At 38.4% G+C, this 56,692-nt stretch carries 63 protein-coding genes, 1 pseudogene and 1 riboswitch; of the genes and pseudogenes, 47 read left to right on the top strand and 17 right to left on the bottom strand.

The window, feature by feature from the left end; translation table 11 throughout:
• Positions 1-110: 110 nt before the first annotated feature.
• The 9 genes and pseudogenes from ACIQVU_RS04690 to ACIQVU_RS04730 all read left to right on the top strand — a co-directional run.
• Positions 111-434 (top strand): annotated as a pseudogene (locus ACIQVU_RS04690) (type IV pili twitching motility protein PilT); the annotation flags it as partial.
• Positions 431-1,636 carry a type II secretion system F family protein gene (locus tag ACIQVU_RS04695; RefSeq protein ID WP_402894107.1) on the top strand — a complete coding sequence of 402 codons (1,206 nt, stop codon included), beginning with the start codon at positions 431-433 and terminating at the stop codon, positions 1,634-1,636. The pseudogene ACIQVU_RS04690 and the gene ACIQVU_RS04695, both read left to right, overlap by 4 nt.
• Before the next feature lie 121 nt (positions 1,637-1,757).
• Positions 1,758-2,225: a prepilin-type N-terminal cleavage/methylation domain-containing protein gene (locus tag ACIQVU_RS04700; protein WP_340804908.1), complete on the top strand. Its 468-nt coding sequence runs from the start codon at positions 1,758-1,760 to the stop codon at positions 2,223-2,225.
• Between the two features lie 57 nt (positions 2,226-2,282).
• Complete coding sequence (locus ACIQVU_RS04705; protein ID WP_402894111.1) at positions 2,283-2,738, top strand: prepilin-type N-terminal cleavage/methylation domain-containing protein; 456 nt, start codon at positions 2,283-2,285, stop codon at positions 2,736-2,738.
• 111 nt (positions 2,739-2,849) lie between these two features.
• Entirely contained in the window at positions 2,850-3,824 is a 975-nt protein-coding gene (gene pilM, locus ACIQVU_RS04710; protein WP_340804911.1) for a type IV pilus biogenesis protein PilM, read from the top strand.
• On the top strand, positions 3,824-4,417 hold the full coding sequence (locus tag ACIQVU_RS04715) for a hypothetical protein (RefSeq protein WP_340804913.1): 594 nt from the start codon (positions 3,824-3,826) through the stop codon (positions 4,415-4,417). Before pilM ends, ACIQVU_RS04715 begins: the two co-directional genes overlap by 1 nt.
• On the top strand, positions 4,414-5,103 hold the full coding sequence (locus ACIQVU_RS04720; RefSeq protein WP_402894115.1) for a hypothetical protein: 690 nt from the start codon (positions 4,414-4,416) through the stop codon (positions 5,101-5,103). Before ACIQVU_RS04715 ends, ACIQVU_RS04720 begins: the two co-directional genes overlap by 4 nt.
• Before the next feature lie 61 nt (positions 5,104-5,164).
• Positions 5,165-5,917 (top strand): prepilin peptidase, encoded by a 753-nt coding sequence (locus tag ACIQVU_RS04725; RefSeq protein ID WP_340804916.1) that lies wholly within the window; start codon positions 5,165-5,167, stop codon positions 5,915-5,917.
• Between the two features lie 34 nt (positions 5,918-5,951).
• The gene (locus ACIQVU_RS04730; RefSeq protein ID WP_340804918.1) at positions 5,952-6,674 is read left to right on the top strand and encodes a gamma-glutamyl-gamma-aminobutyrate hydrolase family protein; all 723 of its coding nucleotides are present in this window, start codon (positions 5,952-5,954) and stop codon (positions 6,672-6,674) included.
• A gap of 261 nt (positions 6,675-6,935) precedes the next feature.
• Here the strand turns inward: ACIQVU_RS04730 and lexA are convergent, their stop codons facing one another.
• Positions 6,936-7,553 (bottom strand): transcriptional repressor LexA, encoded by a 618-nt coding sequence (lexA, locus tag ACIQVU_RS04735; RefSeq protein ID WP_340804920.1) that lies wholly within the window; start codon positions 7,551-7,553, stop codon positions 6,936-6,938.
• A 167-nt stretch (positions 7,554-7,720) separates the two neighbouring features.
• On the opposite strand from lexA, the gene yneA reads away from it, so the two are divergent.
• On the top strand, positions 7,721-8,035 hold the full coding sequence (gene yneA, locus ACIQVU_RS04740) for a cell division suppressor protein YneA (RefSeq protein ID WP_340804923.1): 315 nt from the start codon (positions 7,721-7,723) through the stop codon (positions 8,033-8,035).
• On the top strand, positions 8,032-8,700 hold the full coding sequence (locus tag ACIQVU_RS04745) for a YneB family resolvase-like protein (protein WP_340804926.1): 669 nt from the start codon (positions 8,032-8,034) through the stop codon (positions 8,698-8,700). Before yneA ends, ACIQVU_RS04745 begins: the two co-directional genes overlap by 4 nt.
• A 15-nt stretch (positions 8,701-8,715) precedes the next feature.
• Here the strand turns inward: ACIQVU_RS04745 and def are convergent, their stop codons facing one another.
• Entirely contained in the window at positions 8,716-9,294 is a 579-nt protein-coding gene (gene def / locus ACIQVU_RS04750; RefSeq protein WP_402894121.1) for a peptide deformylase, read from the bottom strand.
• Positions 9,287-9,478, bottom strand: coding sequence for a helix-turn-helix transcriptional regulator (locus ACIQVU_RS04755; RefSeq protein ID WP_340804930.1), 192 nt, complete (start codon positions 9,476-9,478; stop codon positions 9,287-9,289). Before ACIQVU_RS04755 ends, def begins: the two co-directional genes overlap by 8 nt.
• Before the next feature lie 256 nt (positions 9,479-9,734).
• Here ACIQVU_RS04755 and ACIQVU_RS04760 point away from each other — a divergent pair, with 256 nt between their 5' ends.
• Positions 9,735-9,968, top strand: a complete 234-nt coding sequence (locus ACIQVU_RS04760; protein WP_340804932.1) for a DUF896 domain-containing protein — start codon at positions 9,735-9,737, stop codon at positions 9,966-9,968.
• 126 nt (positions 9,969-10,094) lie between these two features.
• Positions 10,095-12,089 carry a transketolase gene (gene tkt / locus ACIQVU_RS04765; RefSeq protein WP_340804934.1) on the top strand — a complete coding sequence of 665 codons (1,995 nt, stop codon included), beginning with the start codon at positions 10,095-10,097 and terminating at the stop codon, positions 12,087-12,089.
• 403 nt (positions 12,090-12,492) lie between these two features.
• On the opposite strand, the gene ACIQVU_RS04770 is transcribed toward tkt, so the two are convergent.
• From ACIQVU_RS04770 to ACIQVU_RS04795, 6 genes are all read right to left on the bottom strand, one after another.
• The gene (locus ACIQVU_RS04770) at positions 12,493-13,419 is read right to left on the bottom strand and encodes a DUF2268 domain-containing putative Zn-dependent protease (protein WP_340804935.1); all 927 of its coding nucleotides are present in this window, start codon (positions 13,417-13,419) and stop codon (positions 12,493-12,495) included.
• Between the two features lie 279 nt (positions 13,420-13,698).
• The gene (locus tag ACIQVU_RS04775) at positions 13,699-14,334 is read right to left on the bottom strand and encodes a response regulator (RefSeq protein WP_340804937.1); all 636 of its coding nucleotides are present in this window, start codon (positions 14,332-14,334) and stop codon (positions 13,699-13,701) included.
• Positions 14,306-15,343 carry a sensor histidine kinase gene (locus ACIQVU_RS04780; RefSeq protein WP_340804939.1) on the bottom strand — a complete coding sequence of 346 codons (1,038 nt, stop codon included), beginning with the start codon at positions 15,341-15,343 and terminating at the stop codon, positions 14,306-14,308. Before ACIQVU_RS04780 ends, ACIQVU_RS04775 begins: the two co-directional genes overlap by 29 nt.
• Complete coding sequence (gene liaF, locus ACIQVU_RS04785; RefSeq protein ID WP_340804941.1) at positions 15,340-16,023, bottom strand: cell wall-active antibiotics response protein LiaF; 684 nt, start codon at positions 16,021-16,023, stop codon at positions 15,340-15,342. Before liaF ends, ACIQVU_RS04780 begins: the two co-directional genes overlap by 4 nt.
• Before the next feature lie 113 nt (positions 16,024-16,136).
• Entirely contained in the window at positions 16,137-16,775 is a 639-nt protein-coding gene (locus ACIQVU_RS04790) for a PspA/IM30 family protein (RefSeq protein ID WP_340804943.1), read from the bottom strand.
• A gap of 15 nt (positions 16,776-16,790) precedes the next feature.
• Entirely contained in the window at positions 16,791-17,147 is a 357-nt protein-coding gene (locus ACIQVU_RS04795) for a lmo0954 family membrane protein (protein ID WP_340804945.1), read from the bottom strand.
• 218 nt (positions 17,148-17,365) lie between these two features.
• Between ACIQVU_RS04795 and sirA the strand changes: the two genes are divergently transcribed.
• The 3 genes from sirA to ACIQVU_RS04810 all read left to right on the top strand — a co-directional run bounded on the left by sirA (position 17,366) and on the right by ACIQVU_RS04810 (position 18,839).
• On the top strand, positions 17,366-17,824 hold the full coding sequence (sirA, locus tag ACIQVU_RS04800) for a sporulation inhibitor of replication protein SirA (protein ID WP_402894127.1): 459 nt from the start codon (positions 17,366-17,368) through the stop codon (positions 17,822-17,824).
• A 99-nt stretch (positions 17,825-17,923) separates the two neighbouring features.
• A complete protein-coding gene (locus ACIQVU_RS04805) occupies positions 17,924-18,142 on the top strand; it encodes a YneF family protein (protein WP_004232154.1) in 219 nt (72 codons plus the stop codon).
• A gap of 226 nt (positions 18,143-18,368) precedes the next feature.
• Positions 18,369-18,839 carry an S-ribosylhomocysteine lyase gene (locus ACIQVU_RS04810; protein ID WP_402894130.1) on the top strand — a complete coding sequence of 157 codons (471 nt, stop codon included), beginning with the start codon at positions 18,369-18,371 and terminating at the stop codon, positions 18,837-18,839.
• Positions 18,840-18,886: 47 nt separating this feature from the next.
• Here the strand turns inward: ACIQVU_RS04810 and ACIQVU_RS04815 are convergent, their stop codons facing one another.
• Positions 18,887-19,864, bottom strand: a complete 978-nt coding sequence (locus ACIQVU_RS04815; protein ID WP_340804966.1) for an alpha/beta hydrolase — start codon at positions 19,862-19,864, stop codon at positions 18,887-18,889.
• Between the two features lie 206 nt (positions 19,865-20,070).
• Here ACIQVU_RS04815 and ACIQVU_RS04820 point away from each other — a divergent pair, with 206 nt between their 5' ends.
• Genes ACIQVU_RS04820 through ACIQVU_RS04830 form a run of 3 tightly spaced genes read left to right on the top strand, consistent with a single transcriptional unit; the run spans position 20,071 to position 22,071 of the window.
• Positions 20,071-21,255 carry an acetyl-CoA C-acetyltransferase gene (locus ACIQVU_RS04820; RefSeq protein WP_402894135.1) on the top strand — a complete coding sequence of 395 codons (1,185 nt, stop codon included), beginning with the start codon at positions 20,071-20,073 and terminating at the stop codon, positions 21,253-21,255.
• A 22-nt stretch (positions 21,256-21,277) separates the two neighbouring features.
• Positions 21,278-21,544 carry a YqkE family protein gene (locus ACIQVU_RS04825; protein WP_340804968.1) on the top strand — a complete coding sequence of 89 codons (267 nt, stop codon included), beginning with the start codon at positions 21,278-21,280 and terminating at the stop codon, positions 21,542-21,544.
• Positions 21,545-21,546: 2 nt separating this feature from the next.
• On the top strand, positions 21,547-22,071 hold the full coding sequence (locus ACIQVU_RS04830; protein ID WP_340804969.1) for a hypothetical protein: 525 nt from the start codon (positions 21,547-21,549) through the stop codon (positions 22,069-22,071).
• A 50-nt stretch (positions 22,072-22,121) separates the two neighbouring features.
• On the opposite strand, the gene ACIQVU_RS04835 is transcribed toward ACIQVU_RS04830, so the two are convergent.
• Complete coding sequence (locus ACIQVU_RS04835; RefSeq protein ID WP_340804971.1) at positions 22,122-22,598, bottom strand: VanZ family protein; 477 nt, start codon at positions 22,596-22,598, stop codon at positions 22,122-22,124.
• A complete protein-coding gene (locus tag ACIQVU_RS04840) occupies positions 22,595-23,494 on the bottom strand; it encodes an aldo/keto reductase (protein ID WP_340804972.1) in 900 nt (299 codons plus the stop codon). The genes ACIQVU_RS04835 and ACIQVU_RS04840 overlap by 4 nt, the downstream gene beginning before the upstream one ends.
• Positions 23,495-23,570: 76 nt before the next feature.
• Between ACIQVU_RS04840 and ACIQVU_RS04845 the strand changes: the two genes are divergently transcribed.
• The 12 genes from ACIQVU_RS04845 (at position 23,571) to ACIQVU_RS04900 (ending at position 34,258) form a co-directional block, all read left to right on the top strand.
• Positions 23,571-24,122 (top strand): NUDIX domain-containing protein, encoded by a 552-nt coding sequence (locus tag ACIQVU_RS04845; protein ID WP_340804974.1) that lies wholly within the window; start codon positions 23,571-23,573, stop codon positions 24,120-24,122.
• A gap of 58 nt (positions 24,123-24,180) precedes the next feature.
• Positions 24,181-24,693 (top strand): hypothetical protein, encoded by a 513-nt coding sequence (locus tag ACIQVU_RS04850; protein ID WP_340804977.1) that lies wholly within the window; start codon positions 24,181-24,183, stop codon positions 24,691-24,693.
• Positions 24,694-24,815: 122 nt separating this feature from the next.
• Positions 24,816-25,280, top strand: a complete 465-nt coding sequence (gene fur, locus ACIQVU_RS04855; protein WP_053994113.1) for a ferric iron uptake transcriptional regulator — start codon at positions 24,816-24,818, stop codon at positions 25,278-25,280.
• A 177-nt stretch (positions 25,281-25,457) separates the two neighbouring features.
• The gene (gene xerD, locus ACIQVU_RS04860) at positions 25,458-26,360 is read left to right on the top strand and encodes a site-specific tyrosine recombinase XerD (protein ID WP_340804980.1); all 903 of its coding nucleotides are present in this window, start codon (positions 25,458-25,460) and stop codon (positions 26,358-26,360) included.
• An 84-nt stretch (positions 26,361-26,444) separates the two neighbouring features.
• A complete protein-coding gene (gene deoB, locus ACIQVU_RS04865) occupies positions 26,445-27,626 on the top strand; it encodes a phosphopentomutase (protein ID WP_402894143.1) in 1,182 nt (393 codons plus the stop codon).
• Between the two features lie 13 nt (positions 27,627-27,639).
• Positions 27,640-28,890, top strand: a complete 1,251-nt coding sequence (locus ACIQVU_RS04870) for a thymidine phosphorylase (RefSeq protein WP_402894146.1) — start codon at positions 27,640-27,642, stop codon at positions 28,888-28,890.
• Between the two features lie 279 nt (positions 28,891-29,169).
• Entirely contained in the window at positions 29,170-29,523 is a 354-nt protein-coding gene (gene spoIIAA / locus ACIQVU_RS04875) for an anti-sigma F factor antagonist (RefSeq protein ID WP_340804987.1), read from the top strand.
• The gene (gene spoIIAB / locus ACIQVU_RS04880) at positions 29,516-29,956 is read left to right on the top strand and encodes an anti-sigma F factor (RefSeq protein WP_340804989.1); all 441 of its coding nucleotides are present in this window, start codon (positions 29,516-29,518) and stop codon (positions 29,954-29,956) included. Before spoIIAA ends, spoIIAB begins: the two co-directional genes overlap by 8 nt.
• Positions 29,957-29,966: 10 nt before the next feature.
• Entirely contained in the window at positions 29,967-30,758 is a 792-nt protein-coding gene (gene sigF, locus ACIQVU_RS04885) for an RNA polymerase sporulation sigma factor SigF (RefSeq protein WP_340804990.1), read from the top strand.
• A gap of 15 nt (positions 30,759-30,773) precedes the next feature.
• Positions 30,774-32,222, top strand: a complete 1,449-nt coding sequence (locus ACIQVU_RS04890) for a spore germination protein (protein WP_340804991.1) — start codon at positions 30,774-30,776, stop codon at positions 32,220-32,222.
• 145 nt (positions 32,223-32,367) lie between these two features.
• Positions 32,368-33,687 (top strand): diaminopimelate decarboxylase, encoded by a 1,320-nt coding sequence (gene lysA / locus ACIQVU_RS04895; protein ID WP_340804992.1) that lies wholly within the window; start codon positions 32,368-32,370, stop codon positions 33,685-33,687.
• A 199-nt stretch (positions 33,688-33,886) separates the two neighbouring features.
• Complete coding sequence (locus ACIQVU_RS04900) at positions 33,887-34,258, top strand: GNAT family N-acetyltransferase (protein WP_340804993.1); 372 nt, start codon at positions 33,887-33,889, stop codon at positions 34,256-34,258.
• On the opposite strand, the gene ACIQVU_RS04905 is transcribed toward ACIQVU_RS04900, so the two are convergent.
• Positions 34,255-34,761, bottom strand: coding sequence for a DUF309 domain-containing protein (locus ACIQVU_RS04905; RefSeq protein ID WP_402894153.1), 507 nt, complete (start codon positions 34,759-34,761; stop codon positions 34,255-34,257). The genes ACIQVU_RS04900 and ACIQVU_RS04905 overlap by 4 nt on opposite strands.
• A gap of 55 nt (positions 34,762-34,816) precedes the next feature.
• Between ACIQVU_RS04905 and ACIQVU_RS04910 the strand changes: the two genes are divergently transcribed.
• From ACIQVU_RS04910 to ACIQVU_RS04970, 13 genes are all read left to right on the top strand, one after another.
• Positions 34,817-35,596, top strand: coding sequence for a segregation/condensation protein A (locus tag ACIQVU_RS04910; RefSeq protein WP_340804996.1), 780 nt, complete (start codon positions 34,817-34,819; stop codon positions 35,594-35,596).
• Entirely contained in the window at positions 35,568-36,161 is a 594-nt protein-coding gene (scpB, locus tag ACIQVU_RS04915) for an SMC-Scp complex subunit ScpB (protein WP_340804998.1), read from the top strand. Before ACIQVU_RS04910 ends, scpB begins: the two co-directional genes overlap by 29 nt.
• A 42-nt stretch (positions 36,162-36,203) precedes the next feature.
• Positions 36,204-37,274 carry a D-alanyl-D-alanine carboxypeptidase family protein gene (locus ACIQVU_RS04920; protein WP_340804999.1) on the top strand — a complete coding sequence of 357 codons (1,071 nt, stop codon included), beginning with the start codon at positions 36,204-36,206 and terminating at the stop codon, positions 37,272-37,274.
• A gap of 274 nt (positions 37,275-37,548) precedes the next feature.
• Positions 37,549-38,280 (top strand): pseudouridine synthase, encoded by a 732-nt coding sequence (locus tag ACIQVU_RS04925; protein ID WP_340805001.1) that lies wholly within the window; start codon positions 37,549-37,551, stop codon positions 38,278-38,280.
• A gap of 336 nt (positions 38,281-38,616) precedes the next feature.
• On the top strand, positions 38,617-39,150 hold the full coding sequence (resA, locus tag ACIQVU_RS04930; protein WP_340805002.1) for a thiol-disulfide oxidoreductase ResA: 534 nt from the start codon (positions 38,617-38,619) through the stop codon (positions 39,148-39,150).
• Between the two features lie 13 nt (positions 39,151-39,163).
• On the top strand, positions 39,164-40,837 hold the full coding sequence (gene resB, locus ACIQVU_RS04935; protein WP_340805003.1) for a cytochrome c biogenesis protein ResB: 1,674 nt from the start codon (positions 39,164-39,166) through the stop codon (positions 40,835-40,837).
• The gene (gene ccsB / locus ACIQVU_RS04940) at positions 40,837-42,018 is read left to right on the top strand and encodes a c-type cytochrome biogenesis protein CcsB (protein ID WP_340805004.1); all 1,182 of its coding nucleotides are present in this window, start codon (positions 40,837-40,839) and stop codon (positions 42,016-42,018) included. The genes resB and ccsB overlap by 1 nt, the downstream gene beginning before the upstream one ends.
• 115 nt (positions 42,019-42,133) lie before the next feature.
• Positions 42,134-42,850, top strand: coding sequence for a response regulator transcription factor (locus tag ACIQVU_RS04945; protein ID WP_340805005.1), 717 nt, complete (start codon positions 42,134-42,136; stop codon positions 42,848-42,850).
• The gene (locus ACIQVU_RS04950) at positions 42,843-44,618 is read left to right on the top strand and encodes an ATP-binding protein (protein ID WP_340805007.1); all 1,776 of its coding nucleotides are present in this window, start codon (positions 42,843-42,845) and stop codon (positions 44,616-44,618) included. Before ACIQVU_RS04945 ends, ACIQVU_RS04950 begins: the two co-directional genes overlap by 8 nt.
• A gap of 78 nt (positions 44,619-44,696) precedes the next feature.
• Positions 44,697-45,230 carry an RNA polymerase sigma factor SigX gene (gene sigX, locus ACIQVU_RS04955; RefSeq protein ID WP_402894161.1) on the top strand — a complete coding sequence of 178 codons (534 nt, stop codon included), beginning with the start codon at positions 44,697-44,699 and terminating at the stop codon, positions 45,228-45,230.
• Positions 45,227-46,510 (top strand): RNA polymerase subunit sigma, encoded by a 1,284-nt coding sequence (locus tag ACIQVU_RS04960; protein WP_340805009.1) that lies wholly within the window; start codon positions 45,227-45,229, stop codon positions 46,508-46,510. The genes sigX and ACIQVU_RS04960 overlap by 4 nt, the downstream gene beginning before the upstream one ends.
• Positions 46,511-46,649: 139 nt before the next feature.
• Positions 46,650-46,835, top strand: a riboswitch (FMN riboswitch).
• Between the two features lie 217 nt (positions 46,836-47,052).
• The gene (locus tag ACIQVU_RS04965) at positions 47,053-47,640 is read left to right on the top strand and encodes an ECF transporter S component (RefSeq protein WP_340805011.1); all 588 of its coding nucleotides are present in this window, start codon (positions 47,053-47,055) and stop codon (positions 47,638-47,640) included.
• 181 nt (positions 47,641-47,821) lie between these two features.
• A complete protein-coding gene (locus ACIQVU_RS04970; RefSeq protein ID WP_340805013.1) occupies positions 47,822-49,168 on the top strand; it encodes a sodium-dependent transporter in 1,347 nt (448 codons plus the stop codon).
• A 52-nt stretch (positions 49,169-49,220) separates the two neighbouring features.
• On the opposite strand, the gene ACIQVU_RS04975 is transcribed toward ACIQVU_RS04970, so the two are convergent.
• The 4 genes from ACIQVU_RS04975 to ACIQVU_RS04990 are packed head-to-tail and all read right to left on the bottom strand — an operon-like array spanning position 49,221 to position 52,940.
• A complete protein-coding gene (locus tag ACIQVU_RS04975; RefSeq protein ID WP_340805015.1) occupies positions 49,221-49,607 on the bottom strand; it encodes an STAS domain-containing protein in 387 nt (128 codons plus the stop codon).
• Positions 49,608-49,664: 57 nt separating this feature from the next.
• On the bottom strand, positions 49,665-51,359 hold the full coding sequence (locus ACIQVU_RS04980; protein ID WP_340805017.1) for a methyl-accepting chemotaxis protein: 1,695 nt from the start codon (positions 51,357-51,359) through the stop codon (positions 49,665-49,667).
• A 21-nt stretch (positions 51,360-51,380) separates the two neighbouring features.
• Positions 51,381-51,803, bottom strand: coding sequence for an ATP-binding protein (locus ACIQVU_RS04985; RefSeq protein ID WP_340805019.1), 423 nt, complete (start codon positions 51,801-51,803; stop codon positions 51,381-51,383).
• A 3-nt stretch (positions 51,804-51,806) separates the two neighbouring features.
• Positions 51,807-52,940, bottom strand: coding sequence for a SpoIIE family protein phosphatase (locus ACIQVU_RS04990; protein WP_340805021.1), 1,134 nt, complete (start codon positions 52,938-52,940; stop codon positions 51,807-51,809).
• A 378-nt stretch (positions 52,941-53,318) separates the two neighbouring features.
• Here ACIQVU_RS04990 and glnA point away from each other — a divergent pair, with 378 nt between their 5' ends.
• The 3 genes from glnA (at position 53,319) to ACIQVU_RS05005 (ending at position 56,017) form a co-directional block, all read left to right on the top strand.
• Positions 53,319-54,653 (top strand): type I glutamate--ammonia ligase, encoded by a 1,335-nt coding sequence (gene glnA / locus ACIQVU_RS04995; protein WP_340805023.1) that lies wholly within the window; start codon positions 53,319-53,321, stop codon positions 54,651-54,653.
• 183 nt (positions 54,654-54,836) lie between these two features.
• Entirely contained in the window at positions 54,837-55,019 is a 183-nt protein-coding gene (locus tag ACIQVU_RS05000; protein WP_340805025.1) for a sporulation protein Cse60, read from the top strand.
• Positions 55,020-55,150: 131 nt separating this feature from the next.
• A complete protein-coding gene (locus tag ACIQVU_RS05005) occupies positions 55,151-56,017 on the top strand; it encodes an AraC family transcriptional regulator (RefSeq protein WP_402894169.1) in 867 nt (288 codons plus the stop codon).
• The last annotated feature ends 675 nt before the right edge of the window (positions 56,018-56,692 follow it).

Here is a 56,692-nt window from a genome sequence, read left to right on the forward strand (position 1 = left end):
GGATTGCCCGCAGTTAACCCTCGCTACGTGCCGTTTACCGACACGCACGGCTTTCTATATAACATTACAAACATTAGTTAATTTGTAACAATTTACAAAGAATTTGGTACCGTATTATTGATGTCTTTCCACCACATCAGCAAGGGCAAATTCGTGTACAGCTTGCGAATGTACTGCAAGGCATTGTATCTCAACGTTTATTTGTTCGTAAGGATGTAAAAGGGCGTATTGCAGCAACAGAAATTTTAGTGCAGGCGCCTGCTATTTCAAATTTAATTCGCAATGAAAAAATCCATCAAATTCCAAGTGTTATGCAAACGAGCAAAGCTTTAGGGATGCACACATTAGAGGCTTCAATGCAGCATTTAATTGCAACAGGGAAAATTTCATTGGCAGATGCACGCCCATATATGAACGATGGTGATTATAATTGACAATATTTCGCTATAGTGGTCGTACGAAAACAGGTGCACCAAAAAAGGGCATTATCGAAGCACCTAATAAAAATGTTGCAATGGAAAAGCTAAGAGCACAAGGAATTAATGCGCGAGAACTTCAAGAATCGAATAGCATTTTACATAAAGAGATTGCTATTGGAACAAAAGTAAAACACCAAGACTTTGTTATTTATTGCCGACAGTATGCAACATTAATTCGTGCAGGCGTTTCTGTTGTAGAAGCTACGCATATTTTAGGTGAGCAAACACGTAGTAAACCATTGAAACGAGCATTAATGCAGGTTGAAGAGGATATTCGCAATGGGATGGCATTTTCAGAGGCAGCAGGCAAGCATCCAAAGGTCTTTCCGCTGTTATTTGTCAATATGATGCGCGCAGGCGAGGCAACAGGTAGCGTGGATGATACATTAGATCGCCTAGCAAGCACACTTGAAAAGCAATACAATATTAAGAAAAAAATTCAATCTGCGATGACATATCCAGCGATATTATCACTATTAACAATCGTTGTTGGTATCTTTTTAATGGTTTTTATTGTGCCAACATTTATGGATGCCTTTGAAGAAATGAATTTAGATATGCCATTAATTACGGTTATTGTTGTTGGTATTAGCAATTGGCTTATTCAGTTTTGGCTTCTTGTAGTGCTAGCCTTCATTGTAATAGCTATCAGCCTTCACTTTTTCTATAAAAATAATAAAGAGTTTCATTATGCTGTCAATGTTTTTTTACTGCGAATGCCAATCTTTGGGCAGCTTTTACAAAAGGATGTTATCGCCAGGATGACAAGAACCTTGGCTACATTATTTAGTGGCTCTGTGCCAATTCTACAAGCCCTAACAATTGTTGAAAAGGTTGGGGGGAATCCAGTCATTGGCAAGGTCGTGCTAGAGGCGCGCGATAATTTAGAAAAGGGTGGTACATTATCAGAGCCACTTGAAAAAAGCTGGCTATTTCCACCACTTGTTACGCAAATGACATCTATTGGGGAGCGAACAGGCTCATTGGATTATATGCTTGAAAAAATAGCTGATTTTTATGAGGAAGAAGTAAATCGTGCTGTTGATACGATTAAATCACTTATCGAGCCTTTAATGATTGTTGTGCTTGCACTTGTTGTAGGTGTGATTGTCGCAGCGATTTTCTTACCGATGTTCCAATTATATGAAAATATGTAATATTATCAAAAGATTCGATCGTTACAGATGTCTACTTACGTTAGAGCATACACCTTAAGAAAAGAAATACAGAAAGTGGGTATCTAAATACTTTCCGTTTCACTGATTAAGGGGGAGCGCAATGCTTAAAAATCAAAAAGGTTTAACATTAGTAGAGCTACTAGCCGTTATTGTTATTCTTGCGGTGGTTGCAGCAATTGCAATCCCAGCAATAGGTAATACGATTGATAATTCGCGCTATAAGGCATTAAAGGCAGATGCTATCAATGTGATTCATGCTGCACAGTTTTATTTTATGGAGCATCCAACTGCTGGGCAATGGCAAATGGTTGAAGTAGAAGAATTAGTAGCAGAAGGCTATTTAGATAGTGCAGGTAAAATATTAGAGGCAGATGCAGAAGGTCAAAATGCCAATGTTCAATTTATGGATGGCGCATATTATTTCAATGCCCATGCCATTTATTATAGCAATGGCAAGTATATTAATTTTGATAATGCCACCCTCCAGCATATTGCTGATGATATTCGCAATGGCAGCAAAGGAAACGGCGGCAGATGTATCGGGCGAGATTGTGTAGGCTCGCCATAATGTTCAGAAGCTTGTGTGCACACACTTCATATAAAAAAATTTTAAGGAGGAATCTTTATGTGGAAAAAATGGAAAAACAAAAAGCTATTGAAAAATGAAAAGGGTTTAACATTAGTAGAGTTACTAGCTGTTATTGTGATTCTAGCAATTATCGCAGCAATCGCTGTCCCTGCCATTGGTAACATCATTAATAAATCCAAAGACCGTGCGATTTTAGCAGAAGCATCCAATATCCTTGCAGGTGCAAAAATTGCTTATATTGATGGAGTTTGTGCGGAAAATGGTACATGTAATGCAGCCGCATTACAACAATTTGTGGATGGCATTGACTTAACTGAACACGATGCTTCTGCTACTTATGCAGATAATGAGTGGTCCATTTCATATGAAAGATTTGGTGAACTTAGAACGGAGATACTTGGCGATATTACTCTTGGTACTAATAATACATTAACTGAACAGCAACTTAATACAGCATTAACAAATGCAGGCGGAGAACCTGAAACTCCTTAATCAGTCATCCCAACCCATTCAGAAACGTAAATTTTCTTACGTTTCTGGCTGGGAAATGGATGACTAATTGGAAATATCCTTTATACTGAATAGGAAGGGAGGTCTTTTCTCATGTTTAAGAGAAAGAAAAAATCGCATGTTTCGATTGAATTAAAGGATTATGTGCTGCGTGCGATTGTGGCGAAAGGACCAGAGCCTAGTCAGTGGCAAGCTTATGAATATCCTTTAGCAACTGGAATTGTGGAAAATGGCACAATTGTCGATGAAGTAGCTCTTTTTGAGATTATTAAGGAGCAGGTTGTGAAATGGACAGGCAAAAAACAGGCTGTTCGGCTATTTGTGCCTGATACAACCGTATTACTAAAAACGTTTGAACATCCAAAAGATGTGCAATCACAGGAATTGCGTGGCTATGCTGAAATGGAGCTAGGTCACTCGATTCATTTACCCTTTCAAGACCCATTAATTGATGTGTATGATGCGGATGCAGAGGATGGCAAGGCTGTATTATTTGCAGCGCCTTCAGAGGAAATTACCAAAATGGTAGGGATGCTCTTGGATGTTTCCTTAGAGCCTGAAGCTGCAGATATTCGCGCTTTATGTAATATCCGTTTACTGGACCATATGGCATTGCTAGCACCTGATAAAACGTATTTAATTGCTGAATGGTCCATTAATGAGCTATCAATCAGTATTTTTTCCAATGGTCAGGTTGAATTTCTACGTTATCAATCCATTGATACAGATATAGAAAAATGGCAGGGAAAAATGGTTGATGAATTTAATTATCAATTTATTTATAGTGGTGAAACAGAAGAATATCAAATGATTGTTATGGATCAAGTTTTAGAGATTGATCGAATTATGAATTTCTTTAAATTCTCCTTGCATAAAGGTGAAAAAACAGTGGATGAAATGATTATGCTTGGTGATAATCCATTGTTAAAGTCCATAGGAAATTTATTGGCATCTAATTTAGATACACCATTGCTAGTCATTACCGACACACAAATTGAGGAGCTTTTCCCACACTTTAAAAAAGAGTTTTCAACGTTGCTTGGCTTAGCTTTAAAGGAGGTTCATTAATGGTTCCAGATATTAACCTCTTACCGCAGCTTGAAAAAAGAAAAGCTTCTCCAAAGCTTCTCTATGGTTTGATTCTATTACTTATTGGCATTATTATTGCGTATTTTATCTTTTTATTTTTTAATGCTAAAAATGATGTAGCACGTTTAACTGCTGAAGAACAGGCACTCACAACACAGCTTGAGCAATTACGGGAAGAGCTGGATGCAAGACAAAGTGTTGATCAAGGCTCATTGGAGGAGTCTATAGCATTTATTCAAAGCGTTTCCTATCCAGTAACACCACTTATTGATGAAACAAAAATATTATTACCAGCGCAAGCTTATTTGCGTAGCTATGTTTTTGGAGCCAACACAGTCAATATTGAAGTGGATTTTGAAACAATGACAGATATATCAATCTATGTTGAGCGGCTTTTAATGAGCAACTTTTTTACAGATGCACAAATTAATACTGTATCTAACTTTGAGATAGAGCTTGGCGAGCAGAAGGAGCTAACACCTGAGCAAAAATTTAAAGAGGTTCCTCGCTATTCTGTGTCCATTACAGCGACAATTGACTTTATGTATTTAGCTGGAGGACGACGCTCATGAATAAATTAACAAGTAGTAAACATTCAACGATTATTCTGTTAGTTGCTTTAGTAGCTGCTATTTTATTTGCGTTTTACTATTATTTGTTATTACCGAAGTTAGAGGATGTGGCACTGAAGGAAAATAGTGTGACGCAAATACAACAAGAGATTTCTAGTATAAAAGAACAGCTTGCTCAATTGGACAAGGAGCAGGGGCAGCCTACGGTTAATATTTTAACATTAAGACAAAAGCTGCCTGCTACAAGAGCAGTTGAAAAAATTATCCTTGATTTAGCTGAAATTGAGGAAGTGACGGGCACACGTATTGACTCATTAACGGTTCATAATGAGGATGGAGCTGTTACAGAAGCAGATGTAACTGCCGATCTGAATATGCTGGAGCAAGCCGAAGCAGAAGTAAATGGGGAGCAGAGCGAGGAGCAAACAAATACACCAATTGCCTCTCTTTCGAAGGAATCGCTACCAGCTAATTTAAAGCTTATTACGTTTATTTTAGAGGTTGATGCACTTGATTCTACTTCTCTTGAAGGCTTCTTACGAGAGATTGAACAACTAGAGCGTGTCATGAAAATAGATATGATTGAGTTTGAATTACCAGGAGAGCAGGAGCAGCTAACACAAGAAGATATTACTTTACAGGCTACGGTTCAAGTGACGACGTTCTATTATGATGGGGAACAATAACGATTATAGACGCACCATACTTCAACTGTATGGGCGTCTATTTGTTTAGGGGGATCACAATTTGACATTGGTTTATACAATTATTTTCTTTGTTTTTGGGCTTGTCTTTGGTTCGTTTTATAATGTCGTTGGCTTACGAATACCAAAAAAGGAATCAATTATCCAGCCACCTTCACATTGCACCAATTGTCATAGGCAATTAACAGCACGTGATTTAGTGCCTGTTTTGTCATATGTATCTTTGGGTGGAAAATGTCGAAGCTGTGGCTATCGAATTTCTTGGCTTTACCCAATGATGGAGCTGCTCACAGGCGTATTCTTTGCCTTTGCTTATTGGCAGCTAGGCTGGGGGCTCGAATTGATTGTCGCATTATTATTTATTTCATTATTGATAATTATCGTTGTATCAGATTTTGCTTATATGCTAATTCCAGATAAGGTGCTGCTATTCTTTTTGCCTTTTCTTCTTATCGGGCGCATATTATCGCCCCTCACACCGTGGTGGGATTGCCTTGTAGGTGCTGTCGTTGGCTTTGGCATATTATATGGTATTGCCGTTGTGTCCAGAGGCGGTATGGGGGGAGGCGATATTAAATTATTCTTTTTAATTGGTCTTGCCCTTGGTACAATAAATGTACTGTTAACACTATTTTTAGCAGCCGTTATTGGTTTAGTTGTCGGGTTAGTAGTATTAGCAAAACGAAAACAAGGAAGAAAAACACCCATTCCATTTGGGCCATCGATTGCATTAGCAGCAATAATTGTTTATTTCTATGGTGACTCGTTTATACATTGGTATTTAGGGTTTTGGTAGTTGTTGAATCTTTCGTAAGTATGGAGGGGATTGGGTGAAGCCAATTATTGGTATTACAGCCTTTGTGGACGATAGTTTATCTTCACAGTTAAATGCTGCTTACAGTAAAAGTATTATTGAAGCAGGAGGTATCCCGCTAATTATTCCCATTGGCGTAGAGCAGGATGTAGCAGAAATATTAGCTCTTACAGATGGTTTATTGCTATCTGGAGGTCATGATATACATCCGTTCCTGTTTGGCGAAGATCCTTCACCAAACATAGGAAAAGTTCATCCCGCAAGAGATGCGGTAGAGGTAGCTTTAATTGAGGAAGCAATTACGCGGAAAATGCCTATTTTCGGTATTTGTCGTGGCTTACAAATATTAAATGTTGCGCTAGGTGGCACATTGTATCAAGATATTGATAGCGACTATGCTGGTACAAAGCTGTTACAGCATGCGCAACAATCAGATCGAATGGTGGCAACGCATTATGTGCAAATTGCGGCTAATAATTTATTAATGGATATAATAGGGCAGGAAAAAATCGCTGTTAATTCATTGCATCATCAGGCTGTAAAGATACTAGCCGATAACTGTCAAGCAGCGGCACTATCAAGTGATGGTATTGTTGAAGCGATGGTGTACAAGGAGCTACCATTTTGTTTAGCTGTGCAGTGGCATCCAGAGGAACTAGCTACTGTAGGAGATCAGCATGCGTTAAAGCTATTCTCAGCATTTATTGAGGCGAGTTTGAAATTTAAGAAACATATGTAGGGTTGTAGGCAAAAGCTATTGAGAAGTTCGCTCTCGCTGGCTTTTGCTTCTTTTATATGCAACCGCAAAGACATACTTAATGCTGGCTTCGATTTATAGTAGCGATACATCATATTGGCTGTAATTTCTTGAATGATTAGTTTGACGCATGGAGCGAATAGCGGTTACTCTCGCAGGAACATTCACCTATAAAAATAAAAAGAGGACATGCTCAGCAAAGAAATGCATAATCCTCAAAAAATTTATGTGTATTTTAAAATATTAATGAACACGGCGATAAAGACCTACAACTTGTCCTAAAATGGAAACTTGATCAACGATAATTGGTTCCATTGTTGAGTTTTCAGGCTGTAAACGGAAATGATTTTTTTCTTTGAAGAAACGCTTGACAGTTGCCTCATCCTCATCTGTCATGGCTACAACAATATCTCCATTATCAGCAGTTGACCTTTGCTTGACAATGACTAAGTCCCCATCTAAAATACCTGCTTCAATCATGGATTCACCCATAATCTCTAACATAAATAATTGATCCTCACTTGTGCCATAGGCATCTGGTAATGGGAAGTATTCTTCGATATTTTCAATCGCTGTAATAGGAGAACCAGCTGTAACTTTCCCGACAAGCGGCACATGAATAACATGTTGCTTTTGAACGGATTCCTCTGGCTCTAAAATTTCAATTGCGCGTGGCTTTGTAGGGTCACGGCGAATAAGACCCTTTTGCTCTAACCGAGCTAAATGACCATGAACCGTTGAGCTTGAAGCAAGTCCAACTGCTTCCCCAATTTCACGTACTGATGGTGGATAACCCTTAGTTCGTACTTCTTCTTTAATGAAAGCTAAAATATCCTCTTGTCTTTTTGAAACTTTTTTCATATTGCTCACCTCTTTTTTCTAATATTATTCTTCTTATTTGTTAGTATAACAGAATACGAACATGTATGCAAACATAGGTTCGAAAAAAGTGTTTGACAAAAACGTTTGTTCGTTTTATTATAAGAACATACATTCCGAACAAACATTCTAGAAAAGGGGTAATGACTATGATTTGGTTAAAGAAAAATACGCATATCTCAATTTTAGTAGGAACTTGTTTACTGTTTGCAGCATACCTTTACATTACTGATCCAGGAGATATACGTTACGCAGAAATTCAGGTTGAGCATGGAGATAGCTTATGGTCGTTAGCAGAACAATATCGTGGTAAAATGAGTACAGATGATTGGATTAAGCTTGTAAAAGTAGAAAATGAACTACTAGATATTAAAATTGTAGCTGGTAAATCATTAGTAATACCTGTACTGGATGATCAAGCCAATCGCATCAAAACAATTGAAATTGCGAGAAATGAACAATGAGAAATAATCAACTATCAGCCGTTGTCTATTGTCGTGTGAGCACTGAGAAAGAAACACAAAGCTCCTCTTTAGAGCGTCAGCAGGAAGAACTGCAATGCTATGCAAGGGAGCAGGGCTATGAGGTAAAGGGCGTTTTTCAGGATAAGCATAGTGGCTATGATGTGGAACGAGAAGGCTTGCTTGAAATGCTGGATTTTATTAAAGAAAAGAATATTAATGCTCTTTTTGTACAAGATGAAACACGCTTAGGTCGTGGCAATGCAAGAATGGCGGTGCTACATTTATTGCAAAAATCAGCAACAAATGTGTTTTCTATGCGGGATGCAGGACCTGTTCAGCTAAATGAAATGGATACGATGTTGCTTGAGATTTTAGCGATTGTCGAGGAGTACCAGCGCAGAATTCATAATGCTAAAATTCGTCGTGGTATGCGACGGGCTGTGGAAAATGGCTATCGTCCTGAAAATAACTTATCCAATCGTGGGAATCCATACGGGCAGGAGCGTAAGGAGCTACCAGTCGAAGAAATTATTAATTTGCGTAAGCGTGGATTTACCTTTGAGGAAATTTCAATCACATTGAAGGGATTGGGCTTTGAAGTAAGTAAAGCAACTGTTCATCGCCGATTCCAAGAATATCAAGAAGGATTAGCAGGCAACTCATAAGCCCGCTAATCCTTTTTAATATAAGCTTTCAATTATCACATTATCTGGTAGCTTAAATGGATTTTCTTTATTGATTCTGTCATAAAACATAATGCCGTTTAAATGATCCATTTCATGTTGGACAACAATAGCACCATATCCTTGTAACGACATAATGAATTCTTGCCCGTGTATATCATAGGCTTTTACTTTAATTCGCTCATAGCGCGGTACAAAACCATGAACAGGTCGATTGACAGAGAGGCAGCCTTCTCCTTCAGGTAAGTAAATCATATTTACTGAATGACTGATAATTTTAGGGTTGATAAACATCATTTCCTGCCTTTGTTCATGGTCATTAAACAGTACAGCAAACATTCGTTTATCCAGTCCGATTTGATTCGCAGATAGCCCACTCCCTGGCCGTAATTTGTACTTTTTCGCCAGCATGGGGTCTTGGCTATTTTGTAAATACTGCAGCATGGATAATAAAATATCTTGATCCTCTTTTGTAACAGGTATTGTCACCTCAGCCGTTTTTTTGCGTAATAAAGGCGAGTCCTCTTTCACAAAATCTTTCATTGTTATCATATATGCTGGATGAAATTTAGTCATAAATAAATACCTCGTCAATTCGACTATTTAATACTTTAGCGATTTTAAAGGCTAATTCAAGAGTAGGGTCATACTTATCGTTTTCTATACAGTTAATGGTTTGTCGAACAACACCACATTGCTGTGCAAGGTCTGCCTGTGTTAATCCTAATTTTGTTCTTAAGATTTTAATGATATTTTTCACCTATATCCCTCCGCTTTGTCCAAAGTATTAGACATTTAGTATATGAAATTTCTCAATAAATGTCCAACTAATTAGACATTTATCATTGATGCTATTCCTCCTCCTAACCTTGCTTAAATTTGTAGCTCCTTATATAGGGAACGATAATCAATCCCTTCAAGAATGATGAAAGGTTGGTATACCTGCATTTTACGAAAAAGCATGCTATACTTTGCATACTGAGGTTATTAAGATAGATACTGAAAGGTGTGTAATAATGTTATCAAAAGAAAAGCTTAATCGCATTAATGAACTTTCTGCTAAGGCGAAAAGCGGACAATTAACAGAGGCAGAGGCGAAGGAACAAACAGCACTTCGTAAGGAATATTTAGACACATTCCGAGCAACAATGCGCAATACGATTGAAAATGTAAAAGTAGTAGATGTAGAAGGCAATGATGTAACACCAGAGAAGGTTAAACAAGCGAAGAAAAATAAATTTCTAAATTAATGTGACACATTTGCTAAATGTGTGCTGGAAAATACAAATGATATAATAAAAGCATTGTTTTCTAAAGCAATGTTGACTAAACTGTAGAAGAATAAGATTTAGGATGAGAAAGGATGTCACAACATAATGACTCAACATGCGGATCAATTAGCAATTAATGCTATCCGAACTTTGTCAATCGATGCTATTGAAAAAGCAAATTCTGGTCACCCAGGTTTACCAATGGGGGCAGCGCCAATGGCTTATACGCTTTGGACAAAACAATTACGCCATAATCCAGCAAATCCAAAATGGTATAATCGTGATCGTTTTGTATTATCAGCTGGTCATGGTTCGATGCTTCTATACAGCTTACTGCACCTTGGAGGCTATGGTTTACCAATGGAAGAAATTCAAAACTTCCGTCAATGGGATTCATTAACACCAGGACATCCTGAATATGGTCATACAGTAGGCGTAGAGGCAACAACTGGCCCACTTGGACAAGGTATTGCGATGACGGTAGGTATGGCAATGGCAGAGCGTCATTTAGCAGCTACTTACAATAAACCGGGTCATGAAATTGTTGACCATTATACATTTGCCCTATGTGGCGATGGTGACTTAATGGAAGGTGTAGCAGCAGAGGCTATTTCTTTAGCAGGTCACTTAAAGCTTGAAAAATTAATCGTGCTTTACGATTCAAATGATATTTCTTTAGACGGTGATTTAGAAAAATCATTCTCAGAGAACGTGCAAAAACGCTTTGAATCTTATGGTTGGAACTACTTAAAAGTTGAGGATGGCACAGATGTTGCTGCCATTAATGCAGCGATTGAAGAAGCTAAAAAATCAACTGGTAAACCAACATTGATTGAAGTGAAAACAGTTATTGGCTTTGGTTCGCCAAATAAATCAGGTAAAGCAGACTCACATGGTGCGCCACTTGGTACAGATGAGGTTGCCTTAACAAAGGCTGCTTATGAATGGGCACACGAGCCATTCCAAATTCCTGCTGAAGTATACGATACGTTCGCAGCAGCAGCAGAAGTGCAAGGTGCACAGCCTGAGGAAGCTTGGAATGCAAAATTTGCGGCTTATCAACAAGAGTTCCCAGAATTAGCAGCTCAATTTGAAAAAGCAATGAATGGTGAATTACCTGAGAACTTTGCTGCAGCATTACCTGTATATGAGGCAGGTAAATCAGTGGCAACTCGTTCTTCTTCAGGCGATGCTATTAATGCAATCGCGAAGAATACACCATCATTCTTTGGTGGTTCTGCTGACCTTGCTGGCTCTAACAAAACAACGATGAAAGGTGCTGGCGATTTCTCTGCAGATGACTATGCAGGTCGCAATATTTGGTTCGGTGTACGTGAATTTGCAATGGGTGCAGCTTTAAACGGAATGGCTCTTCATGGAGGGCTACATGTCTTTGGTGGTACATTCTTTGTATTCTCTGACTATGTTCGTCCAGCGATTCGTTTATCCGCATTAATGGGCTTACCTGTTACCTATGTCTTTACGCATGACTCCATTGCAGTAGGGGAAGATGGTCCAACACATGAGCCAGTTGAGCATCTTGCATCATTACGTGCAATGCCAAATCTTTCTGTGATTCGTCCAGCAGACGCTAATGAATCAGCAGTAGCTTGGGAGCTTGCCGTAGCATCCGAAAAAACACCAACAGCTTTAGTATTATCTCGCCAAAATCTTCCTGTACTGGATGCCTCTATTGAAACAGTACGTGAAGGTGTTGCAAAAGGTGCTTATACCGTATCTCCTGCTACAAAAGAAGTAGCAGATGCGATTTTAATTGCAACAGGCTCTGAGGTTTCGCTTGCAGTTGAAGCACAAAAAGCATTAAAAGCAGACGGTATTGATGTAGCCGTTGTGTCAATGCCATCTATGGATCGCTTTGAAAAGCAAGATGCAGCCTATAAAGAAGCTGTATTGCCAAAAGCGGTAACAAAACGTCTTGCGATTGAAATGGGTGCATCATTCGGCTGGCATAAATATACAGGCTTTGAAGGTGATGTACTTGCAATTGATAAGTTCGGCGCATCAGCACCAGGTGAATTAGTAATCGAAAAATACGGATTTACAGTAGAAAATGTTGTAGCAAAAGTAAAAGCACTATAAGCTATATAAAAGTACCGCAACACTCAGCGAATTTAAACATCGACTGAGCGTTGCGGTATTTTTTCGTATTTTTCTTTAAAGCAATCTATAAAGCAAGACAGTAACTTACCAATATACCGATAAAAAGGGTAAATACCTTTGCACCACCAATCCCTAGCTTATCAGCAACATGTCAGAGAGCCAAAGAAGCTGTGCAGCAACAATAATGGTTAAGCTGCTGAAAAGGGTGCATAGCCAAATGGGCACTTTCTTTATCAAAACTATCACAAGTAGCATAATGGAGAACAGTAACAGTACGATAAAAACAGGGTCAAGTAATACAAAGTTATTATTTTTAATAAAGTGCTGATAAGTAAAGCGGCTATTCATTTATGGATACTAACGTATCAAACGATAAAAAGTTCTATTGGTAATTTGTAAGATAGTTTCCTTTTTCGAAAATCTCTTTTGCACTTAGGGCAGTCCATTCCTCTACCGTTGTATTTGGGTGTAAATCCAAATAAGACTGAAGCATTTTATAGCCTTCATTATAACCATAATTGTCAGGAAGACCATTTCTCCCTAAAGTAATTTCAAATGATCGCTCTAAGTCCTTCTTTTCAAGGTCCTCTACAATTTTGGACCAATAAACTTTATTATAGGTGAAATCCACTGCTGTACCATTTAGCTTAGGATAAACTAATTTTTCAAACATTACTGCTTTTCCTTCAAACACTATATTATCTAATACCGTTCCTTCAGTTTGAAGACGCTTTTCAGTCCAAACGCTATGATGATATTCATGAGCAATTGAAGTTTTGATAATTTCATCATTATAGTATGTATCGTATAGTACCGCTATTTTACCTGCTCCTATCGTTGCCATACTTGCGATTACATTTGTGGTAGGAAAAACACAGACAGTTGTTTCATTTTTTGTAGGAAGAAGCTCTGCAGATTTAAAAAGTGCTTCTTTTATACTTTTTTCTGTTGCTTCTCTGTCAATTTCTTCACTTAATAATTTATTTGCTGTTAATTGCTTAGGTGTGACATTTAGTACCATTTCAGCTAAGTTTATATATTCACCATTGCTAAAGCATGCATTATATACAGGAGTAATGACCTCCTCCTTATAAATAGCCGATTGTGAACGGCTTGGCTCGCTTTCAACTTGTTCTGTAAAGTTTTGATATAGTTCATAAGCATGGACTATTTTAAATTTTTGCTTTGTTTGAGGATGTTCAAATGATACTGTGATACTGTCAATATCCGGTTTAGATTCTTGAGGTGTGCAGGCACTAACTATCGAACATGTGATGATAAATAGTGCAAAGCCTTGTAAATATTTCATCAATTCAATCCACCCTTTACTTTGAAATTTTTGTATTTTAATTAATAGTACTATATTGTTTGGGGATTTTTAACAAAAAAGGTGAGTAGATAAAAAATATAGTGTTGTATTAATTGGGGTTACATACAGCTTTGGCTTACTGGCGGAATTGAAAAATGAAAAGCCTACATATTTGGTGGATCGTGTCAGTGAGCTGATAAACTTTTTTACTAGAAAATAAGCACTTCAACCTGAGAAAAGAAAAAAACTGCATATCGACATGCAGTTTTCCTATACCTGTTATTTAGCTAAGCCATTTTGAAATGCATAGACAACAGCTTGGGTGCGATCTTGTACCTCAAGCTTTGCTAAAATATTGCTAACATGTGTTTTCACTGTTTTTAAGGCAATATATAGCTCATCAGCAATTTCCTGATTTGCTTTACCTTGTGCCATTAACAATAATACTTCCATTTCGCGCTCTGTAAGCTGCTCATAAAGGGGGACGCTATTGCCATGGCGCATACGATGCATCATTTTAGAGGTAACCTCTGGCTCCAATACCGTTTCACCGCCCATTGTTTTACGAATGGCATCGGCGATTTGTTTTGCGTTCGATGTTTTTAAAATATAGCTTACCGCGCCAGCCTCTAAGGCAGGATAGACTTTATCATCATCTAAAAAACTAGTCACAATCATAATTTTTGCCTCAGGCCATGCCGCTAAAATTTCAGCCGTTGCCTCAGCACCTGTCATAATGGGCATTACATTGTCCATTAAAATAATATCTGGCTTAAGGGCAAGGGCACGCTCAACGGCTTCCTTACCATTTTCAGCCTCACCGACAACCGTAATATCTGGCTGGGCTGATAAATAGGCTGACACGCCAATTCGTACCATTTCATGGTCATCCGCTATAAGCACTTGAATCGTCATGCTCTTCCTCCTTATGTAGTGGAATTTTAACCTCCACAATTGTCCCTTCTCCCGGCACTGATACAATTTTATACGTACAGCCAATTTCAACTGCTCGCTCTGCAATATTTTGCAAGCCGTAGGAGGTTGATTTATCTGCCTCCACATCAAAGCCTGAACCATTATCTTGAATACGTAAAATGGCTAAATCATCACGGGCAATAAGCAACAATTCTACTTCACTAGCCTTTGCATGGCGCAATGTATTAGAAAGAGCCTCCTGTGCGATACGGAATAAATGGTCTTCCTCTGCCTTTGTTAAAGCCATTTCCTCTAGCTCATATTCAATATGGAAGTAAACCTTTTGCTGAAGCTCAATAATTAGCTCCTCTAAGCCTTGTGCCAATGTTTTATTGTGCAGGGCAACAGGTCGTAAATGTAGCAATAAGGCACGCATTTCTAACTGTGCCTGCTGTACAATCTTTTCCACCTGTTTCAGGCTCGTTGCGTTTTCTTCGTTTTCAGTTAAAGCAGAAAGCAGCATGGAGGCTGCGAATAATTGCTGTGATACAGAGTCATGTAGCTCTCTAGCTAGACGCTGGCGCTCCGCAATAATGCGCTCCTGAATAATTTTATCATTCGCCTCTGCTCGTTCATTGGATAGGCGCTGTAAGCTTTTACGCTGCGTATCAATTAATGTACTTGTTTGTTCAATAGCTTTTTTGAATGACTTTGGAAGGCCTTGCTTTTTAGGCAGTACAAAGTCAGGCTCGATTAACTGCTTGATTACCCGTGTTGCCTGTGCCTCTCGTGCACGAGCTGTCATACTTATCCAGCTTGCAATGAGTAAGCTAAGCACAAAAAGACTAAGCACAATAATACCACCAAAAGGAATATTATCATACTGCTGCTGCCATAAAGGCTCCCATGTTTTTTCATCTGGATTTCCCCAAATAGCAACAAGCAGACCAAAAGTAGCGCTCATTAAAATAAAGAATAAGGTAAATAATCTCGAGATAAAGGCAATCATTTACGTAGCACCTCCAAATCTCCAAGCCATGTTGCTACATGAATAACGAGTATCCGCTTCGCATCCTCAGGGTTTCCATCAGAAAAGCTAATGCTTTCATTTACTATACGTTGAGGTCCTACATGCAAGCAAGTAAGCTCACCAAATAGTGTTGTATAGTGCAAACGGAACGGTATTTCATAAGGAAGATAAATTTGCACTTTGCCGATTCCTTGACGAATAGTAATAAAGCTAGTGCCAGTCGGTAAGATTGTTTGCGTTGTATCAATGGTAATATCACCCGCAAGACGCTGAACTTGCACATCTTGCCATTTGTATGCTTCAGTCGGCGCTGACATTGTGCCAATTAAATCACTTTTCGTTGTAGGGAGGGGCTCAAAAAGCTCTGCACCAACTACTTTAGGCTCATTTTCTCGTTGTAAATATTGATAAAGCATATATAAAGGTATCGAAATAATAAATAAACGTAAGCTCCACATCGTGAACAAAGCAATGGCAATGAAGAAAATTCCTGTCCATTTAAAAAAGCGAATTTTTTTGGAAAAGCTTAAATAAAGCAGTACAGCTCCAATTAATAAACAAAATGCACCACCATTATTAAAAACGGTTAGCTCCACAAAGATGAGTAAAAAGAAGCATAGCACCCAAAATGTAAGCTTATTAGTTGTGAAATTTTGCAAGAGGGTCACCCTTCCTTCTACATAATTGTATAGAGAGGGAATGGGTCCCTCTAGTGTGAAACGTGAAAGAATGCGCCGTTTGAAAGTAGGCGCATTGCTTCCATTATACCATGTTATTTATTTTCAATTAGCAACGGTGAATTTTCTTCTGCTGCTTTTTTTTCTAATTCTGCCAGTCTTGCCTCAAAAGTTGTTACTTCATGATCTTTATCGATTTGGTAAGCCAATTTATCAATGTAAGATTCTAAATCCTCAAAGTTTGTTTGATTGTTTTTAGCAATCATACCGTCCATTTGATGGTGGGCGCGTGTAACATTTTCCTTACCCATCAGCTGTAATTGACGTACTTTCATATCTTTAATTTTATGCTTCATTGTTTCAAATTTGCGCTCTAGCTCAAAGTATTCACGTGTACTTGACTCAATGCTTGCTTGCAATGTATGGTTACGAGCTGTATAAGCTGTTACTTCATCTGTTGCGAAATCAATTAAATCTTGCTCACCACTAGTTTGAGCTAAAGCCAGCTGTGCTTCACGTTTTGCCAGTATATCTGCATTTTGCTTATATTCTTGCTCAAGCTTTTCTTTTAATTGCCCTTGTCGCTCTAATAATTTTCCTGTTTGCTCTGTTTGCTTTTCTGCTTCACGAATATACTGATTTAGCATCGCAATTGGATTTTTTTGTTCCTTTTTATCAAATAAGTGGTGTAAGTCTGCCTCTACTGTATATCTAAAACGTTGAAATAAATTCATATTCATTCTCTCCTTTTATTTTGTTAAGTTTGACCATTCTTTTTCAAAGTTTGTAAATGGGTCTTCTTCTTTTTTACCTTCAAGTGTAGGAATGTTTACATCTTCGCCATTCCATTTTTTATAGACAACATAAACAATAGCGATAGCTGCAAGACCAATCATTGCTGGGATGTTTGAGATTGCTGATAGCACACCAATTAGACCAACTGTAAACCAGAAGATTTTACCGAATGTTGACTTGCTTGCAATATAGAAGTGCATCCCAAGTGCAACAAATAATCCAGAGAATAGTAACCCTGCCAGCGGTCCGATTAAGGCAAGTGCAACACATGCTGCGATGATGCCTCCTGTTAATAATAGAAATTTTTTCATATGTTTTAGCTCCTTTCGTTTGTACCTTTATGTTACCGATTTATGAGATTATCTAAAACGGACTCGAAATTGATTTTGCACTAGGTCTTGAGGCTGAGAGCTTTCTAAGCGGCTAGGAAAGAGGAGATTTTTAACTGAAACTAGAAGCTTTTCGACAAAAATAGAAGATAGCTTCCTCCTCCATTTGACAAATTAACAGCATTGGATGAGCTATACTAATGGAAAAGAAACTGAGCGAAGGAGGATTTCTGGTGAGAACCTATTCTATATATAAGATAAAAGAAGAGCATTTAACATTTATTTTTGGCAGAGAGCGCAAGTTGTTGGAAATGATGCAAGGCTGTGAAGACGCCAATGAGAAATCCTTGAAGGAGCTTGCATATATATGTGAATCCATGCATTTCGATGATATTGCAAGAATGCTAGAGCAGCAACTTGATTCCAAATATGCACATTTAGAGAAGACCCGTAATGCTTTGTTTTTAGAACATCCGATAAAAGGAAAAATGGCGATTTATTTAGTTGATCGAAAGATTTGCGTATATTGTGAAGGATCACGAATGCTAGATTTGGATTTATTTCAGATGCTTGCGAAAATGAGTGAACGCTTTATTGCTTTTAATAAGCAGGAAAATGAGTGTGGGTGGTTAAAGCCAATGAAGTATACAATGCATTAGGAAAATTCACTACAATATATAGTAACACGCTATTATTTCATGTATAATGGTGCGTGGAGAGTTTTTTCTCGGTATATTGTAGTGGAGGAGGTTGGTTGTATGCCTACATGGGGCTGGATTATTATCGTAATTATCGCATTAGCAGCGGGCGCGGCACTTGGTTTCTATTTCGCTCGTCAGGCTATGATGAAATATTTAAAAGAAAACCCACCTATTAATGAGCAAATGATTCGTATGATGATGGCGCAAATGGGTCGTACGCCGTCTGAAAAGCAAGTACGTCAAATGATGGCACAAATGAATAAATTCCAAAAATAGTTGGAATGACACAGTAGCTGTTTAGAAAGAGTTCTTTTCTAAGCAGTTTTTTTATGTGGAAATAGAAGTGGTGGATAGAGCCATGAGAGTGACGGATAGAACTGTGAAAGTGACGGATAGCATTCTCAAATTGACGGATAGAGCGTTCAATAATGGGACATCCTTTCGCTTTTTTATTTAAAACTCGTTATAATAATTGAGAGTATGTGAAAAGGGGTTGTCCACTATGACAAAAGAAAAAACAAATGTAGAAAGCTTTGATTTGGATCACACAAAGGTAAAGGCTCCGTATGTGCGTTTAGCGGGTGTGAAAACAGGAAAAAATGGCGATGAAGTGTATAAATATGATATTCGCTTTAAACAGCCGAACAAAGAGCATATGGAAATGCCTGCATTACATTCCTTAGAGCATTTATCAGCGGATATTATTCGTAATTATTCCGATCATATTGTGGATTTTAGTCCAATGGGCTGTCAAACAGGCTTCTATGTATCATTGATCAATCATAATGATTATGAGGATTTATTAACTATTTTAGAGAAAACCTTTACAGATGTAACAAAGGCAACCGCAGTACCTGCCTGCAATGAAGTGCAATGTGGCTGGGCAGCTAGTCATAGTTTAGAGGGTGCACAAGCATTAGCACAAGAGTTTTTAGCAAAGCGCGATGAATGGCATATTGTTTTTGCAGAATAAAAAATAGAAGAAACCTTGCCGAGCTTCAGCAAGGTTTTTTATTTGCCTTAAAAATGAAATGGGATCACATTGGATGAGGAGGAAGCATCTTGGTTAATTTTTGGGTAAATAAAACTTTCTAAAAAATCATGAATTAAATCTTCGTATTCATCCATATTTTCATTAAAGGATTGGGCATGCGCACCTGTATCAAATAGCTTTAATTTTTTAGGGCCTGTTTTTTTATTGTATAAATCCAGTGACATTGATGCTGGTATAAATGCATCTGGAATACTATGGATAAAAAGCACAGGCTTTTGGATGCGCGTTACGGCTTCAGTGGGTGTAATACTTCTGAGGGAGTAACCATCACGTATACGTACAAAAAAATCGGCAAAGCGAACGGGGATAATGGAGCCATACTTAAATTCAGTTTTGGCAATCTGCTTCAACAGCATTGAGAAGTCAGAAAATGCACAGTCAGAAATATAAAAATCAGCACCATCTTCTACTGTTCCAGCATAAAGTAGCATTGTTGCAGCGCCCATTGATTCACCATGAATACCTAGAATAGCGTCCTCGCCAATCATCGCCTTCACGGTTTTGATAACGGCATCGAGGTCGTATTTTTCATAGTGACCATAGCTTGTTGTTTTGCCGCCCGATTCGCCATGACGACGATGGTCAAAAATAACGGAATTATAGCCAAGCCGCTCAAATAAGCGAGCATATTTCACAGAGTTAATTTTATTTTCGGTAACACCGTGACAAATAATGATGGTGTTATTGGTTTGTAAAGGCTGAAACATAATACCTCGAATCGTATAGCCATTGGGTGAATCAATATTGAGCTCGCATTTCAAATTCTTATTGTACCAAGCTTCATCAAAGCGCTTGGCAGTCGTTTCCCGTTCACGAACAAAGTCAGGGTCTTTTTGCTGAATGTACATTAATTTATTAGAAAGCGCAAAGCCGAACAGCCCTGTTGCTGCTGCAGCTAGCGTTGTTGTAATACCTGAGAATAAAAGCATCTTCTTTTTTTTCATACTAAAACACCTCCACATGCTGTTCCTTATTTGTAATGTTCCCAACTGAAATTGTTTAAAACACGACAACATTTTACAATAACTTTAGCAAAACTGCGATTATTTCTATTATCGAAAAACAGCAAAACATTTGTTAAACTATACATATCTGCTAATAGCATATGCATGCAGTGTTGATTTTGAACGGGGAAAAGGGGAGAATAGACATGACAAATGAGGTAGTAATTGTAAGTGCTGTGCGGACAGCAATTGGCTCATTTCAGGGCACATTAAAGGATGTACCAGCAACAGCTTTAGGAAGCATTGTCATTAAAGAGGCATTAGCACGTGCAGGTGTAGCAGGCGAGCAGGTTGATGAAGTGATTATGGGGAATGTTTTATCGGCTGGGCTTGGACAAAATCCAGCGCGTCAGGCAGCCATTAAAGCTGGCTTACCACAGGAGGTATCGGCTTTAACAATTAATAAAGTATGTGGCTCTGGTTTAAAAGCCGTTCATTTAGCAGCACAAGCTATTATGGCAGGAGATGCTGATATTATTGTAGCAGGTGGCTTTGAAAATATGAGTCAAGCACCGTATGTCTTAAAAAATGCGCGAGAAGGCTTCCGTATGGGCGATCAAAAGGTCGTGGATACAATGATTCATGATGGTTTATGGTGCGCTTTTAACGATTATCATATGGGCATTACAGCAGAAAATTTATGTGATGCTTATCAAATTTCACGCGAGGAGCAAGATGCTTTTGCAGCGCGTTCACAGCAACGTGCAGAGGCGGCAATTGCTGCTGGGAAATTTGAGGATGAAATTGTTCCTGTAGCAATTCCACAGCGCAAGGGAGAGCCCATTTTATTTAATAAGGATGAATTTCCACGTGCAGGTGTTACGGCAGAGTCATTAGCAAAGCTACGACCAGCCTTTAAAAAGGAAGGCTCAGTAACAGCAGCGAATGCTTCAGGCATTAATGATGGCGCTGCGGCGGTTGTCGTTATGTCGAAGGACAAGGCACAGGAGTTAGGTCTTCAACCAATGGCACTAATTGCAGCAAATGCAAGTGCAGGCGTTGATCCTGCGATTATGGGAACAGGTCCTGTGAAAGCCGTGCAAAAAGCATTAACAAAAGCAGCGGTAGCATTAGAGGATATTGAGTTAATTGAAGCAAATGAAGCGTTTGCAGCACAATCGATTGCTGTAGATCGTGAATTAGGCTTTAATCATGATAAACTAAATGTAAATGGGGGTGCAATCGCTCTTGGACATCCAATTGGTGCAAGTGGTGCTCGAATTTTAGTGACACTCTTGCATGAGATGCAAAAGCGTGATGCCAAAACGGGCTTAGCCACATTATGTATAGGTGGTGGACAAGGCGTTGCAACAGTTGTGAAGCGCCCTTAATGTCAATAAGAAGGTGAATGCAATGGGAAAGAAACGAAAACAACAGCAACGTACAGATAATAGCATAACAGCTAGCTTGCCAGAGCAAAAGGCAGTGACATTAGCCGATCAGCTAGGAGGCGATGTGCTTGCTAAATTAAAGGCAACGAAGCAGGATTTAACAGCAAAAGAGCGTGCAGCAGAGGAAGAACGCCAAGCACAACTGGCGTTTGAACGCAAGCAACGTGAAAAAAATAAATCCTTTGAAGAACTGCTCAACGAATATGGCGACAAAGGGTCGAAGTATTAAGCATGCTGACAAATCAACAGCAAGTTGCACAGTTTTTAAAGCATGCTATAGTTGAAGACATTTATGAACAATTTAATGTGCTTGTTTGGATTGATTGGCGAGAAGCTGAAGAAGATGTAATTGCTTACTTTAATGAACAGTTGCCTATAACAGACCAAATAGCTTGTAAAATAGCTGAGATCGATAAGCCTAGAGGTGTGGATATTGTGCTAACCTCTCAAGAAAAAATGATGACGATTCCCTTTGCCGATGACCGAACAGATCGAGATAGCGCTATTCGAGCGATGCAGGATATGCTCTCTCCTCGCTATCAAATTCGTTGGTTTATGGAATCATTAGGCGATGATACATTGGCTTTTGTATTGCTGCCAGCTAGACAATGGAAAGAACTAGAGCAGCAATTTGGCAAGCGTAAAGTAGATTATTATTTTCAGCCAGTAACAAATAGCAGTGTGATGTTTGAACTGGATATAGATGAAGTAATGGCATATATACAGCAGAGAGATACAGAACGACCAAATATTTAAAAAAGTACGAGAAATCCATTTATTAATAAGTGATTTCTCGTACTTTTCATTTATAGCTTATTGCTTTGAGAAGTCTTCCGTATTTTCTTGAATGCTACAATGACGCCAACAAATAGAATAGCTCCAGCCGTATCAACGAGTACATCATGGGCGCTCATGGTGCGACCTGGTGTAAAGCTTTGGCGAAATTCGTCCAAGATAGCGATAATGGCAGTTCCAGCAATGGCAACACCTGCTGCAAAGCTTCGTTTGCCCCATGCAAAATAGATAGCAAGAGCGATACACCCAAAGCCAATAAAGTGCGTTAATTTTCGAATTAAAAATTCGATAAATGGAAAATAGCCACGTTCTTCAATTGAAACAACCGTATCCCAATAAGGAATTTTTAATAGAGCTAGCTGTTTTTCAAAAGGCTTATCAGCTAATAGCTCCTCTAGCTCTGGTAGGATACTTTGCTGCTCATAGGTCATGCTGGAGCAAACTACTAATATGCTTAGAAAAGCAATGAAGATAAGCCATTTTTTCATCGATGTTCTTGGTATTGCTCCTGTTTGGTCTGTGTAGTAGCTGTTGTAAAGTCGACAATTGAAGCTATTTTTTCATAGGCGGCGAGCGTTTGTGCCAGCTGTTGCTGTGAGCTTGCTCCAATTACCGTTGAGGCAACTGCTGATTCTTTTAAATTAAAGGCAATTGCTAACGCATGTAAATCATCATAGTGCGAAGCGAGCTTTGTTAGTGTTGTTGTTAGCTCCTCTGTTGTATAGGTGTTAAAGCCATTGCTACGCTGAAGACGTTGCTGCCAGCTATTTGTTAATAAACCTTTTGCAACTGTACCACGTGTGACAACAGATGCACCCTCACTTGCAATAAATTCAAACCATTCCTCAGGGCGACGATCTAATACGCTATATTGCATCATGACACTTTTAGCATGACTTGCTGGTAAAAAGCGTTTTAGTACATTTGGTCTGATAGAGGAAATACCATATTCACGAATAAGTCCATCCTTTTTCAATCCTTCAAATGTATCAATAATACCATCCCAGTCATCCTCAATTGTGCCTCCATGGAGTTGATAGACATCAATATAATCCGTACCTAAACGTTGTAGGCTAGCATGTACAGCTTCTTTTATATAGGACGGTGATGCATCCCAATGCCAACCCTCAACACCTTCTGTCCAGCGATTTCCTACCTTAGTGGCAAGAATCACCTGTTGGCGACGGTTGCCTAAAATTTCTCCAATAATCTTCTCGTTTGTGCCAAAATCATATAAATCGGCTGTATCAATATAGTTGATGCCAGCATCGAGCGCCATATCAACAATACTAGCTGCCTGCTTTTTATCTGCTGATAAAGACATGCCTCCTAAACTAATCTCTGAAATAAATAAGTCACTTGTACCGAGCTGTCTTTTTTTCATAAAAGCGTCCTCCTTCGTTTCCTCTATTTGTAATGGTACAATGAACATATCTGAAGAACAAGCGAGGTTATCGTTAATGAAAAAGTTTGAGGAAAAAACGATTCAAACAACACCCATCTATGATGGTAGAATTATAAAATTACAGATTGATGATGTTACATTACCGAATGGGCAAACTGCCAAACGGGAAATTATTAAGCATCCAGGCGCTGTAGCAGTGATTGCTGTTACGGAGGAAGGGAAATTAGTGCTAGTAGAGCAATATCGGAAGGCACTTGAACGCTCCATTATTGAAATTCCAGCCGGGAAGCTTGAGCCTGGTGAGGAGCCAGTCGTAACAGCACGTCGTGAGCTAGAGGAAGAAACAGGGTATGGGGCGCAAAGCTTAACGTTTTTACAAGCATTTGCCACATCTCCAGGCTTTGCAGATGAGATTATCTATTTATTTGTTGCAAAAGGATTATATAAAATTGACCAGAAAGCAGATTTAGATGAGGATGAATTTGTCGAACTATTAGAAGTTTCGTTGGAAGAGGCACAACAAATGGTAGTAGATCAGCGTATATATGATGCTAAAACTGCATTTGCAGTTGTTTGGCTTGCTGCAAATTTACAAAGTAATCTTTAGCATAATAGAAACGGACGAGCATAAGCTGTACAAACCTTGATAGAAAAGGAGCATGTTTATGTCGCGTACGGTGTCTATATTTTATCACGCTTCCATCATTGCGGTAAGTTTTGTTTGTGGCGTTATTTTCTTTCATATTATTGGTGGGCCGAAAGCGGAGCCATTTATTTTATTTATAGAGCCTCGTTTAGCAGATGGGGACAGGCAATCTATTTTTCGTCTTGTGCTACCTGTTGCTATTTCTATAGGTCTTATACTATTGCTAGCAACACATAGCGTTTTAAAGGTTTTGGTGCGCGTGACCGTTGCAATGCGTGCAACCTTTTTTGGCTTTAGTTCAGTTTTTTTATTACAAAAACTTGAAGCTTTTTGGCTTTATACGATTTGGTGGTTTCCATTTCAGCTTATCTATTGTATATTGTTGCTAGTCCTATGCAATTTGCTTGTACCTGCTTGGTCAAAGCGAAAAATCGGGAAACAGGTATCTGGTCAGACAATTTTGTTGAATTTTATCGCATTTTTCATCATAATAGTTGCTGAGTTTATAATTGTATCTTTTGTGTTAAAATGATGAGTTTACTAAACAGAAACAAAGATCAGATAAAAAAGTAGAAGCATGCTAGAAATCTATTCATTATCTTGTAATAAGATTTACTCCTTTGGTATAATGGAATGAGTTTAGGGGGGCGTCACATGGAGAGCCGAATTGATCGTATAAAAAAACAGTTGCATAGTGCTAGTTACAAGCTGACGCCGCAGCGAGAGGCAACAGTTGCTGTTTTGCTTGAGCACGAAGAAGACCACCTCAGCGCTGAGGATGTTTATCTTTTAGTAAAAGAAAAAGCACCAGAAATTGGTCTAGCTACTGTTTATAGAACGTTAGAATTATTAACGGAGCTCAAAATTGTCGACAAAATCAACTTTGGCGATGGGGTATCGCGTTATGACCTACGCCAAGAGGGAGCTGCCCATTTCCACCATCATCTTGTTTGTATCGAATGTGGTGCTGTTGATGAAATTCAAGAGGATCTGCTTGAAGATGTGGAAGCCGTTGTTGAAAAACGTTGGAACTTTATTATAAAAGATCACCGACTAACTTTCCACGGTATATGCTGGCGCTGTCATGATAAAAACGACGAATCAGATGAAGAAAAATAACAAAAAGCTGTCTGTTTTAATCTTACCTATAGATTGAATCGGGCAGTTTTTTGTTATGTAAAGGCAATCATCGATTTTTAGCGATAATGGTTGGATAATGTCTGATTGGGGAGGCTTTCGCACATTTGTTAGAGCCGTGCTAAAATAGAGCATAATTGATCGTAAGGGGGCGTTGTGATGAATGAATTTCAATATGCAGTAGAGGATTATATCCATTTTATTCAGGTAGAGCGGCAATTATCTGTTAATACATTAGCATCCTATCGCCGAGATTTAGAAAACTATGTGCATTTTTTACAGGAAACAGAAGGGTTAGCTGATTTTAGTCGTGTAGAAAGAACGACCATCTTACGACATTTAGAGCAACTGCGAGCGCAGGGAAAAACAAGTCGGACAATTGCACGTCATATTTCTTCCATTCGTAGCTTCCATCAATTTTTACTGCGAGAAAAACGTGCAGAAACAGACCCAACCGTTCATTTAGAAATGCCAGTAATTGAACAAAAATTACCAAATGTCCTATCCATTGAGGAAATCGAGGCATTGCTAGCAGCGCCAAATCGCAGCAAGCCACAGGGCATTCGTGATTTGGCGATGCTAGAATTATTATATGGGTCAGGTATGCGAATTAGTGAGCTGATTGCATTGGATTTGGCGGATGTTCATATCACGATGGGGTTTGTGCGTGTATTTGGTAAGGGAGGCAAGGAGCGAATTATTCCTCTTGGCAAAAGTGCTCTTGCAGCCATTGATGCCTATTTAAACGGTGCTCGTGGGCAATTACAAGGAAAATACCCAAAAACAGATGCATTTTTTATTAACCAAAGGGGAAAACGTTTAACAAGACAGGGTTGTTGGAAATTAATGAAGGAGCATGCCTTAAAGGCAGGCATCAAACATGAGCTAACACCACATACATTGCGTCATTCTTTTGCCACGCATCTAGTTGAAAATGGTGCAGATTTACGAGCTGTGCAGGAGATGCTTGGTCATGCAGATATTTCCACAACACAAATTTATACACATATTAGTAAAAAAAGATTATCTGAGGTATACAAGCAATTTCATCCACGTGCGTAAAAAATCTGTTTTAGTCAGATGTCTGACCTTTATTTTTCACTTTTTTTTGGTAAAATAGAGTCAAGAGAGTAGGAGGCAATTATTATGAATAAACCGTTTAATAAAATTCATGTCGTTGTAATGGACTCGGTAGGTATTGGTGAGGCACCAGATGCTGCGAGCTTTGGGGACGTTGGTGCACATACATTGGGACACATCGCCGAAAAAATGAATGGGCTTACAATGCCAGTAATGGAGTCCTTTGGCTTAGCGAATATTGAACCATTGCAGGGCATGCAAGCAGCAAGCCAGCCAAAAGCTTATTATGGCAAAATGCAAGAAGCATCTGTTGGGAAAGATACAATGACAGGACATTGGGAAATCATGGGCTTAAATATTGATAAGCCATTTAAAGTTTATCCAGAAGGCTTCCCTGCTGAGCTAATTGCAGAATTAGAGCAACGTACAGGTCGTAAAGTATTATGCAATCAGCCAGCAAGTGGTACACAAGTAATTGAGGACTTTGGCGAGGAGCATATGGCAACAGGTGCAATTATTGTTTATACATCTGCTGACCCTGTTTTACAAATTGCTGCACATGAGGACATCGTGCCATTAGAAGAATTATATAAAATTTGTGAAATCGCACGCGAATTAACATTACAGCCTGAATATTTAGTTGGTCGTGTTATTGCACGTCCATTTGTTGGAACACCAGGTAACTTTACACGTACTGCTAATCGTCATGATTATGCATTAAAGCCTTTTGGCCGTACAACAATGAATGTGATGAAGGATGCTGGCTTCGATGTTATTGCGATTGGAAAAATCTCTGATATTTTCAATGGCGAGGGTGTAACAGATGCGGTACGAACAAAAAATAATATGGATGGTATGGACAAATTTGCTGAAGTTGTACGTCGTGATTTCCGTGGTATGAGCTTCTTAAATTTAGTGGACTTTGATGCTAATTTTGGTCATCGCCGTGATCCATTAGGCTATGGACAGGCATTGCAGGAGTTTGATGCACGTTTACCAGAAATTATCGAGGCAATGTCAGAGGATGATTTATTGATGATTACAGCAGACCATGGCAATGACCCAACCTTCCACGGCACAGATCACACACGTGAATATGTACCGTTAATTGTTTACTCTCCACGTTTTAATGGTGGAGCTGAGCTTGCACTTCGTGAAACTTTTGCAGATATTGCAGCCACGATTGCTGAAAACTTCCAAGTGGAGGCACCACCATTCGGCACAAGTTTCTTAGGCGATTTAAAATAAGGAGGATTTCCCAATGAATATGCTACAGTTGTTTGAAAAGAAAAAACAAGGATTAGAGCTATCTCAAGCTGAAATTCAGTATTTTGTTGAAGGCTATACTACAGGTTCAATTCCAGATTATCAAGTAAGCTCGCTTTTAATGGCAATCCGTTTATTAGGCATGTCTGATGATGAAACATTTTATTTAACAAAGGCAATGATTGAATCAGGTGATGTCATTGATTTATCGTCGATTGAAGGCTTTAAAATTGATAAACATTCAACAGGTGGTGTCGGTGATAAAGTGACACTAATCGTTACACCAATTATTGCTGCCTTAGGAATTCCAGTAGCTAAATTTAGTGGGAAAGGGTTAGGCATTACAGGTGGAACAATTGATAAGCTAGAGTCGATTGAAGGCTTGAAAACAGAGCTTTCATCACAAGAATTTATTGATAATGTCAATAAGCATAAAATTGCGGTTGCTGGACAAACAGGTAATCTTGTGCCAGCCGACAAAAAATTATATGCATTGCGTGATGTAACAGGTACTGTTGACTCCATTCCATTAATTGCGGCATCCATTATGAGTAAAAAAATCGCCAGTGGAGCTGATGGCATTGTACTAGATGTTAAATGTGGCTCAGGTGCATTTATGAAAACAGGGCAGGATGCACAGCTTTTAGCAGATACAATGACAGCTATCGGGGAAAAGCTTGGCCGTAAAGTCGTTGCCCATATTAGTGATATGGATAATCCACTAGGGAAAATGATTGGCAATAAGCTTGAAGTAGTGGAGGCCTATGCTTTATTAAATGGACGTATGGAAGAAACACATGAAGATTTGCTGGATGAATGTGTTGTGATTGCCTCCTTAATGTATCAAGTGGCCGCTGGAGTGGATGAGGCAGAAGCTACAGCAGCAGTTAAGCGCGTGTTAGCAGATGGTTCTGCAGCCGCAAAATTTGAAGAATTTATTGTGGCTCAAGGTGGCGTAATCGCTGACATCGTACAAAAGGACACGGCTTATAAAGCAGCGGTAACAGCATCAGCAGCAGGTACGGTGGAAACCATTAATGCGTTATTAATTGGAGAAGCAAGTGTTAGCCTAGGTGCGGGACGTGTAACAAAGGAATCAGCACTTGATTACGATGCAGGCATTCAATTGATCGCGAAAAAAGGTGATCCTATTACCAGCGGTGATACAATCGCTTATTTATATTCAAACAATCCAATTGATGATGAAACTGTAAGTAAAGTGCAAAAAGCTTATACAATTGCATAGCAATATTTAGCGAGGACGCTCATGTTAAAAGCGCCCTCGCTTTTTTATTGGATAGAATGTTGAAAGTGACGGATAGAATACCACGATGCAAGGAAATTTAGCAGCTTTAATGCATGAAGCGCGTTTAGAAAATGCTACTTTATCCCATACTGCATATAAACCTAAAAAGCTATAAGTATGTCGATTTGACACTATTTCGGAAGACTTTGCACTAGTTCTGTCAGGCGCAAGGATTCACCACGTTGCATGTGGAATTGCACGAAGGAGGAGGCGATGTTCATGCATTTTCAATTAGAGATGGTGACAAGGGAAACAGTTGTTATACGTTTATTTGGGGAGCTCGACCATCATGCAGTAGAGCAAATTCGAGCGAAAATTTCAGCAGCCATTTTTCAGGGCACTGTGACAACAATTATTTGGAATTTAGAAGGGTTGTCCTTTATGGATAGCTCGGGTGTTGGCTTAGTGCTTGGACGAATGCGTGAGTTAGAGGCAGTTGCTGGGCGAACGATTTTATTGAATCCATCGCCAACCATGCGAAAGGTGTTTCAATTTTCAGGACTAGGCCCATGGATGATGGATGGAACAGAAGAACAAGCGATTGATCGAGTAAGGGGGATTGTAAATGGATAACGAAATGACATTAACTTTTTTAGCACTAAGTGAAAATGAAGCTTTAGCACGTGTAGCTGTGACAGGCTTTATTGCACAATTAGACCCAACTATTGATGAGCTATCTGAATTTAAAACAGTTGTTTCAGAAGCTGTTTCCAATGCCATTATTCATGGCTATGAAGAGAATGGCAAAGGTGTTGTGACGGTTCATGCAAAACGTGAGAATGATATTGTTACAGTGTCTGTGATGGATAAAGGCGTTGGGATTGAGGATGTTAGTCGAGCGATGGAGCCGTTATTTACAACGAAAAGTATGATGGAGCGTTCAGGAATGGGCTTTACCATTATGGATAGCTTCTCGGATCAGTTGACAGTTATCTCTAAATGGCAAGAAGGAACAACTGTAACGTTTACGAAGAAATTTCACACAGTGCGCACAGCGGTAATGTGAGGGTAGCATCGTGAAGCCGTTAGAACAGTCGTCCGATAAGCTATTGTCGCAGGAGGAAATGCGTGATTTAATTGCACGCGCACAACAGGGCGATCATGAGGCTCGTAAACGAATGGTAGAAGGGAATACGAGGCTTGTGTGGTCCATTGTTCAACGTTTTACAACAAGAGGTGTTGAGCTTGAGGATTTATTTCAGATTGGCTGCATAGGGCTTATGAAATCTGTCGATAAATTTGATTTAACCTATGATGTAAAATTTTCTACCTATGCAGTGCCAATGATTATTGGTGAGATTCAACGCTTTTTAAGGGATGACGGTATGGTGAAGGTTAGTCGCTCTATTCGTGAGCTGAACTTTAAAATCCGACATGCTACAGATGAATTTATTAAAAAAAATGAGCATCCACCAACCATTCAAGAGTTGGCGCAAGTGCTCGACGTGACAGCTGAGGAAATTGTGACAGCTTCAGATGCGTTAAGGGATCCTGCCTCTTTACATGAGCAATTATATGAAAGCGAAGGGGATTCCATTACCTTAATGGATCAAATGAAGGATGAAAAATCTGAGCAACCCTTTGACTATATTCCGTTAAAAGAAGTGCTGACAAGACTTGAACCAAGAGAGCAGTCTATTATTTATTTACGTTATTTTTCAGATTGTACACAAACGGAAATTGCCAATAGGCTTGGGATATCACAGGTGCAAGTTTCACGATTAGAGAAAAAAATTCTTGCACAGCTAAAAAGCTGGATGGCAACAAGTGCCACGGTGGAGCAAGAAGCAGTAAACAAAGACATCTAAGAAAATGGTGACAGCATGACAAATAAATTATTTAACAGCTTAGAAGAAGCCGAAGAGTTTTTAAAAGAGCAGTTTGGGGACGGCGAATCGTTTGACGTTGGCATCAAACACTTATTTGTCAAAGATTTGCCTGTTCTTTGTGCATATATTAGTGGGCTTGTGGATAGTGAAACGTTAACACAATTACTCTCTAGTATGCTGCCAGATGAGGATTATGAAATTGATGTAGAGGATGAAAAGACGTATTTTGAGTCCTATTTTAATTTTCATGGTCGCTCAGAGGAAACTGAACGCAAAGCATATTTATTAGCGATTTTAAGTGGACAAGTAACCTTTATTACAAAAAGTGGCTATTGTTACGTTGCTGAGCTAAGGGACTATCCAGGGCGTTCCCCAGAGGAGCCTGATAATGAAAAGGTTATACGTGGTTCGAGGGATGGTTTTACAGAAGGCATTTCTCAAAATACAGCTTTAATACGTAGACGAATTCGCAATAGTAATTTACGATTCGAGCTACATAAAATATCCAAAATTGGTCAAACGGATGTTGCCATCGCATATATGAAGGATATTGCTAATGAAGATATGCTTGAAAAATTACGACAGCGTCTTGAACAGATTCATCATGATGGTTTGACAATGGCGGATAAATCACTAGAAGAATGGCTTTTTAAACAAAAGTTTCATCCCGTACCATTTGTGCGCTATACAGAGCGTCCTGATATTGCAGCGGCTCATTTACTTGAGGGGCATATCGCGATTATAGTCGATACTTCGCCATCTGTTATTCTTGTCCCTGCAACAATTTTTCATTTATTACAGCATGCAGAGGAATATAGACAAGCACCCACTGTAGGAACGTTTGTACGTTTTATGCGCTACTTTGGCTCTATTATGGGACTGCTATTATTGCCGCTATGGTATATGTTTGTAACAAATGAATCATTGCTGCCTGATGCCCTCTCCTTTTTAGGAGCGGAGGAGAAATCACATGTTCCGTTATTATTGCAAATACTGATCGCCGATATAGGGATTGAATTTTTAAGGATGGCTGCCATTCATACACCATCACCATTATCAACAGCAATGGGCTTAGTTGCAGGGGTTATTATTGGGCAAATTGCTATTGATGTCGGCTTATTTTCAGCAGAGGTTGTGTTATATACCGCTGTTGCAGCGATTTTAATCTTTATTATTCCATCTTATGAGCTCAGTATTTCCATTAAAATTTTTAGACTGCTGCTCTTACTTATGACAGGTATTTGGGGTGTCAATGGATTATTTATCGGGCTCTTTTTATTGTTTACGTATTTATGTTCATTGCGACCAATGCAGGCTCCCTATTTATGGCCGCTTGTGCCATTTTTCCCAAAAGCGATGTTACGTGTGCTCATTCGTTTCCCAATGACGGAGGACGCATTAAGACCTTATGTAGTCGCTTCCAAGCAGCGAAAAAGATCATAGAAGCCGTTGCGCTCGTTTTTTTCATGTGATAAAGTTCACGTATAGTATTTTGTGATTTTTGCAAAAATTATTGTTATTCATATGAATCCATTGATTTCATTGTAAAAATAACAAAGTGGCACGACATGAAAAAGGAGAGATGCATATGCATTTATATGGAACACAAGCGATTTCTGAAGAGGGTCATTTAACAATTGGACAGGTAGATACACTAGAGCTTGCAAAAGAGTATGGTACACCATTATTTGTGTATGATACAGCACTTATTCGTAAACGTGCACGCAGCTTTATTGATACATTTAACAAGCTAGGCGTAAAAGCAGAGGTAGCTTATGCTTCAAAGGCATTTGCATGTGTAGCAGTATACCAATTAGCAGCAGAAGAAAATTTATCATTGGATGTTGTATCAGGCGGGGAGCTATTTACAGCATTAAAGGCAGGCTTCCCAGTTGAACGCATTCATTTCCATGGTAATAATAAAAGCATTGCTGAACTAGAGCAAGCTTTTGATGCTAATATTGGTTGTATTGTTGTTGATAATTTCTATGAAATAGAGCTTTTAAAAGAAATTTCAGAGCGTCGTCAACAAAAAATGCGTATTTTACTACGTGTGACGCCGGGTGTTGAAGCACATACACATGATTTTATTACAACAGGTCAAGCAGATTCTAAGTTTGGCTTTGATTTAAACAATGGGCAAGCAGATGAGGCTTTCCAACAAACATTCAACCATGAATTTCTAGAGCTACTAGGCTTACATTGTCATATTGGCTCACAAATTTTTGACACGGCTGGCTTTGCATTAGCGGGAGAAAAATTAATTGATAAAATTTCTGATTGGCATAAGGCTCACGAATTTACATGTACTGTGTTAAACTTAGGTGGGGGCTTTGGTATTCGTTATACTGAAGAAGATGCACCGCTTGAACCACAAGTATATGTTGAGGATATGATTACAGTTGTAAAAAATAAAGCAACGGTACTTGGACTGACAATGCCAGAAATTTGGATTGAACCAGGTCGATCACTTGTTGGTGATGCAGGTACATCTCTTTACACAATCGGTTCACAGAAAACAGTGCCAGATGTACGAAAATATATTGCTGTTGATGGTGGTATGAGCGATAATATTCGCCCAGCACTATACGATGCGAAGTATGAGGCGGTTATTGCCAATAAAGCCAATGCATCGAAAGACGAAATCTATACAATTGCTGGTAAGTTATGTGAATCTGGCGATAAATTAATTATTGATGCGAAGCTACAGGAGGCAGCATCAGGCGATGTTTTAGCGATTTTCTGTACAGGTGCATATGGCTACTCAATGGCTAGCAACTATAATCGTGTGCCACGACCTGCTATTGTCTTTGTAGAAGATGGACAGCATCAACTAGCAGTTCGCCGTGAAAGTTATGAAGATATTGTGCAAAACGATCTCCCGCTAACGTTAAAAAAGGGTGAGTAAATTTGAGAAAGAATAAATGGGTACTATTAGCGTCCATTTCAGTTTTTATTTTATTGTGGGGCGTTGTCTATTGGGTGTTGGCGTCTAAAGGTATTCTCGGACCTGGTTCGTAAGACAGAAATTGGCTTGCGGTAAAAGTACAAATCGTGTAGGATAGTCAAAGATTATGTACAGCTAGAAAAAGAGGGAATAGACAAATATGTTAATTCGATATAAAAAAGCGTTAGAGAAAATAGCGATGGGGCTACTTTCGTTTATGCCTAACGAAAAAGACGTAAAAAAGCTTACAGAAACAATCCACTCTTATGAAAATGATGATCATTGGGTTTTATATTTATGGAAAAAGGATGAGGAATATATTGGTATTGTTGGGCTTGTCACAGATGAAGAGAACAATGCTACTATCCAACATGTATCCGTTGTCCCTTCTTATCGGGGCGAGGGCGTTGCGAAAGAAATGCTTCAGGAAGTGGCTGAGCTTGGCCGATATAAAAGCGTGCGTGCAACAGATGAAACACGTACATTTGTGCAAAAGTGTATCAATTGTATAGATGAAAAAGCAGACGACTAAGTGCGTCTGCTTTTTCTTTGTTTGCTTTCTTGTCGCTCTGCAAGAATATGTGAACGATCTCGTAGCATATGTTTATGAAGAAGATAGTTTGAGTTTGTTGAGGGCAACTGTTGTATACGTGCAACCGCTAATTGTTGTAAGCTAGGTGACAGCGGTAGCTGGAATGCTTGAAAGGATTGCCCCATCGTAATAGCGGAAATCGTCTTAGCTACCTGTGTGATGAGCTGCTGATAGTCAACTTCATGGAAAAAAATATGCCCTTTATTATGCTGAAAATTCACGAGTGCCTTTGTTAAAATTCGTTTTGCACCAGTATGATTTCCACGTCGCCAATGATAGAAGCCTGTTGCAAGCTGGACATAGCCGACAAGAGGATGCATTTTATCACCGGGAGCAATTTCCTTCCAGTATTCCTCTAGCACCTCATGGCACTCAAAAAAATCGTGATTGCCATTGAAATAGGCACAGTAATCAATAAATAAAGTATGATGCTGTGGATGCATTTTAAACTCCTTTCCACTATACTAAAAGAACAGAAAATCTCAGGGTGGTAAAATCATGTCTTATGAAGTAAAATTAGATGCCTTTTCAGGGCCTCTTGATTTATTATTGCATTTAATTCACAGATTGGAAATTGATATCTATGATATTCCAATGGCTGAAATTACACAACAATATATTGACCATATACATGCTATGCAAGTTTTGGAATTAAATGAAGCAAGTGAATATTTAGTAATGGCAGCAACTTTATTGGCCATTAAAAGCCGTATGCTATTGCCGATTCATGAGGGCGAAATGGAGGATGCCGAGTTAGAAGTTGACGAGCCGGACCCGCGTGAGGAACTTGTCCAACGATTAATTGAATATAAAAAATATAAGGAAGCAGCCCATCAATTACAGGAGCTTGAAACAGATAGAGCGCAAGTATTTACAAGGCCACCAGCTGATTTAACAGGCTTAGCCTCAGATGAACAAATGGCTTTGTTTGATTTAAACGTGAATATTTATGATATGCTTGGTGCATTTCAAAAATTAATGCGCCGAAAAAAATTAAAGAAGCCGCTGAAAACAACCGTAGCGAGGCAGGAACGTTCTGTCAAAGATCAAATGCGTTCCGTTGTCGATTCTTTACGGTTAACAGGTGGACGTGCATCATTTTTCGAGCTTTTTCCCTATGAAGATAAACCAACACTTATTCTGACGTTTGTATCACTTCTTGAACTAATGAAACGTCAGGTCGTCATCGTAGAGCAAGCTGGTAACTTTGAAGATTTAACAGTTACCTTACAGAAGGAGGAATGGGAAGATGACGAAAACATTGATGTTACAGAGTAAAATTGAAGCTTTATTATTTGTTGTTGGCGATGATGGCTTAACAATTAAACAATTATCACAGCTTTTAGGAGAACAAGAGGAAGCTATTACACAGGCAGTAGCTGCATTAAAAAAAGCATACGAAGAGGATTTAACAAGAGGCATTACAGTAAAAGAAATAGCAGGGGTATATCAGCTTATTACAAAATTAGAGTTTGCGGATACAATTCAACGGTTAGTAGAAAATCCAACTGCCCAATCATTATCCCAAGCCTCACTTGAGGTATTGGCAATCGTTGCCTATAAACAGCCCATTACCCGTGTGGCAATTGAAGATTTACGCGGTGTCAAATGTGAGCGACCAATTCAAACATTAGTGTCACGAGGTCTTATTAAAGAGGTTGGGCGTTCAGAGGGAACTGGACGTGCTATTCTGTATGGTACAACAAAAGAGTTTTTACATTACTTTGGTTTAAATAGCTTAGAGGAAATGCCGCCTTTACCTGAGGAGGAATTTGCTGACGCAGAGCAAGAAACAGATTTATTTATGACGAAATTCCAAGAAACATTTAGCGATGCAAAATAATTGGCATCATCTATCTAATCTTAGTAAATAAGGAGTGGCTCGTTGCTTCGGTTTGTTCGTTTAATGATTATTATGACCCTTGTGTTAATGGTAATACTGCCGCAAACTAGCTTGGCAAGAGGAGGAAGCGGCTATGCTGTGTTAGATGGAGATACAGGGCGTGTCTTGCTAGCATCCAATAGCGATGCACGGCTGCCTATTGCAAGCTTAACCAAAATCTGGACAGCACTTGTCGTCATTGAAAATAGCAATCTACAGGATGAGGTTGTAATATCGCCAAAGGCTGCCATGGCTGAAGGAAGCTCTATCTATTTACAGGCTGGTGAAACAGTCACAGTGGAAACACTGTTATATGGTTTAATGCTGCGCTCAGGCAATGATGCTGCAACTGCTTTGGCAGAGCATGTAGGAGGCTCTGTGGAGGGCTTTGTAAAATTAATGAATGAAAGAGCAGTGATTGCAGGGCTAACGAATACCGTTTTTATGAATCCTTCTGGTTTACACCATGATGAGCATTTATCCTCAGCAAGAGATACCGCAGAGATGTTAAGAATTGCTTTGCAAAATAAAACCTTTGAAAAAATAGCCTCGACAGTGCTTTATCGTGCAGATACGGTCAATGGTATGCTGTGGGAAAATAAACATCGCTTATTAAGAGAAGGCTCAGGAGCAGTTGCAGAGAAGGAAGATGAAGCGGAGCAGCCCGTCAGCTCTTTAAAGTCGGCTACAGGTATGGCCTTTGCTGGCAAAACAGGCTTTACAAAGGTTGCAGGACGCACGCTCGCAACAGCCTTTCAAAAGGACGGTCAAATATGTATTGTCGTAACATTAAATGAATCAGATGATTGGAATGTCCATCGGGGACTAGCCAATAAAGTTTGGCAAGATTATAGCCTTGAAACAGTTGTCAAAAAGGGCAAATATAACGTTAATAAAAAAGTAGCAATTCGTTTAGAGCAGCCAATTCGTTTACAATTAAATAAAGAAGAAAAAGAAAAGGTACGGCAAGTTTTACATGTGTCAAGAAAGCGCCAAGAAGCCGTATTATCTATCTTCTTAGGAGAAGAGCGTATTTATGCAATACCAGTAAAGGTTGAATCAGCGGATCGTTAAAAACGGTACGCTGATTTTTTTATGTCTGCAATAGCTAACATGAAAACGATTCACTTGTTAGAAAAAGGCACATACTAAATGGGAAGTTATCGTGAATTTATGAATAAAAAAGTATTGCGAATACTCTAAAAAACAAATATGAAATTTGTTTTTCTTTAATAATGCCCGAAAGTATGACATAATTTTCACAGATTAGCGGGAATCATATTCCGATTCATTTGAACGAGATGAACTATTAATAGGATGAATGTGAAAGAAAACTAGAGGTGAAAAAATGGAAAGATTACAAAAGGTTATTGCCTATGCAGGTGTTGCTTCAAGGCGAAAAGCAGAGCAATTAATTGTAGAGGGGAAGGTAAAGGTTAACGGTGTAGTAGTGCGTGAGCTAGGCACAAAGGTATCGAATTCGGACACAATTGAAGTGGAAGGCGTAAAGCTTGAAAAAGAGGATAAGGTTTATTACTTACTATATAAACCGCGCGGAACAATTTCAGCGGTAACAGATGATAAGGGACGCAAAACTGTCACAGATTTATTCCGCCATATTCCGCAACGTATTTTCCCAGTTGGTCGTCTTGACTACGATACATCGGGCTTATTGCTATTGACGAATGATGGTGAATTTTCTTATATGCTGACACATCCAAAGTTTAAAATTGATAAAACATATATTGCGCGTGTGAAAGGTGTGCCAACGATTGAAGGGCTAAAAAAGCTTCAACGAGGCATTAAATTAGAGGATGGCAAGACAGCGCCAGCCAAAGTGAGTATGACATCTTTTGATGAAAAAGCTGGCAAGGCTATTTGTGAAATTACCATTCATGAAGGACGAAATCGACAAGTTCGTCGTATGTTTGAGGCAATTGGTACGCCTGTTGTCAAGTTAAAACGTGAGCGTTTTGCATTTTTAGATTTATACGGTCTTGCACCAGGTGAATATCGAGAGCTAACAAAGCATGAGGTGAAACAACTGCGCGTATTAGCTGAAACAGGAAAGCTTGATTAAGCGAACATTGCCAATAGAATGTGAGGATACTGTGAAGTTTTCACCTTCTTTGTGGTGAAAACGTTCATAAATCATTCATAAATAATCGCTAAGTGTTTTTATAGCATTTTGCTATAATTAAGTGGGAATAGTACATTTACATTACATCCTATTTTATCTTGGTTCAGCAATTTTTTTGTATCTCTGTTCAGAGGGTGTCTAAACGCCCATTGAACCAAGATAAAAGCCTTGGCGGATGTACCTGACGCTAGCGCTTTAGCGTGTATAAAGACGTATATAAAATAAAAAAGTTCGATAACGTCTTTATTGAAAATAGGCAATAGGAGGTTTAGTAGCTTGGAAAAAAAGAAAAAACGCCTTGTACTACGCACGGTTATTTTAACAGTTTTAGCATTAGCTATTGGGTACACGGTTTATGGAACAGCAACAAAAGAAAAAGTAGAATTAGTGAAGGTTGGCTCTGAAGCGCCAGATTTCACATTAGTGGATTTAAACGGTGAGAAGCATAAATTGTCGGATTATAAAGGACAAGGAGTATTTTTAAACTTCTGGGGAACTTGGTGTAAGCCTTGTGAAAAAGAAATGCCTGCGATGGACAACCAATATCAAGTGTATAAAGATAACGGTGTTCAAACATTAGCAGTCAATATTGCACAAACAGATTTTGAAGTGCAAAACTTTGTAGATCGCCATAAATTATCATTCCCAGTCGTGATTGATAAAACAAAAAGTGTAATGACTGCATACAATGTTGGGCAATTACCTGCTACTGTATTAATTGATCCAGATGGTAAAGTTGCAAAAATTATTACAGGTGAAATGACAGAGGAGAATATTGCTTCGTTCATGGAATCAGTGAAACCAAAGTAAGGAGTAAATGACAATGGAAAAAATCATTTGTGCTTGTGGTCACAGTAATCCATATGGCACGAAGCTCTGTGAAAAATGTGGTCGTCCCTTAACAGAAGAAGAACAGCAAAATAAAGTTGTCGATATGCGCTATGACGGTATGGCGATTCGTTCAAAAACGTATAACAAATCAATTGTTGATAAAATTTGGAATTTCTTTTCAAGTGTTAAAGTAGGGATAACCTTAATTATTATCACATTAATTGCTGCTTCAATCGGAACGATGCTACCACAAGAGTTTTACGTAAAAGCGTCTGATATGGAGAAAGGTGCTTATTACGAAGAGGTATATGGTGTATTTGGTAAAATTTATTACACATTAGGGCTTGCCGATTTATATAGCTCATGGTGGTTCCAAATTCTAGTTGGTATGCTAGCTGTATCAATTATTGTAGCAAGTCTTGACCGAGGCATACCGCTTCATAAATCATTAAAGAATCAACGTGTGAAAAGACATGAAAGCTTTATGAAGCGTCAGCGCATTGTTGCCGAAGGGCAGGTAACAGCAGATGCAGAAGAAACGCTTAATAAAGTGGCGCAAAAAATGTCGGAGATGAAATACTCTGTTCGTCGAGATGGTAGCGCTCTCTTAGCTGAGAAAGGACGTTTTTCTCGTTACGGTCCGTACATAAACCATGTCGGCCTTATTATCTTTTTAGGCGGGGTCATGCTACGTCTTGTCCCTGGTTTCTATGTGGATGAATCCATCTGGGTGCGCGAAGGTGAAACACGTGCGATTACTGGAATGGATGGCTATTTTATTGAAAATCGTGATTTTATTTTAGAAACGCATGATGATGAGCCGCAAGGAGAACAGGTTAAACAAAATGTAAATGTTGTAGCGAAAAACTTCCAAACAGATGTTACGCTGTACAAGCAGCCAAAAGATGCATTACCGGGCGATACGGAAAACTTAGAAAAAGTGAAAGACTATTCGATTCGCGTCAATCATCCTTTAAAGGAAGATGGCTATGCTCTTTATCAAATGGATTATCGTTTGAATGAATTAAAGCAAATGAATTTTGAATTAGTGCATAAAACAACAGAAGAATCACTTGGTAGAATAGAAATTGATTTAACAAATCCTAAAAAAGAATATGATTTAGGCAACGGCTCTTCTGTGCAGATTCTTGTTTATACGCCAGATTTTGATGGCTTTGAGAATGGTGAGCCACGAACAAAAACGTCTGTGCCAAATAATCCAGCATTTTTATTTAAAATGACAACACCTGAAACGCCAGAGGGTGAAGTAAGCTTTGTTGAAATTATGCAGCCACCTTTAGAGCCACTTGGTGAAAATCAATATCGCATGAAATTTGCTGGAGCAGAAATGCGTGATATGTCAGGTATTACGGTACGTAAAGATCGAACAATTCCTATTTTATTTGTTGGTGGTGTGATCTTTATGCTTGGTGTAGCTATTGGATCATACTGGAATCATCGTCGTTTATGGCTTCAAGTGGAACCAGATGGTCGTGTATTAATGGCTGCCCATGTTAATAAAAACATGTTTAGCATGAAAAAGGACTTAGATGCTGTGACAGCATTTGCTGCATTGCCGTCATATAAAGATCAATTAGAAAATGATGAGGATAGCGAAGAGTCCGCAAATAGTGGTATTAAAGAAAAGGAAGGTGACAACACCTGATGAGTTTGATTGATATAAGTGGTAACCTATTATATATAGCATTCGTTGCTTATTTAATTGCAACATTGCTATTTGGTGGGTCCATTAAACAAGCGAACGCTACTGGTAAGAACACTGGCAAATGGGGCAAGCTTGCTATTGGCGCAACCATTATTGGGTTCTTATCACAGCTTGGCTATTTTATTACCCGTTGGATTTATACAGGCCATGCACCAGTAAGTAATATGTTTGAGTTTACAACTGCCTTTGGTATGTTTATTATTGGTGCATTTATTTTAATTTACTTTATTTATCGTGTAACAGCACTTGGACTAGTTGCATTGCCAATAGCGCTATTAATTATTGCCTATGCAGCAATGTTCCCAAAAGAAGTAAGTCCATTAGTGCCTTCATTACAAAGTCATTGGTTAACGATTCACGTTATTACAGCAGCATTAGGGCAGTCTATTTTAGCGATCAGTGCTGTGGCAGGGCTTATCTATTTATTAAAAGTAGTAGATGTTAAAAAGCCTTCGAAAGAGCGTTTTTGGTTAGAGGCGGTAATGTATACACTTGTTGTAGTGATTGGCTTTGTAATTGTAACGACTACATTTAATGCAATGGATTATGAATCTAGCTACACATATGTTGATAAAGAGGGTGCATCCCATAAAATCACCTATAATATGCCGCCAATTTTTGGGATGCATGAATATGAAGCAATTGAAGAGCATGGTATGTCACCTATCGTTGAAATGCCAGCACTTATTAATGCGAAAAAATTAACAACGGTTGTTTGGTCATTAATCGTAGGTTCTATTTTATATGGATTGATTCGCTTAATCGCACGTCGTCGTATTAGTGCCATTTTCCAACCATTTGTGAAGCGCGTAAATTTACAATTACTTGATGAAATCGGCTATCGTTCAGTGCTTATTGGCTTCCCATTATTCTCTCTAGGTGCTTTAATCTTTGCGATGATCTGGGCACAAATTGCTTGGAGTCGTTTCTGGGGATGGGACCCAAAAGAGGTATGGGCACTTATTACATGGTTATTTTATGCGGCGTTCCTACATTTACGTCTATCAAAAGGCTGGGAAGGTCGAAAATCTGCTTGGCTAGCATTAATTGGTTTCGGTATTATTTTATTTAACCTAATTGCTGTGAACTTAATTCTTGCAGGTTTACACTCCTACGCATAATTTGTGACATAATAAGCCTTTTCGCGACAGCGAAAAGGCTTTCTTTTCTTTTCAATATGTGTCACACCATGTACAATAGAAGATAGAGAAAGATTAGAAGAGAGGGATCGTGAAAGTGTCAGAAAATATTTCAGTATTAGTAGTAGACGACGAGGATCGTATTCGCCGCTTATTAAAAATGTATTTAGAGCGAGAAGGATACCTTGTTGACGAGGCAGAAAATGGTGAACAAGCGATCGAAAAATCTTTAGAAAAAGAGTATCACTGTATTTTACTTGATATTATGATGCCTGAAAAAGATGGGCTGGAAGTGTGTGCGGAAATTCGAGAACGAGCAACAACGCCGATTATTTTATTAACTGCAAAAGGTGAGGAAGCGAATCGTGTACAAGGCTTTGAGCTTGGCGCAGATGATTATATTGTAAAACCATTTAGTCCTCGTGAGGTTGTGTTACGCGTGAAGGCTATTTTACGCCGCTCACAAGCTTTTTCACCAACGACAAATGCATCTTCCTCAAAGGATTTAGTGGTGTTCCAGCATCTAATGATTGACCATGATGCACATCGTGTCACAGCAGAGGGCATTGAGGTGAATTTAACACCAAAGGAATATGAATTACTATACTTCTTAGCAAAATCGCCAGACAAAGTATTTGACCGTGAACAATTACTAAAAGAGGTTTGGCATTATGATTTCTTTGGGGACTTACGTACAGTCGACACGCATGTTAAACGCTTACGTGAAAAGCTTAATCGTGTGTCAGAAAACGCTGCCAAGATGATTGTGACGGTTTGGGGCGTTGGCTACAAGTTTGAGGTTGTCAATGAATAGAATATGGAATAGTGTTGTCGGGAAGCTATGGGTAACCATATTGCTTCTCGTTTCATTTGTATTATTTGTTTTCACGGTATTAATGCTTGAATTTCTTCAAAATTATCATATGCAGCAAGCGGAAATGTCTTTACGTCAAACGGCTGCAACTGTCGCAAGTATTGTAGATGATAATGAAACGACCGAATCTACCTCAGCATTGCTAAAGGATATTTTGCCAACAGGAACAAATGCGCTTATTGCTATTCGTGATAATGAGGTATCGTTCGCGATGCAGGAGGGCGTCAATAAAAAAGAAATACAAGATACAATTTTAGCGAATCGATCATTTCATGAAATTTTCCAATCAGATAAACCGATTATCAAGGAAATGATGATGCCATCCTCTACTGATCAAGAAAAAATGGAATCCTATGTTGTGCTTGGCTTTCCATTAAATGTGGAGAATGCTGTACATGGTGCTGTTTTTATTTATCAAAGCCCAGATGCATTACATAAAACATCCAAAGAAACAACGAAAATTGTCTTTTTAGCTGCTTTTATTGCATTTGTTTTAACGACATTTTTTGCATTTTTCCTATCCTCACGTATTACCTCACCGCTTAGAAAAATGCGAGAGCTAGCATTTGAAATTGCTAAGGGGAATTTTGAGGCGAAAATGCCAACAGCCCAGAATGATGAAATTGGTCAGCTTGCAGTTGCCTTCAATCAAATGGGGCGTCAATTAAAGCATAATTTAGAGGTTATTAATCAGGAAAATGAACAATTATCGAATATTTTAACATCGATGACAGATGCAGTCATTACCTTTAATCGTGACCGTACAATTCTGCTAAGCAACCCACCAGCAGAGCGTTTAATGCAAAAGTGGTTTGTCAATAAAGGCTCACAAAGCGCAAAACCGATTCCACCTGAGCTTTATCATATGCTTGACCATGTGTTAATGTTTGAGGATAAGCTAGAAGAGGAAATTGAAATGGACGGTAACTATTACACATTTACGATTAGCCCTCTTTATAGCGGTGAAATAATACGCGGAGCTGTCGCTGTTATTCGTGATATGACAGAGCAACATCGCTTAGAAAAGCTGCGCTCAGATTTTATTGCCAATGTTTCGCATGAGCTGCGTACACCTATTGCTATGCTTCAAGGCTATTCAGAAGCATTAATGGATGATGATTTTATTCAAGATCAGGAAGAGCGCAATGAAATTACAAAAATTATTTATGATGAATCAAAACGAATGGGACGTCTTGTGACCGATTTATTAGATTTAGCACGTATGGAATCAGGACATATGACGCTGTATAAAGATGAATTACCTATTAATTCTACATTCGAACGGATTACACAAAAATTTGCACAGGTAGCAAAGGAAAAGCATGTTCGTTTGATTTTTGATAGTGAATTTAATGATGATGCCATGATTAGTATAGATGAGGACCGTATTGAACAAGTGCTAACAAACTTAGTGGATAATGCACTTCGACATACAGATGAAGGAGCAGTTACTGTAAAAGTAGAGCAGGAGCCAACCTTTGCAAAAATTTCTGTGCAGGATACAGGGCATGGCATACCTCAGGAAGATTTACCTTATGTTTTTGAACGATTTTATAAGGCGGATAAGGCACGTACTCGCTCTAAAGGTGGTACAGGGCTTGGCTTAGCCATTGCTCGAAATATTGTCAAGGCACATTCTGGCAATATTATGGTAGACAGCGTGCTGAAAGAAGGCACAACCTTTACGTTTTATTTACCGTTCGAATAATAACAGCGATTGTTATGAATTGGCTGTAACTTCTATGAATGTAAGACGACAAATATTATAGAACGGGGGTGGAGTGCTTTGAATGACTCCGTGTTCCATCGACTATACGATGCATATCATCAAGACGTGTTCCAATTTCTAATATACTTAGTAAAAAACCGTACACTTGCTGAAGATTTGGCGCATGAAGTTTATGTGCGGGTATTGCGCTCATACGACCAATTTGCGGGCAATAGTAGTGAGAAAACGTGGCTTTTTGCCATTGCAAAAAATGTTGCCATTGACCATTTCCGAAAGCAAGCCGTACGCCAGAAGCATTCACTTGATTTCTTTGACTGGGAAACGGAACAACTCCATTCAACCACACCATCACCGGAGGATATGCTACAAGCCAGTGATGAGTTTTTACAGATAGAGTCAGCGCTAGAAAAATGCACTGGCGATCAAAAAATGGTGATTATTATGCGCTATTTTCAAGATTTATCAATTGCAGAAACTGCACAAATCTTAGGTTGGACAGAAGCAAAGGTAAAAACAACGCAGCATCGTGCCATTAAGTTTTTAAGACAACAGCTACAGCCGATTAAAGAACAGGAGGCGAAACGGCAATGACGCACAAGCAATTTGATGATGAGCACCTTGAACATGTATTACACAATGCCCCTAAGCTTTCTGACCACCGTTCTAAAGAGGATATATTAAATCGGTTATTGGCGGATGCCCGCTTGCAAGATAATGCTCACCTTCAAGAAGCTATACAGCAGCCATTAGAGGATGAGCAGTCTACTGCAACAACACGACCAAAGCTTCGTCAAATGCAAATTTTTATGAGTGTTGCAGCGGTTTTTGCGTTAACGATACTGGTAGGCTCACTGCTGATGAATAATAAGGCTGAACAGCAAGACCAGGCTAGCAATGTCGCAACGACACAGTATGCAGATAGTAACGCTGTAGAAGAAAGTGCTGCAAATGCAAAAGATGCCTCTACGCAAAATGATGTGCTCGAATCCAATGTTGTAAAGGAGCATGAGCGCTTTTTATCCTTACGTACATCTGTCTATGAGGATGATCTTACAGATGCTGTCGCTTTCCGTATTGGCTTGGCAGGACGTGACGCAGAAAGTGTTCCAATGACCTATGTAATTCCAAATGAGCGTGTAGCAACTGATTTTGAAGGAGAAAAGCCTTCTACCCTACAAATGTATGAAAAATACGCTCCTCAAATTGATGAGGAAGCGAAAGGCTTTACAGACTATCATCCTTATAAAGGCAAGCTTAAGGAAGAAGAGGATAAGCTTGTCCATGTAGTACCAAAGGAAAATAATTATGATGTGGCATCAGCTACTGTCAATGAATATAAAGGTACTTTGGAAGATACATTCTCCGATTCTGAATATAAGGAAGTTGAGGTTCAAAATGAAGATGGGACACCTTATGAGTTTTCCCAAGAAGGTGAACCAAGCTTGGCGATGTCCTTAACAACTGAAAAACATTATAATTATTATTTATATAAGGATGAAAATGGAGGCGAATATTTATCGCCCGATTTCCGCCAAACATTCCCAACAGTGACAGAGGCATTATTACAAATGAAAAATAAAAATAATGATGTCTATACGCCTGCGATCCCTGAAAACATTACTTATACTGTCAAAGAGGAAGCAGAGGGTGTCATTGTTACATTCGATACACCACTTGATTTAACAGCAATGGAAGCAGTTCGTGCTACACAATTAATTGAGGCAATGACGTTAACTGCTGCTAGCTTTAATCAACAGCTACGTTTGGATAATGTTATCCAGGAAAGCTGGGAGGGGTTCGATTTAACAAATTATTTGCCAAAGCCTGTAGGACCAAATAAACAGTATATGGAAGAAGAGTCAAAGAAATAAAATAAGTGTGGAGTATCCTTCTACAATGGAGGGTGCTCTATTTTTTAATACATACAAATTTAATAGGATTTTTTTGAGCAGAACTATTTACTTTTTCCTAATAATTATTTATAGTAAAGTTGTAATACAAAATAATATGATTCATCTTCGGGGCAGGGTGAAAATCCCGACCGGCGGTAATAGAGTAGTAAACCGTTAATATTTTTTATTAACTTGAGTGGTTTATGTGAAGCTCTTCAGCCCGCGACCTGTGCAAATGTTTTGCATGGCTGACTTGGTGTAATTCCAAGGCCGACAGTTAAAGTCTGGATGGGAGAAGATGGAGGTACGATCGTCATTCATTGTTATTTAACTATGGTCGAGCGCTTTTTTAGCATGCTTTTCTTAAAAGTGTTCAAAAATAGTTAATATTGACGTTTATTAGTCATGCCTTTCTCCCTTATGCTTCCGCTGCATAAGGGTTTTTTCATGCGAACAATGAAGGCGCAGATCGTCACCTTTCTTCTTGCGAGATTGAATCAGCAAAGAGGAGAGAGTTTTCTATGAAGAAAAACATTAAACTTCAATCGTTTATTACGATTGGCATGCTGAGCAGTATTTCATTTTTATTAATGCTATTTAATTTTCCAATTCCGCCATTCCCAGCCTTTTTGGAAGTGGACTTTAGTGACATGCCTGCATTATTAGCAGCGATCACAATGGGACCAGTAGCTGGAATTTTAGTAGAGTTATTTAAAAATGTGTTAGATTGGATTTTCTCAGGTACGCCAACTGGTGTTCCAGTAGGACATATTGCTAACTTTGCAACAGGTATTTTATTTATTTTACCGGTCAGCTTTATTTTTAATCGCTTTAAATCTATGCTAGGGTTAATTGGCGGTTTAGCAACTGGAACAGTTGTAATGGCAGTAGGAATGAGCTTCTTAAACTATGCTGTATTTTTACCAATGTACACATATTTCTTAGGAATGGAACCAGTTGTTGGTGATTCACTTTATAAAATGATTATCGCTGGAATTTTGCCATTTAATATTGTCAAAGGTATTTTATTAACAGCTATTATGGCATTATTATTTACAACAATGCGTAAATGGATTGATCGCCAGCGTTCAATGTATATAACAAAATAAAGAAAATAAGCCTCGGGTATATGATATGCCTGAGGTTTTTTTAATTGGTGGATAGAATAGAAAAAGTGCAGGATAGAATCCCAAAAGTGACGGATAGAGCTAGCTCAAAGGCAAACTAGGCGCGTCTGTTATTTTCATGTAAAATAAAAGGGAGTTTAGCATGTTTGAGGAGATTGAAGAGATGAGTGAAAAAAAGGGACAATGGTCTAGTAAGTTAGGGTTTATTTTAGCGTCAGCGGGTGCGGCAATTGGCTTAGGAGCGATTTGGAAGCTGCCATATGTAATGGGACAAAGTGGGGGAGGCGCATTTTTTCTAATCTTTGTGCTATTTACATTGTTAATTGGCTTACCGATGTTACTATCTGAGTATATTTTAGGGCGTGGCACACAGTCAGAGGCAGTAACCGCCTATAAAAAGATTACGCCAACAAAGCCAGGGTGGGCTTGGATTGGCCGTATGGGCGTGCTCGGCTGTTTTTTACTATTAACGTTCTATAGTGTTGTTGGAGGTTGGATTTTTATTTATAGTGGGCTTGGCATCACTGGCGCTGTTATTGACCCTGCAACTGATCCAACTGAACTATTTGGTAAGATTATTGGAACGCCTTGGATTACATTAGTAGGTCTGGCGTTATTTACGCTAGCAAATGTGCTTGTTATTTCGTTAGGCGTACAAAATGGTATTGAGAAAGCGAATAAATGGATGATGCCATTGTTATTTATGATGTTTATTGTGCTTGTTGTACGCGCAGTGACATTAGATGGTGCATTGGAGGGCATTAAATTCTTTTTATGGCCCGATTTCTCGAATATTACAGGAAGGGCATTGTTAGAGGCGCTAGGGCAATCATTTTTTGGCTTAGCCGTTGGGTTTTCTTGCCTTGTTACATATAGCTCCTATTTAAAAAAGGATGTAAGTCTTCCGAATTCAGCGGGGTCTGTGGTGGTACTAACAGTGCTTGTATCATTTTTAGCGGGCTTAGCGATTTTCCCTGTTGTCTTTGCCTTTGATTTAGAGCCTGCAGCAGGACCGGGTCTATTATTTATGGTGCTGCCAACAGCATTTGGTCAAATGCCATTTGGCGAAGTGTTTTTAGCGATGTTTTTATTACTATTTTTATTTGCCACATTAACGTCTTCATTTAGCTTATATGAAATTATTGTAGCGGCATTTATAGAAAATAGTCAGAAATCGCGTCCTTTATTAACCATTTTACTTGGTAGCATCGTATTTTTAGCAGCGATTCCAGCAGCGCTTTCTTCTAGTGTGTTAGCGAATATAACAATCTTTGAGAAAAGTATTTTTGATGTCACTGATTTTTTAGTATCAAATTTAATGCTACCATTAGGGAATTTCTTAATTGCCATTTTTATTGCCCATATTGTGGAGAAAGAGTTTGTGAGAAAAGAATTGCTGATGGGTAGCCAAATGGGACAAGGCTATTATGTGACATACCGTGTATTAATGCTAGTGGTAGTACCAATTGTGATTCTAGTTGTGTTTATTAATATGCTTTTGCAATACTAAAGAAAATAGGGTGTATTCCTCATTTGGTAGGAATACACCCTATATGGGGCGTTTAATAGTCGTTAAGTGAAAGTTCACCTAACCAATCTTCTCTAATCATTTTTCGTGCCTGCTCCTCGCTTTTTGCAATCGGGAATACTTTATCGACTTGTGATATGGCGAACAGGTTGCGAATGAAATCATCGACAACAATAATGGCGATTTTCTTTTCTTTTACAGATACTTTCTTAGCAAAATTTACAATCATACCAAAGCCAGTGCTATCGATATTTGTTACTTTTTGCATATCGATAATGTACCCATGCTTAGTATTCAAATTAAGCGCTTGAAGCTCTTTTTTTATGTCCTCAATCATTCCGTACTCTAAATCACCAGTAAACGCAATCAAAATATAATCAGTCTTTGTGTCAATATCCATCGCAATTTTCTTCTGATTCATCCTCTAGCGCCTCCATTTTCTTTTTCTTCAAACTTTGAGCTAGTAAGCTCTAAAGACTTAAAATTTAAATTTATTGACCTCATGTTGTAGTTTATCAGCAATTGATGATAATTCATCTGAGTTTTGTGTAATTTCTGCAACGGTTGCATATTGTTCTTCAGATGTAGCAGCAATTTCCTCTGTGGCTGCTGCGGAATCCTCGATAATACGAGAAATATCTTGGATTGCTTGTTGTACGCTTAAGGAGTTGTCGTTTACATTTGTAAATGCGACTTTCATTTGTTCAACGCCTTCTTCGGTTTCAACAACCTTCTCTACAATTTCTTTTAAAGCACTGCCGCCCTTATTAATAATTGTTACTTGCTCCTCTACAGCTAGGAGATTGCTTTCCATTGTTCTTACTGTAACAGATGTTTCAGCTTGAATATCGTTAATAAGATTTGTAATTTGCCCTGCAGCTATACTGGATTGCTCCGCTAGTTGTCGTACCTCCGATGCAACAACAGCAAAGCCTTTCCCTTGTTCACCTGCACGTGCAGCTTCGATAGCTGCATTTAGTGCTAGTAGATTTGTTTGTTCTGCAATACCTGTAATAACAGTGATGATACCACCGATTTCTTCAGAGCGTTTCCCTAGCTTTTGAATGGAATCAGTTGCATAGGATACCGTTTGTGTTACATCATTCAAATGTTTAATAGCTTCATTGATGGCTTCTTCTCCTTTGCGGGCGATATGGGTTGATTCAATCGCACTATTTAAAGTAACTTCTGCCTGCTGTAAGCTATTTGCTACTTCCTCAAGTGTTTTCTGCATCATTGATACGATACGCTCCGCTTGGTCAGATTGAGTCGTTGTACCAACTGCAATATCATTCATTGTCAGCGCAATTTGGTTAGAAGCCTCGCTTGTTTGATGTGATGATTCTGCCAATGAGTGTGAGGAATGAGCAATTTGATTGGCGCTACTAGCTACAATTGATATTGTTTCGGTTAATTGCGTTTTCATATCGTTAAAGGCATGTGCTAAATCAGCGATTTCATCTTTCCCTTTAGGGTTTAATAATTTTACATCTAAATTTAGCTTTGCTAGTTCTTTAGCATTCATACTTAGAATATTAATAGGGTTAATAATTTGCTTTTGTAAAAACCAACTAATACCACCAATCATAAGAATAGCAATTACTAAGGAAGCTACTACATTTTCAAGTGCGGATTTTGTGGCAATGCTTATATAAGGAGCGGTAGGGACGGCGGTTGCCCATACACCAATAACTTCTCCTTGACGATCTAAAATAGGGTCATAGGCTGCTTGATGTAAGCTTCCTAAAACAGTGGCTGAGCCGATAAATCGCTTTTTCTCCCCTAATACAACTGTCGCAACTTCATCGGATACCTTTGTATTTAATGCGCGTTGACCATTTTCGGTGATATTTGTACTAATGCGTGTATCATGCTGAAAAATGGATACAGCATTTCCGTTTGTTAACTTGCCAACCTGCTCGGTTATTTCAAAATTTTCCACCATATTGATGTCGCCTTTATAGAGCTGATTATTTTGGATGGACCATTCTCCTGGATACTTAGCGTCTAAATATTCATAGCTTAGCTGAATATCTGATAACAGCTTTGTATTGGCACTTTCTAACAGATTGTTTTTAGCAATATAAAAATTTATACCTGCTAAAAGGGCAGTAAGTAATAAAATACAGCTAAATATAAGCAAATTTATTTTTTTTCGAATAGACATTTTCATAAAAGCACCCCCAAGTTTACGTTACAACAGAATCTTTTTTGACACTCCAACTAAAAACTTTGTTTCAGAAATATGTTCAAACCAAAGGTGATCCACCATGTTTTTGACAAAAAATAAACCACGACCACGATCAGAATAATCAAGCTCGTTTAAATCAAATTGTAAAATATTGTCCCATTCATTTTCAGCAATTCCTTTTGCCTCATCCATGACTGTTATGATAATTTCTTCGTGAGATTGGATTACATGTACCTGAATCTCCTTTTTTGAGCATTCATCTATTTTTTTCATAGCTTCAACAGCATTTATTACTAATTCATGTACAACAAAGCGCAATTCTCGTTTATAAGGTAGATTGTATACATTTGTGTAATTTTCCATCACTTGATCAATAAAGGCTATGGCATGTGCATCTGGATTTACATTGAGTGTGAATTCCATCATCAATCACCTACCCTGTAATGTAATTGTTATTGAAACTACTGTAATATCATCGCTGTAATCATTATCGAATAAATTGTATTTTTGAGAAAACTTTTGTAATGCATAGCCATTCTCCTGTGAAGCGTACATATAGAAAAAGTCCATATCAATGGATTTTTGCTCGTTTACAGTTAGTAACCCATCCGTATAAAGAATAATACGATGCCAGCCTGATAAAGGTATTGTTTTTTTATTTATTTGAATAGTAGGGAATAATCCGAGGATAGGTGTATTCGCTGGAAGGAATACTGTTTCTCCATATTTTCCAAATAAAAAACCAGAAGGATGAGCAGCGTTCACATAGTGTAAAGTTCCATTTTTAGTATCTATAAGTATGTAGATGGCTGTCATTAAAAATCGGTCCATATCTTCATCAGAAAATAGTTCGTAAATTTGGCGGTTAAGTTCCCGAATCACCATTACTGGATCAATTAATTTGGTAATAATCCCTTTTAATAAAGATCGAATAGACATTGTTACGAGAGATGCAGCGATACCATGCCCCATTGCATCGTATAAAAGAACAGCGGTTAAATGATCATTAATCTTAAACCAACAGTACATATCACCGCCTAATGTATTAGATGTTACATAAAGCCCATCGATCTGAATTTGCTCAAGATTTAATGGAGGTGATAACGCATTTTTTTGGAATTTTTTTGCGATAAATAAGTCCTTTTGAATAATGCTTTCCTGTTCTTTTCGAAGCCTAGTTTCTCGCTGATATTTTAAGGCTACTTGAATGCGAGTCTTAAATTGAGTGAAGTCAAATGGCTTTAAAATAAAATCGAAAATACCAGCTTCAAATACCCTATCAATTGTCACGGTTTTTTCATAAGTAGTGGATAGAAGGATAGGGACATCCACCCAATTTTTTAATGCGTGAATATACTGACAAATTTCCTCGCAATTTTTAAGCGTCATTTTAGCATCGAGTATGATTAATTCCAACTCTTCCTTTAAAGAGGAATCAAATAAATAATTCATTGCTGCTTCTGGTGTGGAAAAGCAATGTATATCTTGAATGTCGATGCGATGAAAATATTTTTGCAGACGCAATACATCATTACTCACGCTGCCAATAATTAATACTGACATGTCTACTAAGTTCACCGCCTTATGTATCTTTCAAGAAGATTTCTAGGAACCTTATTTAATAATTTCTAACTATAAGTATATACGCCATATTTACTGATATAATGCGTAAAACAAAAATTCTAATTCGCTATAAATTTACCAATAAATATAACATTATACAAGACTTTTGTGGTAGAAAGTCAAAGTTAATGGCTAGGAATTTTTTTCATTGTGTAATAATTTCCTAAAAAACAATTAATCGTAAAAAGGCATGAATCATTTCGAAAAATAGAATGTAAGGAAACATTACATAGGTATTGCTTAATATATCTTTTTCATGTAATTTAGAAGCAGTTACAAAACAAATGTTAACTAAAATTACATTGGAGTGGTGAAGAAATGAAGCATTATACAAGAGAAGATATTATACGCCAAGTAAAGGAAGAAAATGTGAAGTTTATTCGCCTACAATTTACGGATATATTAGGAACAATAAAAAATGTAGAGATTCCTGTTAGTCAATTAGAAAAAGCATTAGACAATAAAGTGATGTTTGATGGTTCCTCCATTGAAGGCTTTGTACGCATTGAGGAATCGGATATGTATTTAAAGCCTGACTTCGATACATTCGTTATTTTTCCGTGGACAGCAGAGAAGGGCAAGGTAGCCCGTTTTATTTGTGATATTGCTCGACCAGATGGTACACCTTTTGAGGGTGACCCACGCTCTAATCTAAAGCGTGTTTTAAAGGAAATGGAGGAATTGGGTTTTTCCTCCTTTAACTTAGGGCCAGAGCCAGAGTTTTTTCTATTTAAGGTGGACGATAAAGGGCATCCAACACTTGAATTAAATGATAGTGGTGGTTATTTTGATTTAGCGCCAACTGACCTTGGTGAAAATTGTCGCCGTGATATTGTGCTGGAGCTAGAGGAAATGGGCTTTGAAATTGAGGCTTCCCATCATGAGGTAGCACCTGGTCAGCATGAGATTGATTTTAAATATGCAAGCGCCATTGAGGCATGTGATAATATCCAAACGTTTAAGCTTGTTGTCAAAACAATCGCTGCACAACATGGGCTACATGCAACATTTATGCCAAAGCCATTGTTTGGCGTTAATGGCTCAGGCATGCATTTTAACCTTTCTTTATTTGAAGGAGATAAAAATGCCTTCTACGATGAACATGCAGAGCTACAGCTAAGCCAAACAGCACGTAGCTTTATTGCAGGCATTATGAGGCATGTACATGGTTTTACAGCAATCACGAACCCACTTGTCAATTCTTATAAACGTCTAGTGCCTGGCTATGAGGCTCCTTGCTATGTAGCGTGGTCTGCTCAAAACCGTTCACCACTTATTCGTATTCCAGCAGCACGCGGATTATCCACACGCGTTGAATTACGTTCAGTTGACCCAGCGGCAAACCCTTATTTAGCAATGGCAGTTATTTTAGCAGCCGGGCTTGATGGAATACGAAAAGACTTAACACCACCAGCAGCAGTTGATCGTAATATTTATAAAATGTCACGAGATGAACGTGAGCTAAATGGTATTGAAAGCTTGCCATCCTCATTAGAAAATGCGCTCATTGAATTAGAGATGGATACTACAGTGCGTGAGGCATTAGGGGATCATATTTTAGAAAAATTTACAACGGCTAAAGAAATCGAATGGAATAAATATCGCACACGTGTTCATGGCTGGGAGCGCGAGGAATATTTATCAATGTACTAAAGAAGCCTGTGTAAGCATAATAAAAATCACTTCAGATTAATTTTGAAGTGGTTTTTTATCTTGGTTCAGCAAATTCTTTTTGTATCGAAAGCATTAGCAACAGATGCAATCACGCTGGGGTGTAGTTAATTGTGTGACAATAATCTTCTTCTACTCTATTATTAGGAAAGAGGAGCGTGGACAATGACGCAAATGACTCAAGTTGTGACAATCCAAAACAATGATATTGTGCAATTTGAACAGGATATTAATCGAGCGTTGATAGATTTAACTGACTTTTTTATTATTGATATTAAATACAACACACTTTATATAGGCGAGCAAACCATTATTCATTCAGCACTTATTATTTATAGCGAGCCTTAATCTACAAAGACCTAGCATCCCAAAAAACAGTTTCCCATCACAAAATCTTCCCCGATACTGTCCAACGATAGCATAAAAAGACAGGATAAGTAACTTGTATTATTTTAAGCTATAAGCAAGGAGTGAGAGCAATGAGTTGGATTGAGTCGATTCAAAAAGCCATTAATTTTATCGAGCAGCATTTATTAGAAGACATTACGATTGAGCAGATTGCGCGTGAGGTGAATGCCTCTGTCTTTCATTTTCAACGAACATTTGCCATTTTAACGGATATGTCGATTGCAGAGTATATACGACGAAGAAGATTAACATTAGCTGCACAGGAATTAATAAATACAGAGCATAAAATAATCGATCTCGCCTACAAATATGGCTACGAAACTCCTGAAGCTTTTACAAAAGCGTTTCGCAAGCAGCATTATGTAACGCCTAGTGAAGCAAGAAAAGGGCAAGGACCATTACAATCATACAATCGCCTGGTGATTCAGGTAAGCTTGAAAGGAGTAGAACCAATGAAGTATAAAATCGTAGAAAAAGAGAAGTTTCAGATTGTTGGTGTGAAAAGAACGTACAATTGCCAAGATGGTGAGAATACAAGAGAAATTCCACTGTTTTGGCAAGAGGTCAATCAAAATGGCCTCGACCAGCAGCTTTTCCAATTAAATAATGGTAATATCCATGGAGTGCTAGGTGTTTGTGTACCAAATACAAGCCAAGGGCAAAAAGGCTTTATTGATTACTGGATTGCTACAGATCATGTAGGGGATGCAAAGGAGGGGCTTCTTACAATGGAAGTACCTGCCTCTAAATGGGTCATCTTTGAGGTGCATGGCCCTATGCCAGATGCGATGCAAAATACATGGAAGCAAATTTATTCAGAGTGGTTCCCATCCAATCCATACGAGCCAGCAGGAACAGCAGAGCTTGAGGTTTATCCTCAGGAGGATGCCTATAGCCCTGATGCCTACTCAGAAATTTGGATTCCGATTAAATACTAAAATAAGTATAATGAAGACATCTTTTATAAATACTATAAACAGTCCCCAAAATATAATCTGTTGGAATTGAAGAAATGGGAGAGTATTATATATAATCGTCTAAAATAAAATGTGATGAGTGGTCCACGAAATAACGCTGGGTGTCTTGAGGTAAAATGACATGGTTTAATGTTACCTGTTATTTTAATATAGTTTGGGATTGTTACTCACTTATTTAATATAGTGGCTCAGGCAATGTCTTGGGCTTTTTTGTATTTATATTTCAATACGTTGAGAGATATTTAATGACTTTATTAAACCTAGATTAGGTAGTTATGCTAGATATGAAACTGAAGTTATATTAGATTACCATCAATAATACTTAGAGATTTTGTATTCTAAAGATATAAAATTTTAATGTTAAAGCTTTAAGGAAGAAAGAGCTTGGGGTAAAGGGGTAAGCAAGTATTTGTATTAAAAGATTATATTTAATTATTGGAAAATTTTAATAACGTATTGCGTGTTTGAAAAACGGGGATTATAATACTAAACAAAGAAAGCGCTTTATTAAAGAAAGAAAGTTCTAAAGTTAGAGTTTATAAGCATATTTAGTTATTATTATTTTTCTGAGTATTCATATAAAAAGCAAATTGATTATATCCAAGAATGGGTATAAACGAAACAATAAGTTTAATA

Origin of the sequence: Lysinibacillus sp. NPDC098008, assembly GCF_044760715.1 — a bacterium.
GTDB lineage: Bacteria > Bacillota > Bacilli > Bacillales_A > Planococcaceae > Lysinibacillus.

What these genes read in the sequence shown, in the direction of transcription:
- ACIQVU_RS04910 (WP_340804996.1), top strand. Translation starts at nt 34,817, where the DNA reads ATGTCTTATGAAGTAAAATTAGATGCCTTTTCAGGGCCTCTTGATTTA.
- deoB (WP_402894143.1), top strand. Translation starts at nt 26,445, where the DNA reads ATGAATAAACCGTTTAATAAAATTCATGTCGTTGTAATGGACTCGGTA.
- ACIQVU_RS04705 (WP_402894111.1), top strand. Translation starts at nt 2,283, where the DNA reads ATGTGGAAAAAATGGAAAAACAAAAAGCTATTGAAAAATGAAAAGGGT.
- ACIQVU_RS04850 (WP_340804977.1), top strand. Translation starts at nt 24,181, where the DNA reads ATGTCGCGTACGGTGTCTATATTTTATCACGCTTCCATCATTGCGGTA.
- ccsB (WP_340805004.1), top strand. Translation starts at nt 40,837, where the DNA reads ATGAGTTTGATTGATATAAGTGGTAACCTATTATATATAGCATTCGTT.
- ACIQVU_RS04780 (WP_340804939.1), bottom strand. Translation starts at nt 15,343, where the DNA reads ATGATTGCCTTTATCTCGAGATTATTTACCTTATTCTTTATTTTAATG.
- lysA (WP_340804992.1), top strand. Translation starts at nt 32,368, where the DNA reads ATGCATTTATATGGAACACAAGCGATTTCTGAAGAGGGTCATTTAACA.
- ACIQVU_RS04835 (WP_340804971.1), bottom strand. Translation starts at nt 22,598, where the DNA reads ATGAAAAAATGGCTTATCTTCATTGCTTTTCTAAGCATATTAGTAGTT.
- def (WP_402894121.1), bottom strand. Translation starts at nt 9,294, where the DNA reads ATGACTAAATTTCATCCAGCATATATGATAACAATGAAAGATTTTGTG.
- ACIQVU_RS04715 (WP_340804913.1), top strand. Translation starts at nt 3,824, where the DNA reads ATGGTTCCAGATATTAACCTCTTACCGCAGCTTGAAAAAAGAAAAGCT.
- ACIQVU_RS04795 (WP_340804945.1), bottom strand. Translation starts at nt 17,147, where the DNA reads ATGAAAAAATTTCTATTATTAACAGGAGGCATCATCGCAGCATGTGTT.
- ACIQVU_RS04905 (WP_402894153.1), bottom strand. Translation starts at nt 34,761, where the DNA reads ATGCATCCACAGCATCATACTTTATTTATTGATTACTGTGCCTATTTC.
- ACIQVU_RS04965 (WP_340805011.1), top strand. Translation starts at nt 47,053, where the DNA reads ATGAAGAAAAACATTAAACTTCAATCGTTTATTACGATTGGCATGCTG.
- ACIQVU_RS04770 (WP_340804935.1), bottom strand. Translation starts at nt 13,419, where the DNA reads ATGAAATATTTACAAGGCTTTGCACTATTTATCATCACATGTTCGATA.
- ACIQVU_RS04745 (WP_340804926.1), top strand. Translation starts at nt 8,032, where the DNA reads ATGAGAAATAATCAACTATCAGCCGTTGTCTATTGTCGTGTGAGCACT.
- ACIQVU_RS04960 (WP_340805009.1), top strand. Translation starts at nt 45,227, where the DNA reads ATGACGCACAAGCAATTTGATGATGAGCACCTTGAACATGTATTACAC.
- ACIQVU_RS04845 (WP_340804974.1), top strand. Translation starts at nt 23,571, where the DNA reads ATGAAAAAGTTTGAGGAAAAAACGATTCAAACAACACCCATCTATGAT.
- ACIQVU_RS04775 (WP_340804937.1), bottom strand. Translation starts at nt 14,334, where the DNA reads ATGACGATTCAAGTGCTTATAGCGGATGACCATGAAATGGTACGAATT.
- resB (WP_340805003.1), top strand. Translation starts at nt 39,164, where the DNA reads ATGGAAAAAATCATTTGTGCTTGTGGTCACAGTAATCCATATGGCACG.
- ACIQVU_RS04720 (WP_402894115.1), top strand. Translation starts at nt 4,414, where the DNA reads ATGAATAAATTAACAAGTAGTAAACATTCAACGATTATTCTGTTAGTT.
- sirA (WP_402894127.1), top strand. Translation starts at nt 17,366, where the DNA reads ATGGAAAAGAAACTGAGCGAAGGAGGATTTCTGGTGAGAACCTATTCT.
- ACIQVU_RS05000 (WP_340805025.1), top strand. Translation starts at nt 54,837, where the DNA reads ATGACGCAAATGACTCAAGTTGTGACAATCCAAAACAATGATATTGTG.
- spoIIAB (WP_340804989.1), top strand. Translation starts at nt 29,516, where the DNA reads ATGGATAACGAAATGACATTAACTTTTTTAGCACTAAGTGAAAATGAA.
- ACIQVU_RS04810 (WP_402894130.1), top strand. Translation starts at nt 18,369, where the DNA reads ATGACAAAAGAAAAAACAAATGTAGAAAGCTTTGATTTGGATCACACA.
- ACIQVU_RS04760 (WP_340804932.1), top strand. Translation starts at nt 9,735, where the DNA reads ATGTTATCAAAAGAAAAGCTTAATCGCATTAATGAACTTTCTGCTAAG.
- ACIQVU_RS04970 (WP_340805013.1), top strand. Translation starts at nt 47,822, where the DNA reads ATGAGTGAAAAAAAGGGACAATGGTCTAGTAAGTTAGGGTTTATTTTA.
- scpB (WP_340804998.1), top strand. Translation starts at nt 35,568, where the DNA reads ATGACGAAAACATTGATGTTACAGAGTAAAATTGAAGCTTTATTATTT.
- ACIQVU_RS04805 (WP_004232154.1), top strand. Translation starts at nt 17,924, where the DNA reads ATGCCTACATGGGGCTGGATTATTATCGTAATTATCGCATTAGCAGCG.
- ACIQVU_RS04870 (WP_402894146.1), top strand. Translation starts at nt 27,640, where the DNA reads ATGAATATGCTACAGTTGTTTGAAAAGAAAAAACAAGGATTAGAGCTA.
- ACIQVU_RS04890 (WP_340804991.1), top strand. Translation starts at nt 30,774, where the DNA reads ATGACAAATAAATTATTTAACAGCTTAGAAGAAGCCGAAGAGTTTTTA.
- pilM (WP_340804911.1), top strand. Translation starts at nt 2,850, where the DNA reads ATGTTTAAGAGAAAGAAAAAATCGCATGTTTCGATTGAATTAAAGGAT.
- yneA (WP_340804923.1), top strand. Translation starts at nt 7,721, where the DNA reads ATGATTTGGTTAAAGAAAAATACGCATATCTCAATTTTAGTAGGAACT.
- ACIQVU_RS04925 (WP_340805001.1), top strand. Translation starts at nt 37,549, where the DNA reads ATGGAAAGATTACAAAAGGTTATTGCCTATGCAGGTGTTGCTTCAAGG.
- ACIQVU_RS04830 (WP_340804969.1), top strand. Translation starts at nt 21,547, where the DNA reads ATGCTGACAAATCAACAGCAAGTTGCACAGTTTTTAAAGCATGCTATA.
- ACIQVU_RS04950 (WP_340805007.1), top strand. Translation starts at nt 42,843, where the DNA reads ATGAATAGAATATGGAATAGTGTTGTCGGGAAGCTATGGGTAACCATA.
- ACIQVU_RS04820 (WP_402894135.1), top strand. Translation starts at nt 20,071, where the DNA reads ATGACAAATGAGGTAGTAATTGTAAGTGCTGTGCGGACAGCAATTGGC.
- ACIQVU_RS04700 (WP_340804908.1), top strand. Translation starts at nt 1,758, where the DNA reads ATGCTTAAAAATCAAAAAGGTTTAACATTAGTAGAGCTACTAGCCGTT.
- fur (WP_053994113.1), top strand. Translation starts at nt 24,816, where the DNA reads ATGGAGAGCCGAATTGATCGTATAAAAAAACAGTTGCATAGTGCTAGT.
- ACIQVU_RS04790 (WP_340804943.1), bottom strand. Translation starts at nt 16,775, where the DNA reads ATGAATTTATTTCAACGTTTTAGATATACAGTAGAGGCAGACTTACAC.
- lexA (WP_340804920.1), bottom strand. Translation starts at nt 7,553, where the DNA reads ATGAAAAAAGTTTCAAAAAGACAAGAGGATATTTTAGCTTTCATTAAA.
- ACIQVU_RS04980 (WP_340805017.1), bottom strand. Translation starts at nt 51,359, where the DNA reads ATGAAAATGTCTATTCGAAAAAAAATAAATTTGCTTATATTTAGCTGT.
- ACIQVU_RS04975 (WP_340805015.1), bottom strand. Translation starts at nt 49,607, where the DNA reads ATGAATCAGAAGAAAATTGCGATGGATATTGACACAAAGACTGATTAT.
- tkt (WP_340804934.1), top strand. Translation starts at nt 10,095, where the DNA reads ATGACTCAACATGCGGATCAATTAGCAATTAATGCTATCCGAACTTTG.
- ACIQVU_RS04985 (WP_340805019.1), bottom strand. Translation starts at nt 51,803, where the DNA reads ATGATGGAATTCACACTCAATGTAAATCCAGATGCACATGCCATAGCC.
- spoIIAA (WP_340804987.1), top strand. Translation starts at nt 29,170, where the DNA reads ATGCATTTTCAATTAGAGATGGTGACAAGGGAAACAGTTGTTATACGT.
- ACIQVU_RS04900 (WP_340804993.1), top strand. Translation starts at nt 33,887, where the DNA reads ATGTTAATTCGATATAAAAAAGCGTTAGAGAAAATAGCGATGGGGCTA.
- ACIQVU_RS04990 (WP_340805021.1), bottom strand. Translation starts at nt 52,940, where the DNA reads ATGTCAGTATTAATTATTGGCAGCGTGAGTAATGATGTATTGCGTCTG.
- ACIQVU_RS04825 (WP_340804968.1), top strand. Translation starts at nt 21,278, where the DNA reads ATGGGAAAGAAACGAAAACAACAGCAACGTACAGATAATAGCATAACA.
- ACIQVU_RS04815 (WP_340804966.1), bottom strand. Translation starts at nt 19,864, where the DNA reads ATGAAAAAAAAGAAGATGCTTTTATTCTCAGGTATTACAACAACGCTA.
- ACIQVU_RS05005 (WP_402894169.1), top strand. Translation starts at nt 55,151, where the DNA reads ATGAGTTGGATTGAGTCGATTCAAAAAGCCATTAATTTTATCGAGCAG.
- ACIQVU_RS04840 (WP_340804972.1), bottom strand. Translation starts at nt 23,494, where the DNA reads ATGAAAAAAAGACAGCTCGGTACAAGTGACTTATTTATTTCAGAGATT.
- xerD (WP_340804980.1), top strand. Translation starts at nt 25,458, where the DNA reads ATGAATGAATTTCAATATGCAGTAGAGGATTATATCCATTTTATTCAG.
- glnA (WP_340805023.1), top strand. Translation starts at nt 53,319, where the DNA reads ATGAAGCATTATACAAGAGAAGATATTATACGCCAAGTAAAGGAAGAA.